The sequence below is a fragment of the Peribacillus sp. S4 genome (assembly GCF_046715815.1).
Lineage (GTDB): Bacteria > Bacillota > Bacilli > Bacillales > DSM-1321 > Peribacillus > Peribacillus frigoritolerans.
Window position 1 is genome coordinate 2,087,818 of record NZ_CP175708.1, and the last position, 57,671, is coordinate 2,145,488.

56 protein-coding genes and 1 pseudogene (2 of these 57 only partly in view) are annotated in these 57,671 nt (G+C 39.1%); 50 read left to right on the forward strand and 7 right to left on the reverse strand.

Annotation, left to right across the window (positions count from 1 at the left end; translation table 11 throughout):
* From ACJ9PY_RS10010 to ACJ9PY_RS10165, 32 genes are all read left to right on the forward strand, one after another.
* Positions 1–319: the 3' end of an amidohydrolase gene (locus ACJ9PY_RS10010; protein ID WP_411739919.1), read on the forward strand. The gene continues 812 nt to the left of window position 1, outside the view; only the last 319 of its 1,131 coding nucleotides appear in the window; the start codon falls outside the window, past its left edge; the stop codon is at positions 317–319.
* A gap of 36 nt (positions 320–355) precedes the next feature.
* Positions 356–1,840, forward strand: coding sequence for an amino acid permease (locus ACJ9PY_RS10015; RefSeq protein WP_328135612.1), 1,485 nt, complete (start codon positions 356–358; stop codon positions 1,838–1,840).
* Between the two features lie 143 nt (positions 1,841–1,983).
* Positions 1,984–2,814, forward strand: a complete 831-nt coding sequence (locus tag ACJ9PY_RS10020; protein ID WP_411739920.1) for a GNAT family N-acetyltransferase — start codon at positions 1,984–1,986, stop codon at positions 2,812–2,814.
* 111 nt (positions 2,815–2,925) lie between these two features.
* The gene (menC, locus tag ACJ9PY_RS10025; protein ID WP_283930503.1) at positions 2,926–4,062 is read left to right on the forward strand and encodes an o-succinylbenzoate synthase; all 1,137 of its coding nucleotides are present in this window, start codon (positions 2,926–2,928) and stop codon (positions 4,060–4,062) included.
* Positions 4,063–4,301: 239 nt separating this feature from the next.
* On the forward strand, positions 4,302–6,275 hold the full coding sequence (locus tag ACJ9PY_RS10030; protein WP_411739921.1) for a transporter substrate-binding domain-containing protein: 1,974 nt from the start codon (positions 4,302–4,304) through the stop codon (positions 6,273–6,275).
* A gap of 19 nt (positions 6,276–6,294) precedes the next feature.
* Complete coding sequence (locus ACJ9PY_RS10035) at positions 6,295–7,650, forward strand: sigma-54-dependent transcriptional regulator (RefSeq protein WP_411739922.1); 1,356 nt, start codon at positions 6,295–6,297, stop codon at positions 7,648–7,650.
* Positions 7,651–8,013: 363 nt separating this feature from the next.
* Entirely contained in the window at positions 8,014–8,958 is a 945-nt protein-coding gene (gene hutG, locus ACJ9PY_RS10040) for a formimidoylglutamase (RefSeq protein ID WP_411739923.1), read from the forward strand.
* A gap of 5 nt (positions 8,959–8,963) precedes the next feature.
* Positions 8,964–10,157: a sodium/glutamate symporter gene (gltS, locus tag ACJ9PY_RS10045; RefSeq protein ID WP_411739924.1), complete on the forward strand. Its 1,194-nt coding sequence runs from the start codon at positions 8,964–8,966 to the stop codon at positions 10,155–10,157.
* A gap of 336 nt (positions 10,158–10,493) precedes the next feature.
* The gene (locus ACJ9PY_RS10050) at positions 10,494–11,108 is read left to right on the forward strand and encodes a HutD family protein (protein WP_411739925.1); all 615 of its coding nucleotides are present in this window, start codon (positions 10,494–10,496) and stop codon (positions 11,106–11,108) included.
* A gap of 591 nt (positions 11,109–11,699) precedes the next feature.
* The gene (locus ACJ9PY_RS10055; RefSeq protein WP_063576622.1) at positions 11,700–12,887 is read left to right on the forward strand and encodes a hypothetical protein; all 1,188 of its coding nucleotides are present in this window, start codon (positions 11,700–11,702) and stop codon (positions 12,885–12,887) included.
* 17 nt (positions 12,888–12,904) lie between these two features.
* A complete protein-coding gene (locus tag ACJ9PY_RS10060) occupies positions 12,905–14,131 on the forward strand; it encodes a Zn-dependent hydrolase (protein ID WP_411739926.1) in 1,227 nt (408 codons plus the stop codon).
* 2 nt (positions 14,132–14,133) lie between these two features.
* Positions 14,134–15,309: a M20 family metallopeptidase gene (locus ACJ9PY_RS10065; protein ID WP_063576620.1), complete on the forward strand. Its 1,176-nt coding sequence runs from the start codon at positions 14,134–14,136 to the stop codon at positions 15,307–15,309.
* A 291-nt stretch (positions 15,310–15,600) separates the two neighbouring features.
* Positions 15,601–16,086, forward strand: a complete 486-nt coding sequence (locus tag ACJ9PY_RS10070) for a peptidoglycan-binding domain-containing protein (RefSeq protein ID WP_057277169.1) — start codon at positions 15,601–15,603, stop codon at positions 16,084–16,086.
* A gap of 483 nt (positions 16,087–16,569) precedes the next feature.
* Entirely contained in the window at positions 16,570–17,397 is an 828-nt protein-coding gene (locus ACJ9PY_RS10075) for a MerR family transcriptional regulator (RefSeq protein WP_411739927.1), read from the forward strand.
* A gap of 131 nt (positions 17,398–17,528) precedes the next feature.
* Positions 17,529–19,016, forward strand: coding sequence for a UbiD family decarboxylase domain-containing protein (locus ACJ9PY_RS10080; protein ID WP_411739928.1), 1,488 nt, complete (start codon positions 17,529–17,531; stop codon positions 19,014–19,016).
* A 36-nt stretch (positions 19,017–19,052) separates the two neighbouring features.
* Entirely contained in the window at positions 19,053–19,628 is a 576-nt protein-coding gene (locus tag ACJ9PY_RS10085) for a non-oxidative hydroxyarylic acid decarboxylases subunit B (protein ID WP_411739929.1), read from the forward strand.
* 34 nt (positions 19,629–19,662) lie between these two features.
* Positions 19,663–20,124, forward strand: a complete 462-nt coding sequence (locus tag ACJ9PY_RS10090; protein WP_268565609.1) for a pyridoxamine 5'-phosphate oxidase family protein — start codon at positions 19,663–19,665, stop codon at positions 20,122–20,124.
* 276 nt (positions 20,125–20,400) lie between these two features.
* Complete coding sequence (locus tag ACJ9PY_RS10095; protein ID WP_411739930.1) at positions 20,401–21,234, forward strand: alpha/beta fold hydrolase; 834 nt, start codon at positions 20,401–20,403, stop codon at positions 21,232–21,234.
* Positions 21,235–21,475: 241 nt separating this feature from the next.
* A complete protein-coding gene (locus ACJ9PY_RS10100) occupies positions 21,476–22,162 on the forward strand; it encodes a cyclase family protein (protein WP_411739931.1) in 687 nt (228 codons plus the stop codon).
* 14 nt (positions 22,163–22,176) lie between these two features.
* Positions 22,177–22,896, forward strand: coding sequence for a carboxymuconolactone decarboxylase family protein (locus ACJ9PY_RS10105; protein ID WP_057277162.1), 720 nt, complete (start codon positions 22,177–22,179; stop codon positions 22,894–22,896).
* 21 nt (positions 22,897–22,917) lie between these two features.
* Positions 22,918–23,607, forward strand: a complete 690-nt coding sequence (locus ACJ9PY_RS10110; RefSeq protein WP_057277161.1) for a CoA transferase subunit A — start codon at positions 22,918–22,920, stop codon at positions 23,605–23,607.
* Positions 23,600–24,232: a 3-oxoacid CoA-transferase subunit B gene (locus tag ACJ9PY_RS10115; protein ID WP_057277160.1), complete on the forward strand. Its 633-nt coding sequence runs from the start codon at positions 23,600–23,602 to the stop codon at positions 24,230–24,232. The genes ACJ9PY_RS10110 and ACJ9PY_RS10115 overlap by 8 nt, the downstream gene beginning before the upstream one ends.
* 20 nt (positions 24,233–24,252) lie before the next feature.
* Positions 24,253–25,368 carry a muconate cycloisomerase family protein gene (locus tag ACJ9PY_RS10120; protein WP_411739933.1) on the forward strand — a complete coding sequence of 372 codons (1,116 nt, stop codon included), beginning with the start codon at positions 24,253–24,255 and terminating at the stop codon, positions 25,366–25,368.
* A gap of 75 nt (positions 25,369–25,443) precedes the next feature.
* Positions 25,444–25,782 carry a DUF3870 domain-containing protein gene (locus tag ACJ9PY_RS10125; protein ID WP_048687694.1) on the forward strand — a complete coding sequence of 113 codons (339 nt, stop codon included), beginning with the start codon at positions 25,444–25,446 and terminating at the stop codon, positions 25,780–25,782.
* Positions 25,783–25,786: 4 nt separating this feature from the next.
* On the forward strand, positions 25,787–26,980 hold the full coding sequence (locus tag ACJ9PY_RS10130) for a thiolase family protein (protein WP_411739934.1): 1,194 nt from the start codon (positions 25,787–25,789) through the stop codon (positions 26,978–26,980).
* 28 nt (positions 26,981–27,008) lie between these two features.
* On the forward strand, positions 27,009–27,821 hold the full coding sequence (locus ACJ9PY_RS10135) for a dioxygenase (RefSeq protein WP_048687696.1): 813 nt from the start codon (positions 27,009–27,011) through the stop codon (positions 27,819–27,821).
* Positions 27,822–28,051: 230 nt separating this feature from the next.
* On the forward strand, positions 28,052–29,419 hold the full coding sequence (locus tag ACJ9PY_RS10140; protein WP_369316603.1) for an MFS transporter: 1,368 nt from the start codon (positions 28,052–28,054) through the stop codon (positions 29,417–29,419).
* A gap of 192 nt (positions 29,420–29,611) precedes the next feature.
* Positions 29,612–30,958 carry an MFS transporter gene (locus tag ACJ9PY_RS10145; RefSeq protein WP_197483691.1) on the forward strand — a complete coding sequence of 449 codons (1,347 nt, stop codon included), beginning with the start codon at positions 29,612–29,614 and terminating at the stop codon, positions 30,956–30,958.
* A 21-nt stretch (positions 30,959–30,979) separates the two neighbouring features.
* Positions 30,980–31,786: a sugar phosphate isomerase/epimerase family protein gene (locus tag ACJ9PY_RS10150; RefSeq protein ID WP_063577777.1), complete on the forward strand. Its 807-nt coding sequence runs from the start codon at positions 30,980–30,982 to the stop codon at positions 31,784–31,786.
* A gap of 866 nt (positions 31,787–32,652) precedes the next feature.
* Positions 32,653–33,972, forward strand: a complete 1,320-nt coding sequence (locus ACJ9PY_RS10155) for an MFS transporter (RefSeq protein WP_411740259.1) — start codon at positions 32,653–32,655, stop codon at positions 33,970–33,972.
* 759 nt (positions 33,973–34,731) lie between these two features.
* Positions 34,732–34,890, forward strand: coding sequence for a hypothetical protein (locus ACJ9PY_RS10160; RefSeq protein ID WP_156319545.1), 159 nt, complete (start codon positions 34,732–34,734; stop codon positions 34,888–34,890).
* Between the two features lie 515 nt (positions 34,891–35,405).
* Entirely contained in the window at positions 35,406–36,266 is an 861-nt protein-coding gene (locus ACJ9PY_RS10165; protein ID WP_411739935.1) for an amidohydrolase family protein, read from the forward strand.
* Between the two features lie 115 nt (positions 36,267–36,381).
* On the opposite strand, the gene ACJ9PY_RS10170 is transcribed toward ACJ9PY_RS10165, so the two are convergent.
* Together ACJ9PY_RS10170 and ACJ9PY_RS10175 are read right to left on the reverse strand one after the other, a co-directional pair.
* Positions 36,382–37,371 carry a CobW family GTP-binding protein gene (locus ACJ9PY_RS10170; protein ID WP_264896999.1) on the reverse strand — a complete coding sequence of 330 codons (990 nt, stop codon included), beginning with the start codon at positions 37,369–37,371 and terminating at the stop codon, positions 36,382–36,384.
* A 15-nt stretch (positions 37,372–37,386) separates the two neighbouring features.
* Positions 37,387–37,779 carry a (2Fe-2S) ferredoxin domain-containing protein gene (locus ACJ9PY_RS10175; RefSeq protein WP_411739936.1) on the reverse strand — a complete coding sequence of 131 codons (393 nt, stop codon included), beginning with the start codon at positions 37,777–37,779 and terminating at the stop codon, positions 37,387–37,389.
* A gap of 870 nt (positions 37,780–38,649) precedes the next feature.
* Between ACJ9PY_RS10175 and ACJ9PY_RS10180 the strand changes: the two genes are divergently transcribed.
* Positions 38,650–39,045, forward strand: a complete 396-nt coding sequence (locus tag ACJ9PY_RS10180) for a YybH family protein (protein WP_411739937.1) — start codon at positions 38,650–38,652, stop codon at positions 39,043–39,045.
* A 220-nt stretch (positions 39,046–39,265) separates the two neighbouring features.
* Here ACJ9PY_RS10180 and ACJ9PY_RS10185 read toward each other — a convergent pair whose 3' ends face one another.
* Entirely contained in the window at positions 39,266–40,699 is a 1,434-nt protein-coding gene (locus ACJ9PY_RS10185; protein WP_411739938.1) for an aldehyde dehydrogenase family protein, read from the reverse strand.
* A 27-nt stretch (positions 40,700–40,726) separates the two neighbouring features.
* A complete protein-coding gene (locus ACJ9PY_RS10190; protein WP_328119429.1) occupies positions 40,727–42,361 on the reverse strand; it encodes an acetolactate synthase large subunit in 1,635 nt (544 codons plus the stop codon).
* A 286-nt stretch (positions 42,362–42,647) separates the two neighbouring features.
* On the opposite strand from ACJ9PY_RS10190, the gene ACJ9PY_RS10195 reads away from it, so the two are divergent.
* A complete protein-coding gene (locus ACJ9PY_RS10195) occupies positions 42,648–43,631 on the forward strand; it encodes a tRNA dihydrouridine synthase (protein ID WP_063576605.1) in 984 nt (327 codons plus the stop codon).
* Between the two features lie 12 nt (positions 43,632–43,643).
* Here the strand turns inward: ACJ9PY_RS10195 and ACJ9PY_RS10200 are convergent, their stop codons facing one another.
* On the reverse strand, positions 43,644–43,769 hold the full coding sequence (locus ACJ9PY_RS10200) for a hypothetical protein (protein ID WP_411740260.1): 126 nt from the start codon (positions 43,767–43,769) through the stop codon (positions 43,644–43,646).
* Between the two features lie 557 nt (positions 43,770–44,326).
* On the opposite strand from ACJ9PY_RS10200, the gene ACJ9PY_RS10205 reads away from it, so the two are divergent.
* From ACJ9PY_RS10205 to ACJ9PY_RS10265, 13 genes are all read left to right on the forward strand, one after another.
* Entirely contained in the window at positions 44,327–45,031 is a 705-nt protein-coding gene (locus ACJ9PY_RS10205; RefSeq protein WP_411739939.1) for a FadR/GntR family transcriptional regulator, read from the forward strand.
* Between the two features lie 23 nt (positions 45,032–45,054).
* Entirely contained in the window at positions 45,055–46,449 is a 1,395-nt protein-coding gene (locus tag ACJ9PY_RS10210; protein ID WP_411739940.1) for an APC family permease, read from the forward strand.
* A gap of 7 nt (positions 46,450–46,456) precedes the next feature.
* A complete protein-coding gene (locus ACJ9PY_RS10215) occupies positions 46,457–47,698 on the forward strand; it encodes an amidohydrolase (RefSeq protein ID WP_411739941.1) in 1,242 nt (413 codons plus the stop codon).
* Between the two features lie 647 nt (positions 47,699–48,345).
* Positions 48,346–48,606 carry a metal-sensitive transcriptional regulator gene (locus ACJ9PY_RS10220; protein WP_034312817.1) on the forward strand — a complete coding sequence of 87 codons (261 nt, stop codon included), beginning with the start codon at positions 48,346–48,348 and terminating at the stop codon, positions 48,604–48,606.
* 38 nt (positions 48,607–48,644) lie between these two features.
* Positions 48,645–48,950 (forward strand): monooxygenase, encoded by a 306-nt coding sequence (locus tag ACJ9PY_RS10225; protein WP_098865438.1) that lies wholly within the window; start codon positions 48,645–48,647, stop codon positions 48,948–48,950.
* A gap of 111 nt (positions 48,951–49,061) precedes the next feature.
* Entirely contained in the window at positions 49,062–49,541 is a 480-nt protein-coding gene (locus ACJ9PY_RS10230; RefSeq protein ID WP_048687705.1) for a DsrE/DsrF/DrsH-like family protein, read from the forward strand.
* 26 nt (positions 49,542–49,567) lie between these two features.
* Entirely contained in the window at positions 49,568–49,936 is a 369-nt protein-coding gene (locus tag ACJ9PY_RS10235) for a rhodanese-like domain-containing protein (RefSeq protein ID WP_255294663.1), read from the forward strand.
* Positions 49,937–49,954: 18 nt separating this feature from the next.
* Positions 49,955–50,257, forward strand: coding sequence for a rhodanese-like domain-containing protein (locus ACJ9PY_RS10240; protein ID WP_063576599.1), 303 nt, complete (start codon positions 49,955–49,957; stop codon positions 50,255–50,257).
* A gap of 43 nt (positions 50,258–50,300) precedes the next feature.
* Positions 50,301–50,873: a sulfurtransferase TusA family protein gene (locus tag ACJ9PY_RS10245; protein WP_098865436.1), complete on the forward strand. Its 573-nt coding sequence runs from the start codon at positions 50,301–50,303 to the stop codon at positions 50,871–50,873.
* Between the two features lie 24 nt (positions 50,874–50,897).
* Complete coding sequence (locus tag ACJ9PY_RS10250; RefSeq protein ID WP_098186535.1) at positions 50,898–51,293, forward strand: DsrE/DsrF/DrsH-like family protein; 396 nt, start codon at positions 50,898–50,900, stop codon at positions 51,291–51,293.
* A 48-nt stretch (positions 51,294–51,341) separates the two neighbouring features.
* The gene (locus ACJ9PY_RS10255) at positions 51,342–52,469 is read left to right on the forward strand and encodes an MBL fold metallo-hydrolase (RefSeq protein WP_411739942.1); all 1,128 of its coding nucleotides are present in this window, start codon (positions 51,342–51,344) and stop codon (positions 52,467–52,469) included.
* A 42-nt stretch (positions 52,470–52,511) separates the two neighbouring features.
* Positions 52,512–52,739: a sulfurtransferase TusA family protein gene (locus ACJ9PY_RS10260; RefSeq protein WP_034312794.1), complete on the forward strand. Its 228-nt coding sequence runs from the start codon at positions 52,512–52,514 to the stop codon at positions 52,737–52,739.
* Positions 52,740–52,790: 51 nt separating this feature from the next.
* A complete protein-coding gene (locus ACJ9PY_RS10265) occupies positions 52,791–53,570 on the forward strand; it encodes a sulfite exporter TauE/SafE family protein (protein WP_106028665.1) in 780 nt (259 codons plus the stop codon).
* Positions 53,571–53,740: 170 nt separating this feature from the next.
* Here ACJ9PY_RS10265 and ACJ9PY_RS10270 read toward each other — a convergent pair whose 3' ends face one another.
* Positions 53,741–54,223: a DUF456 domain-containing protein gene (locus tag ACJ9PY_RS10270; protein ID WP_145506061.1), complete on the reverse strand. Its 483-nt coding sequence runs from the start codon at positions 54,221–54,223 to the stop codon at positions 53,741–53,743.
* Positions 54,224–54,827: 604 nt separating this feature from the next.
* Between ACJ9PY_RS10270 and ACJ9PY_RS10275 the strand changes: the two are divergent.
* A pseudogene (locus ACJ9PY_RS10275) lies at positions 54,828–56,031 on the forward strand (IS110 family transposase).
* Positions 56,032–56,285: 254 nt separating this feature from the next.
* Here the strand turns inward: ACJ9PY_RS10275 and ACJ9PY_RS10280 are convergent.
* Complete coding sequence (locus tag ACJ9PY_RS10280) at positions 56,286–56,636, reverse strand: winged helix-turn-helix transcriptional regulator (protein WP_411739943.1); 351 nt, start codon at positions 56,634–56,636, stop codon at positions 56,286–56,288.
* A gap of 147 nt (positions 56,637–56,783) precedes the next feature.
* On the opposite strand from ACJ9PY_RS10280, the gene ACJ9PY_RS10285 reads away from it, so the two are divergent.
* Positions 56,784–57,368 (forward strand): NAD(P)H-dependent oxidoreductase, encoded by a 585-nt coding sequence (locus tag ACJ9PY_RS10285; protein WP_411739944.1) that lies wholly within the window; start codon positions 56,784–56,786, stop codon positions 57,366–57,368.
* A gap of 240 nt (positions 57,369–57,608) precedes the next feature.
* On the forward strand, positions 57,609–57,671 hold the beginning of the coding sequence (locus tag ACJ9PY_RS10290) for a GNAT family N-acetyltransferase (RefSeq protein ID WP_057276046.1). It continues 399 nt past the right edge of the window; 63 of the gene's 462 nt are visible here — the first part of the coding sequence; the start codon lies at positions 57,609–57,611; its stop codon lies beyond the right edge, outside the window.

Consider the following 57,671-nt stretch of genomic DNA (forward strand, 5'->3'; position numbering starts at 1 on the left):
AACTGAAACATCGATCTCCTGGTCTGCGGAAGAATTTGTCCCAGCTGCGACCTTGAATGAAAAGGCGATAAAGATGGCTGACGCCGCAATTGCAGATATCCTTGGGATGGAAAATGTCGTTCCGGTCTGTGTTTCTCAAGGAGGAGAGGATTTTCATTTTTATACAGCCGAAAATCCTGATATAACTGCAACCATGATAGGGTTAGGCTGCGATCTAACGCCTGGTCTGCACCATCCGGATATGAAGTTTAATTTACAAGCACTTATTTATGGAACGAAAATACTAATTAACACAGTCATGATGGCGGCAGAAGAGTAAAATTTTTCACTTAAAAAATTAATGAAGGGGTGTTTTATGGAAAATACCGCACAAACATCACAAACCGGGGACCAAACAGCTGCTGATGAAAAACAACTGGAGCGAAAACTCAAACCAAGGCATCTTTCGATGATTGCAATCGGCGGCACCATTGGAACGGGGCTATTTTTAGCGAGCGGTTCCATTATTCATACTGCGGGTCCTGGAGGAGCTGTGTCTGCCTATATTATTGCCGGGATCATGGTTTACTTTCTGATGACAAGCTTAGCCGAAATGGCTGCCCTTATTCCTATTACAGGCTCTTTTAGTACCTATACATCAAGGTTTGTTGATCCTGCATTGGGATTTGCGATTGGGTGGAACTATTGGTATAACAATGCAATCGTAGTCGCACTGGAATTAGCAGCTTCCTCCCTGATAATGAAATATTGGCTTCCTTCTGTTCCGGGCATCATTTGGAGCGCATTATTTCTTGCAGTCATATTTGGCCTTAATATTTTATCGGTAAAAGGATATGGAGAATCAGAATTCTGGTTTGCCATTATCAAGGTTTTGACGATTATCATTTTTATAGCAGTAGGTTTATTAATGATTGTAGGAATCATGGGAGGGGATGCCGTAGGTTTTGAAAATATCACCAAAGGAGAGGCACCGTTTAAAGGAGGCTTTTTCTCTATTATAAGTGTCTTTATGGTGGTAGGATTTGCCTTTCAAGGTACCGAGTTAGTAGGAATTGCGGCCGGCGAGAGTGAAAACCCAAGAAAAAATATACCAAAGGCCATTAAGCAAATCTTCTGGAGACTCCTCTTGTTTTATGTATTGGCGATAATTGTGATTGGATTTTTAATAAGCTATAATGATCCGCGTTTGCTAAGCTCGGATATTGAAGATATTGCGGTAAGTCCCTTCACTCTAGTTTTTCAAAACGCTGGGCTTGCCATCGCTGCCTCCGTTATGAATGTGGTCATTCTTACTTCCGTTCTTTCTGCAGGCAATTCGGCCATGTACGGAGCTTCTCGCGTGCTTTGGGTGCTGGCGAAAGAAGGCAAAGCCCCTTCGTTTCTAAAAAAAGTGAATTCAGGCGGCATTCCAGTGAACGCTGTGTACTTTTCTACCATCGTTGGGATGGCAGCTTTCCTGACCTCTCTTTTCGGTGAAGGCACGATTTATACTTGGTTATTGAATGCTGCAGGATTATCCGGTTTTTTATCCTGGTTAGGAATCTCGATTACACATTATCGTTTCCGGAAGGCATATATTGCACAAGGTAGAGATTTGAAAGATTTGCCTTATGTATCAAAATGGTATCCATTCGGTCCGATATTAGCCACACTTTTATGTGTTACGGCAATCCTGGGACAAAATTACTCTGCATTTTTCGGCCCTGAGATTGATTGGTATGGAATTTTAATTTCCTATATCGGACTTCCTTTATTTTTCCTGGCTTTTCTAGGTTATAAAATCGTAAAGAGAACAAAAATGACTCCATTGCAAGAGGCCGATTTCAGTAAAGCGGAATAACAAATAAAAGAGTATTTCGTAAACATAAAGTATTTAAAAGATAGCTCCAGCGCCTTGCAAGATAAGCCGTCAGCTGTGGAACTTACTTGTTCATCTTATGTTGGGCCGATCAAGGTGCTTGTGCTTTTCATAGGAGGTTGACCATGACGAAATCACAGGAAATTGTAATTCGTTCTCTTCATCGAATTGAAGAGCTAGAGGAAGTAAGAAAGCTAGAGTCCAGCATTTGGGGAGAAACCGACTCAATCCCTGCACACCAAACCTTAACAGCCGTGAAAAATGGCGGTTTGGTTATAGGAGCTTATTGGGAAGGAAAGCTGATTGGATTTCAATACAGTTTTCCGGGATTCAATGGGCAATCAGCCTATCTTTGTTCACATATACTAGGAATTGATGAGCAATTTCGCAACAAAGGTATAGGCGAGAAGTTAAAGTTAGCACAACGTGAGGAAGCGCTAAAGCTCGGCTATTCCCTTATTACCTGGACATACGATCCTTTGGAAAGTGTTAATGGGTATTTAAATATAGCCAAGCTCGGCGGGGTATGCTCCACATATATCGCAAACTGCTATGGTGAAATGGAAGATCTTTTAAACAGCGGAATTCCTTCTGACCGCTTTCTTGTCGAATGGCATATTGATAAAAAAGAGACAACGGATTCTAGCGGACAGGGAATGCCGCTGGACTTTGTGATGGAAAACTCGCTTATTCAATGGGATACCATTGAAAAGGGATTGCCAGTTCCATCTTTCACTCGCCCGCTGCCTGAACAAGAATGTGAAACAGCTTTTGTTGCCCTTCCAAAGGACTTCCGAACAATAAGAGTCACAAATATTCAAGCGGCCAATGACTGGCGGATGAAAACCAGGGACATTTTTACCGGATTATTTCAGCAAGGATGGCAGGTAACAGGCTTTATGAAGAATTCCATGACGGAAATTCCCGTTCAGTTTTATGTGCTATCAAGGAAATGAACTAGAAGAATATATATAATGTTTAGTAAACTCTGGCTGTGTAAGCCTATTAATAAAAAATTTGTAAGACTGTGTTCTTTAACAGTTTTATCACAAAAGGAGAATTTCTAAGTGAAAATTAAACAAGTTATTCTAAGGCATCTTAAGCTAGACTTGCTTGAACCTTTTACAACTAGCTTTGGGACGGAATACGATAGGGATTTTATCCTTGTCGAAGCCATAAGCGATGATGGCATTTCCGGTTGGGCTGAATCGGTTGCCATGCTCGACCCCCTGTATAATGAAGAGACCTTAAAAACAAACTGGCATATTCTAGAAGACTATCTAATTCCAATAATCCTAAAAAATGAAATCAAGCATCCTGATGAAATTTCCGAAAAATATTTCACCCATATTCGCGGAAATTATATGGCAAAAGCAGCTTTAGAGGGTGCCGTTTGGGATTTGTATGCTAAAAAGCAAGGTGCTTCTCTTTCAAATGTGTTAGGTGGAACAAAAAAGAAAATTGAAGTGGGGGTAAGCATTGGAATAAAGGATTCGATCGATTCGACCCTGGATATAATTGAAGCTCGTCTCGGTGAAGGCTATAAACGTTTTAAACTAAAAATCAAACCGGGCTGGGATGTTGAATTAATAGACAAGGTACGAAAAGTATATCCTGAAATCCCGCTCATGGCCGATGCAAATTCAGCTTATACCTTAAAAGATATAGACCGGTTATCCGCCTTGGATGATTTTAATTTAATGATGATTGAGCAGCCGCTTGCCTATAATGATATCATTGACCATGCAGATTTACAGTCAAGGTTAAAAACACCTATTTGCCTGGATGAAAGCATACACTCATTAGAGGATGCCAGGAAAGCTATTAAATTGGGCAGCTGTAAAATTATTAATATTAAGATTGGCCGTGTCGGAGGTTTGACTGAATCCAGGAAAATCCATGATTTATGTCTTGAACATGGCATTCCGCTATGGTGTGGAGGTATGCTGGAATCAGGCATTGGCAGAGCTCATAATATTGCAATCACTTCACTGCCGAACTTCACTCTTCCCGGTGATACCGCAGCTTCCTCCCTCTATTGGGCAGAAGATATCACTGACCCCGAAGTTACAGTGGAAAACGGAATGATCAGTGTTCCAGAATTGCCTGGAATCGGCTATGAACCAAGCATGGAAAAAATCAATAAGTATACTATACACAGTCAAACCTATCATTTAAGTGAGAATGTTGTTAGAAAAGCCTAGGCTACTACAACATTGCATAAAGGCATGATTCCCGAAAAAGGGAGCATGCCTTTTTTATATATAATCCATTTTCCATTCAAAATATATTGTAATTCGACTATCTGCCATGTATGGTGTTATGAAATGCAGATTAGCTTTTCTTATATCCTTTAAAAAGTTATCATAATAGAGTCTTTGTACATTGTATATATACACATTTATGATACAAAACTGCATGTATAGAAAAAAGGGGTGAGGCGATGCGAAATTTACATACTATCTGTGCCGTATTAACCGTCTACCTTTTCTTTTTTTGCTGTTTCTTTCCTTCAGCAGCCCATTCGGAAGCCCAAAAAGTGATACGGGTTGCAGGGGATAATAACTTTCCACCTTTTGAATACTTGAGCGATTCGGGTGTTTATACCGGTTTTAATGTGGATATAATGAACGCCATTTCTATCGAGACTGGCATTAGGTTCGAATACTATCCCATGCCATGGAACGAGGCAGTACAAGCTATGCGCTCTGGAAAAGTGGATGCGATTCAAGGCATGAAGTACAATCAAGAACGTGAAGAGTTTTATGATTTTTCAGCTCCGTATTTCACAAGTTCACAAGGAATTTTTGTGTTGAAAGATAATATGTATATCCGAAAAATCGAAGATCTTAAAGGCCGGAAAGTAGCTGTACAAAAAGGAGATGTTGCAAGCGGTCTACTAAGTAAAGTCGATCGTTTGCAATTGGTGGAAACTAATAATCAACAAGAAGCCGTTCAGTCGCTTATCGACGGTAAAGTGGATGCTTTCATTGGAAATCGGATTACGGGTCAATATTTTTTACAGAAAAATGAGCAGCAATCACTCATTAAGATTGTCGGTGAGCCACTTGACACCACAAATTATGCTGTAGCCGTTATGCCGAAAAATAAAGAGTTGCTGACACTATTCAATCAGGCCATTTCTCAAATCAAGAAAGATGGAACGTATGAAAAGATAGAGAAAAAGTGGTTCGGCGAATATATCCTGCCAAATACTCAACGGCTCCGTAAAACGATGTTGTATTTGGAAATTGGTCTTATTCTTACCTTCATTGTGATTTCTCTCATCTTATGGTGGAATCTCAGCCTTAAACGAGAAGTGGCTAAGCGAACCGAGCAAATTGAGCACGTGAATAAAGACTTGGAAGAGAAGATGCTCCTTCTTGAGGAAAACATCAACTTTCAGCAGCAAGTATTAAACAGTGCCTACAGTTCGCTTATTACACTGAATCAGCAAGGTCTTGTATCGATGATTAATGTTAGGGCCATGGAATATTTGGGGGTGGACGGTAATGTTGTTGGAAAACGTTTTCAGGATCTGCCAACTGCCCGTTTCATCCCGGAAAAGGAGATTAAGGCTGCATTAGAGAAAAAGAGAGTTTTCTTGCAAAAGGAAACGGTATGGTCTCATTATGCGGGCAAAAAAAGGCATATAACTTACAGCATGTATCCAATTCAGACTATTGGGGGAGAAAGTGTAGGTGCGGTGTTGAATTTTTTCGATAGTACGGAACAAAAACAACTGGAGAGAAAAGTGGCTCAGGATGACCGATTGCGTTCATTGGGTCAACTCGTGGCGGGTATCGCTCATGAAATAAGAAATCCGTTAACATCCATCCTTACCTATACCCAATTGCTGCCGAAAAAATTTGCAAGCGCAGATTTCCGAACGTTCTTTTCCGAACAGGTCACTAGTGAAATTACCCGACTTAATACATTGATTAACGATTTGCTCGATTATGCCCGCCCTAAAAAATCAGAGCCTGTCACATTTTCGCTGAATGAGGCCATGGCAGGGATTGAGCTATTGCTAAAGCCGAAAATCAAAGAAAAAAACCTGAGCATTGTTCGAGAGTTCGCTGGAGACATTCAGGCAACTGCAGATACACAGCAGATCAAACAAGTACTGGTGAACGTCATTCTCAATGCCATACAGGCGTCCAATACAGGGGGAACACTTATTTTTCGGGCATACTATCGGGATGTGTTCACTGTCGTTGAAATCGAGGATGAAGGAATTGGGATTTCGGAAGAAGACATTGATAAGATCTTTGAACCGTTTTACACCAGGAAACCCAATGGGGTCGGGCTAGGGCTTTCTATTACGTATCAGCTTGTCAAAGAAAACGATGGCATTATCGAGACAAGGAGTGAAGTAGGAAAGGGAACAGTAGTGACCATTTGTTTACAGCGTTAATACAGAAAGGGTGAAAACGATGCACGATATCATGATTATTGATGATGAGCCAACCATATGTCAGTCACTTACGTTTGCATTGGAAGACCAGTATCACGTTTATTCGTTTACAGACCCACGTGAAGCGCTTCCGCTTTTCGAAAGGGCAGAAATCGCCATCGTTTTGCTGGATTTAAAAATCGGGGGATATAATGGGATGGAAGTGTTAGAAGAAATCAAACGCCTCTCCCCCTCGACTGTTGTCATTATGATGACGGCCTACGGAACCATTCCTTCTTCCGTGGAAGCAATGCGTAAGGGGGCGTTTTCATATGCGACAAAGCCGCTTCATATTGATGAATTGGAAGTGCTGATGCAAAAAGCAGAAGAAGTGTACACCCTTCAGTCCAAAGTGAAATGGCTGAGTGAAGAATTGGATAAGGTGGCAGGTGTGAACGGCCTCATCGGTGAAAGCTTGGCCATGCGCAAAATATTCTCCCTCATCGAAAAAGTGAAGGATATCGATTCCAACATTCTCATAGAAGGGGAAAGTGGAACCGGTAAAGAAGTCGTCGCCAGAACCATCCATAATCAAAGCAAGCGCAAAAACAAAAAGTTTCAGGCTATTAATTGTGCCGCCATTCCGACTCACCTGTTGGAATCAGAATTATTTGGATACGAAAAGGGCGCATTTACAGGGGCGACACAGCGAAAATATGGACTTTTTGTTTTGGCGGAAGGAGGTACAATCTTTCTTGACGAAATCGGTGAGATGGATTTGGCACTGCAGGGGAAAATATTGCGCGTTCTACAAGAGAGAAGGGTAATGCCCGTTGGCGGGATAGAAGAAGTCAGCATCGATGTCCGGATCATTGCAGCGACAAACAGAGACTTGGTTAAAGAAGTAAAAGAGAATCGATTTCGTGAAGATTTATATTACAGATTAAATGTGATTCCGATTCACCTTCCGGCTTTACGTGAACGAAAAGAGGATATTCCTTTGCTGTTGGAATTTTTCATTGCAAAAATCGGTGATCGAATGGGGAAACCTGTAGAAGGAATTTCCCATGAAGCGCTGCAGCTTTTACAGCAATATGACTTTCCAGGAAATATTCGTGAACTGCAGAACGTGATTGAAAGAGCAATAGCGCTTACGAATGATTCTTACATACAGAAAGCCGATTTACCTTCCGACATCCAAAAAAGCTCGCGCCCATTTTTCGGCAATACCCTAATCCCCGTATATGTCGGCGAACCGCTTGAAGAAATCGAAAAAAGAGTGATTCTTCATAACCTTGCCGCATTTAACGGTCATCAAAGGAAGACAGCGCAAACAATTGGCATCGGGGAGAGGACATTGCGGGACAAGTTGAAGAAATATCGGGAAGAAAAGTAGGCGGAAATTGCCGAGCGGCAATTTTCGCCTACTTTTTATTTTGAATATATCTGAATTTTCCACTGTTTTTATGGAAATGGACCTGGCATGAAACTTGCTTAATAAAATTGTAGTAAAACCATTAAGCAGAATGGAGGGAACATAGATATACAACATAATGGTCTACAGAGCTGGACTGGAAGTTAGAGTGCGGCGAAAGCGGGGATGTGCAAAATGCATCAGGCAGGATAAGTCAATGGCCTATCCAAATTTAACGAAAACAAAAGGACAAGCCATTGAACCAGAGCTTTTATAACAGTACATCCCGAAATTTATTGGCGATTGCAAATATGAAGTATTTTTATTTATGGGGAGGAAAAGTAAATGTATGCGTTACCAAATATGGATTTATGGAAAGGCAGAACAGATAGTCTAATAGATAAAGATGAATTTAGAATTCATCAAATAGTTAAAGATAATCAAACAACATCAGCAAATAATACATGTGGAATAATAGGGTTCTCTTGTGAAGAAGGCGTACGCAGGAATAAAGGAAGACTTGGAAGCAAAGAAGCTCCCAATGAAATACGTAAATCCTTATCATCTCTATCTTGGCACGGCCAATCAGCAGATAGCCTAGTTGATTTCGGAAATATAATTTGTGAAAATCAACAGTTAGAAGCAGCTCAAGCTGAATTGGGAAGCCACGTAGAGAAAATATTATCTAAAAATATGTTTCCTGTTATTTTGGGGGGCGGACATGAAACCTTTTATGGTCATTATCTAGGAATTAGGTCGAGCGTTGGACCCAATGCCAAAATAGGCATTCTTAACATTGATGCTCATTTTGACTTACGCTCTTATGAAGATATAACTTCTTCTGGAACGATGTTTAAACTAATATTAGATAATGATCATCAAGCTAGTTATTTGCCAATTGGCATTCAACGTTATGGAAATACTAAAAAATTATTTGACACTGCAACTACACTTGGTTGCTCTTGGATATTGGAAGAAGAATTAGTAGATGAAAATTCTGAAGAAAACGAAAATAAAATTCTGAATTTTATAAATCAACATGATTATATTATATTGACACTTTGTATGGATGTTATAAACGCTTCTGAAGCACCGGGTGTTAGTGCCCCTTCCTCATTTGGTCTTTCTGGAAAAATGGTTAGACAATTAATTCGTAAGATTACTTCACATACGAAAACTATTTCATTTGATATCTGTGAAGTGAATCCATCATTAGATTGTGATAAACGGACTGTAAAACTAGCTGCAAACCTAATAAATGAAGTATTCATGTGTGTGGAGAGGAGATAAGCAATATGAACATCGAGATTAATCAAACGATCACTATTTTTTTAGCGATACTGCTTTTAGCACTAGGCGGGATTATCGTTAAGAATGTCAAATTATTTAGACACTTTTGTATCCCTGCACCCGTTGTTGGGGGATTACTTTTTGCAATCGTCGCTACAAGTCTTAAAACCTTTTTAAACATAACCATTTCATTGGATACGACACTCCAGGGATTATTCATGTTAACATTTTTTACGTCCGTTGGATTGGGTGCCAGTTTCCAATTAGTGAAAGTCGGCGGTAAATTAATATTAATATATTGGTTGTTATGCGGGTTTCTGGCATTTGCTCAAAATTTAATCGGAATTTCTTTAGCACCCGTTTTTGGGATTGATCCATTGATTGGCATGATGGCAGGAGCAATTTCCATGGAAGGCGGCATAGGTGCAGCTACAGCATTTGGCGGTACGATTGAATCGCTGGGCATTCAATCTGCCCAAGCAATTGGAATAGCAGCAGCTACATTAGGATTAGTGTTTGGTGGATTAGTTGGAGGTCCCACTGTAAAGTATTTAATTAATAAACACAAATTAACACCAAGTAAAGAGGATATTGAAATTCAAGAAAAGAGAGAAATGGAAGACAAAATAGAATTAAATGTAGCTTCATTTATGAAACAAGTGTTAATACTGACATTTTGTATGGCTTTAGGTTCATATCTAGGAGAGTTATTTTCGGCAAAGACAGGTTATGTTTTACCGAACTATGTTGGAGCAATGATAGTGGCTGTAATAGTTCGGAATATTTTAGATAAAATAAACGGGAAAATTATCGAAATGCCTAGTATTAATTTTATTGGAGATATCACTTTAGGTATTTTCTTATCTATGGCATTAATGAGTATAAAATTATGGGAAGTTGCTGACCTTGCTTTACCAATTATTTTAATTGTGGTGATACAAGTAATTTTCATTATCCTTTTAAGTATATTCATCATGTTTCGTTTTCTTGGCAAAAACTACGATGCGGCAGTTATGGTTGGAGGTTTCATCGGACATGGTATAGGGGCTACACCGAATGCTATGGCAAATATGTCAACAATCACTGCGAAATATGGACCTTCAAGTAAAGCATATTTAATCGTTCCGATAGTCGGTGCATTTCTTATTGATGTATTTGCCATGCCAATCATCATTATAAGTATTAATCTATTTAAATGATCATTGTTATTAAATAAGGAATCAAAAAATATAGTGTTACCGAATGTTTTTGGGAATGCCAAAACATTCGGTATTGATTTTTTTATTCTGAAATTGCCCATATAGTAGGTAATTCACGATGGTTTTTCTGTATGCATTATTAATGCACCGGAACCCTATCAATTTCGCATCATCTACATGTATGTATCGTAGCGTTTCACAGCCTGATTTAGTAAGAATGCTGCTGCGATGATCAGAGGTCAGTAGAATTAAGCTCTCTTATGCATCTCTGTTAATGATATCCATCCTAGCCTAGATTGTACTGAAAAAATGTAATAATTAAAGGGGAGAAATTCGTTGTCATTTTCACTAAAAATAATAAAGAAAAGTGAACAAATAACAAGTCTTTGGTCAGGTGGTAAAACAACTCAACTAGCCATTTATCCTGAAGAAGCTGATTACTCGAAGCGTGATTTCAAATGGCGGATAAGCACAGCAGAAGTCGAGGTGGACGAATCCTTATTTACTCACCTTCCAGGCATTCAGAGAATCATCATGATCCTTGATGGTGAAATGTCGCTGCAACATCAGGGAAAGCCCAGTGTGCATTTAAGCCCATTTGAACAGGATCGGTTTGATGGAGGCTGGACAACCCGCAGTATTGGAAAGGTCACTGACTTTAATTTGATGTTAGCGGAAGGCTGTGAAGGTGACATCAGCACGATTCATATGAATGATGGAACCCATGCGGAAGTGCTGGATAATCGGGACTCTTCGAAAAGAACCGACGTCTTCTATTGTTTTAAAGGAAGGAGTAGAATGAATATTGATGAAAAAGAGACAATTGTTTTAGAGCAAGGTGACTTAATAACCTTAAACAGAGATCATACCTCCAACAATTTAAATATAAAGTTATCAAATCAAGATGACGACTCTACTGCAACAATTATTAAGGTAAGTATTTTTTATTGATAGAGAACTTCTGGGTTGCAAAGGCATCCTTCTCCTATATAAATCCGAGTTGGCTGCGCCGCAATTTACTTAATGATATTTTTTATTAATTAACAGAAATGTCCTTTGTCGGCTAAGTTTGTATCAAAAAGGGTTCCGTCTGAAGCTTTAAAAATAGTTGATTGGAGCGGGTGTGCGAGACTCCTGCGGGAATAGCGGGTCCAAGGGAGACCCCACAGGCGCAAGTGCGCCGAGGGCGGACTGCCCTACGTTCCAATCAACGTCCAAATTTGTACAAGCCAAAAAAAACTGCAGACAAACTCGATTTTCATCGAGTTTGTCTACAGTCTGAGCCGTCAATAGACGGCTTTTTCTTTTTGATATTTAAAGGAGATAAAGTGTCTATTTTAAGATTAAAATTATTTTGATATATCCAATCCCTTAATTATTTGAGAATATTTGGTGTGTGAAATTGAAATTAAAACACTTACATTTCCTATTATCTGTGTATAATTACCTGAAAATATGAAATTATCTTTTAATTCAAATGATTCAGTGTTATTATTTTATAAGAATATTCAAACTATTAAATGAGAAGGTGAGGGAACTCATATGTCACAGATGTTGGCTTTGGTTATCGTAATTCTGATTTTATTTGTAGGAGACATAGTGGCGGTTCGAACAAAAGCCTGGGTACCTTCCGTTTTCATTTCGGCGATCCTATTTCTATGTGGTTATTGGACATTCTTCCCGCAAGACATCGTTTCAATAGCAGGTGTTCCACCGGTAGTGGCAACCATGATGATGTACTTATTGATCACGAATATGGGAACATTGCTTTCAATAAGGGAATTGGTGAATCAATGGAAGACGATTGTCATCTCCTTATCAGGTATTCTTGGCATTGTTGCCCTATTATTCGGAATTGGCATCTTTATTTTTGATCTGCAAACTGTCCTTGTAGCGGTTCCGCCATTAGTGGGAGGTATGGTTTCTTCAATAATCATGTCAGAAGGAGCGGCAGATGCAGGACTTACGAGCTTGTCCGTTTTTGCCATTGTTATTTATGTCATGCAAGGCTTCGCTGGATATCCTTTAACTTCAATTGTCTTGAAGAAAGAAGGGAAGAAGCTTTTGGGGCAATATCGCAATGGAAAGTTAACGGTAAAAAAGGATGAAACTGCAGCCGCTGCAGAAGGCATGACTGAACTTAGGCTGTTTAAGAAACTTCCTGAAAAATATAATACGGAGTATTTCAAATTTTTAAGACTTGCAGTTGTTGCTTTACTTGCTTACCTTGTTTCGAGTGGATTAGAGCCGATTATATCTATAAATGCATTTGTTCTTTGCTTACTATTCGGGGTTATCGGAAAAAGTATCGGTTTCTTGGAAAGACAGACACTGCAAAAAGCAAATGGATTTGGATTTGCCATCATGGCCCTTATGCTTTTCGTCTTTGATGGATTGAAAAATGCAACACCAAGTATGATGATGGAGATTCTTTACCCACTTGTTGTTTGCATTATCTTAGCTGTGATAGGTATGTATATATTCTCATTCATAGCAGGGAAATTATTAAAAGTCAGCAAAGAAATGGCCTTTGCTGTATCTTTAACAGCATTATACGGATTTCCAGCTGATTACATTATCACCAATGAAGTCGTCAATTCATTAACAAAAGATGAAAATGAAAAAGAAGCATTGCTAAGCCATATGCTACCGCCGATGCTTGTTGGCGGATTTATATCGGTAACAATCGTGTCGGTTATTTTGGCAGGAATATTCGTACAATTCTTGTAAAATAGGAGGGATTCTAAGTGAGTCTTAGCGAACGTATAGAAAAGCAAATAAATGATTTGAGCGAATTTACATCAACACCCGGAGAAGGGACTACCCGGCTTACGTATAGCAAGGAAGACTTGCTTACACGTAATTATATAAAAAATAAAATGATGGAATACGGCCTGACAGTACAGGAAGATGGATTTGGAAATATTTTTGGAAAGCTTGATGGTACTTTAAAAGATGCACCAAGCGTTCTGTTAGGTTCACATTTTGATTCCGTACCAAATGGCGGTGCGTATGACGGACCAGCCGGTGTAATTGTCGCTCTTGAAGTGGCTGGCCTATTTGCAGAAAATCAATTAACACCTAAATACCCATTGGAAATCGTTGCCCTGATTGAAGAAGAAGGAGCTCGTTTTGGCGGAGGACTAATGGGGTCGAGAGGAATAGTGGGAACGCTAAGTGAGGAAAGTTTTAAAAATTTAAAGGATAAAGATGGTATCACCACAATTGAAGCGATGTCAAAAGTTGGACTGGATTTCTCTCTTCCGAAAAGAAGAAATCCCAATAGCATTAAAGCATTTCTCGAATTGCATATAGAACAAGGTCCAATCCTTGAAGAGAAGAATATCCCCATTGGTGTTGTAGAAGCTATTGTTGGTTTAACTCAATTTGAAGTAACCATTGAAGGAAAGGCAGGACATGCAGGCACAACCCCAATGGATCGCCGTACGGACGCATTGGTTGCTGCCGCTCAAATTATTTCTCAATTACCGAGCTTTGCAATTGAGGAAGGAGAAGGAACGGTTATAACGACAGGGCGACTAGATGTTTTACCAAATGGAGCGAATGTAATCCCAAATAAGGTGGTATTCTCGGTAGATATTCGATCAAGCAAGGAAGAACATATTAACAATGTCATCAGGCGGATGAAAGAATTAATTGAATCCTATCAGGTACAGGGGATCCATACAACGGCGGAACAGCTGTTGTATATGCCGCCAAAGATATTGAGTAATGAGATTAAGGATTTATTAAAAGATAAAAGTTCAGATTTGGAAATTCCATACTGTTCCATTGATAGTGGTGCAGGTCATGATGCGATGGTTTTTTCCGATGTGACTGATGTTGGCATGCTTTTTGTTCCAAGTAAAGCAGGACTAAGTCATTGTCCAGAGGAATGGTCTGATGCACATCATTTGGCAAATGGAGTGGAAATCTTTTACGAAGTGGCTAAATGTTTAACGGGGGTGGAATAAGAATGATTAATCAAACGATAAAAGAAGCGATTCAAAATTATAGTGATGAATTAACAGAAATACGTAGAAAACTTCATAGCGAACCTGAGTTATCATGGGAAGAAGAAAATACAACTGCCTTTGTTTGTGACTACCTTGAAAAATTAGGAATTACTTATCGAAAAGCAGAACCAACAGGTGTCATTGGAGAAATTAAAGGCGGTAAGGCTGGAAAGACCGTCGCATTAAGAGCAGATATGGACGCCCTTTCTGTAGAAGAACTAAATAAAGACTTGCCGTATGCTTCAAAGGAAGAAGGGAAAATGCATGCATGTGGTCATGATGCACACACATCCATGCTATTAATTGCAGCGAAGGCACTAAATGAAATAAAAGAAGAATTACCTGGGAATGTGCGCTTAATATTTCAACCAGCCGAAGAAGTGGCAACAGGTGCAAGGGAAATGGTTAAACAGGGGGCCGTTGAAGGTGTTGATAATGTTTTTGGCATACATATTTGGTCGCAAATGCCAACAAACAAAGTCGCTTGCACTCAAGGACCTTCATTCGCTTCAGCAGATATCTTTACCGTAACCTTTAAAGGAAGAGGGGGACATGGTGCAATGCCGCAGGACTGTATCGATGCAACCATTGTCGCGTCTTCATTCGTCATGAATGTACAGTCCGTCGTATCAAGAACGGTCGACCCCCAAAATCCCGCTGTTTTGACAGTTGGAAAAATGGTCGTTGGCACACGTTTTAATGTCATTGCAGAAAATGCCGTCATTGAAGGGACTGTCCGTTGTTTTGATTCTAAAACACGTGACCATATTGAAAAGCAGCTCCAGATTTATGCTGAAAATGTTGCGAACATTTACGGTGCGACCGCAAAGGTTGATTACTACCGTGGCACGCAAGCTGTCATTAATGATGAATATAGTGCCAAATTAGTGCAAAAGGTGGCCTCGCAAGCGTTTGGCGAAGACGCAATATATAATGAAAAGCCAACAATGGGGGGCGAAGACTTTAGCTTCTATTTAGATGAAGTACCCGGAAGCTTCGCTTTAGTGGGATCAGGAAACCCTGAAAAGGATACGGAATGGGCGCATCATCACGGGAAATTCAACATCGACGAGGATGCGCTTGCTACCGGTGCAGAACTTTATGCCCAATATGCTTGGGCATATTTGAACGAATAACAGACTGAAAAGAAGAAGGAATTTGGGCAATTACAAAAAGTCTTTCAATGTCAGAAGGCCGCCAATTGGCGGCCTTCTGGCGTAAATGGTTAAACTTCCTCTTATGGATATCAAGGGATATTAGAGGAAAAGATTTAGTCCCAGTTACGAATTTATCCTACTTATTCGATTTTTCTGGGACACTGTTTGTTTAGCAAGGACAAAACAGGACATCGGTCGGAAGGGAAAAATAAAATCTGAAGGGAAATTGTAAGGTAGTTCGGATGTACAAAAAAAGAGGGAGATGGAGCTATGAAGAAATTATTTACTAGTTTGGTAGTATTGGCAATGGCCCTTGGGGTATCTTTTTCCACCGCTTCAGCATCTGCTGGAGGTTTTCACCACCCCGAAAGCTGGGATAAGAATTCCATTTTGCGGAAGGACACTCATGGTGTGGAGGTCAGAAATATGCAGTATATCCTGAATGTCATGGGTTTTTATACAGATTCTGCAGTGGTTGACGTTGATGGTATCTTTGGACCAAAAACCGAAGCGGGAGTAAAGAAATATCAAAAAGAAAACAACTTGAAAGTGGATGGTGTGGTTGGCCCCCGGACGTGGGATAGCTTCTCGCAATATATTAAGAAGAATGGCAATGAAACATATGGAGCAGGCGGATACATGGGACTCAGAATTAAATGGAAGTACGACAATCCTTCCTATACATCGGGCTCTAAAGCCTATATTTATGGTAATGGAGATACATTAAGCGACCAATACCGATTGTATGCAAATTAAGATATAGGAAATTCCTTTCATATGAAAAACGTGTCCACAAATAGGCACGTTTTTTATTTTTTGCTTTCCCAAGTTGAATGTATTTGTAAACTCCTGTTCCTTCTAAATAAATGCTATTCCTACCAAGAATAAGTTTAAGTCCAAAAACATAAAAGCTTGTAAAGAAGTTACTGCTGACCCGATAGTGAAAAAGTCCATAATCATTTTGATTCATAAAATATTAATATTATTGAATTTCACTATCTCTCTTAATGCCTATTTATGAAGATGTTGATATGCTCCATTTCGATAGAAAGGGCCGTTGAAATTCCATTCATTTTAAATGGAAAAATGGTAAAGTTAGTGGAGGATCCTCTCCAATCGGCTGTAGCTGCCGTATGGAAGGAGGGAAATCAAAAGATTAATAAATTGAATAATGGCTGTAGAAGTAAAGGTAAGAATTAGAGGAACTTTATAAAAAGGCTTTGCGGAGGGGGAACTCATATGGACAATTACTTATCAATCAGTGAAATGGCTACCATTCACAGTATCTCAAGGCAAACACTCATTTATTACGATAAGATCGGTTTATTTAAACCCGTACATATAGATGAACATGGTTATCGATATTATAGTGCCGTTCAGATTCCGTTTCTAAGGGAAATTTGCTTTTTGAAGTCGATTGGCATCAAACTGAATGATATTAAGGACCATATAGGAAATCGGAATTTAACGACTGCCATGTCACTTTTGGAATTTCATCAAGAATTCATTGATAAAGAAATAAAGGCCTTGATGAATACACGTACATTCATTCAACAAAGATTAATGAAATATTCAGAAGCCAAAAATATTAAAAGTGAATTGGATACACCCATTATAGAAGAATTTCCTGAAAGGCATGTCTTATTTATACCATTTGAAAATGAATTGTGCCGAGAAGAATTACATTTAACGCTGATGAAAGCTTGGAATGTATTAAGTAAACATGAGATGCTTCCGTCAGAGGGATTTGGCACGATTATTTTAAAGGATAACCTTGGAACGGATGATGTTTTCGAGGGTGCTGGCATATATACTTCATTACCTTTTCTCGATCCTGATATGGATAATATGATGACGTTGCTTGCTGGGCAATATGCATGTGTGTATAAATATGGAATGCCATATAACATTGAGTTTTTAAATGAATTGGTTCAATGGATCCGTGAGAATCAGTATAGAATTGTAGGGGACGTCGTGGACGCTTGCTTATTGGATACGACCTTTTACGAGAATGATAATAGTGTTGATTTTTGTCAGCTGCAAATCCCTGTGGAGAAAATTACTTGAATTTTCAAATATCCATTGACTGTATAGTAGAAATACACTTTAGAATATCATTTATAACCGATACCATATTAGGTTATTTGAATTTAAATGATACATAAGATACAGATCATGAAGTGATAGGGGGATTTTTTATGTCTGAAAAAATGAACAAAGTGACAGATTTACGTTCTGCATTGGAACTCCTGAAATCCATTCCAGGACAATTGATTGAAACGGATGAACCAGTCAATCCTCATGCTGAATTATCTGGGGTTTATCGTCATATCGGTGCTGGCGGAACAGTAATGCGTCCAACAAAAATCGGACCTGCAATGGTTTTCAATCATGTATTGGGACATGAAGATTCAAGCGTGGTGATCGGACTTTTAGCCAGCAGGGAAAGAGTCGGCCTCATGCTGGATACAAAACCGGAGCGACTGGGATTCCTTTTAAATGAAGCTGTAAAAAATCCAATTGTTCCAATCACCATTTCAAATGATAAAGCGAAAGCTCAAGAAGTGGTTCACTATGCAGAAGATCCGGATTTCGATATCAGAAAATTAATACCTGCGCCTACGAATACAGAGGAAGATGCAGGCCCGTATATCACGATAGGCATGTGCTATGCCTCCGATTCAGAAACGGGTGAATCTGATATTACGATACATCGTTTATGTTTACAAAGTAAAGATGAGATGACCATGTATTTTGTTCCTGGACGTCATTTGGAAGTTTTTCGTGAAAAGGCTGAAAAAGCAGGAAAACCGTTACCCATTTCCATTAGTATCGGTGTTGACCCTGCTATTGAAGTTGCTGCTTGTTTTGAAGCGCCAACGACTCCCCTTGGCTTTAATGAGTTGAGTGTTGCAGGGGCGATCAGGAAAGAAGCGGTAGAATTGGTCCAATGCTTGACGATAGATGAAAAGGCTATCGCGAATGCTGAATATGTAATAGAAGGGGAATTGGTTCCCGGAGTGCGTGTTCGGGAAGATCAAAACACCAATACGGGAAAAGCAATGCCAGAATTCCCTGGTTATACAGGTTCCGCTGTTGCGGAACTGCCTCTAATCAAGGTGAAAGCTGTTACGCATCGTGTCAATCCAATCATGCAAACAGTTATTGGACCAAGTGAAGAACATGTGAATATGGCTGGCATTCCAACTGAAGCAAGCATTCTGCAAATGGTGGAAAAGGCCATGCCAGGAAAATTATTGAACGTTTATGCCCATACTTCAGGGGGAGGTAAATACATGGTTGTTCTTCAATTCAAGAAAAGTCAGCCAAGTGATGAAGGGCGCCAAAGACAAGCTGCACTATTGGCGTTCTCTGCCTTTTCTGAACTGAAGCATGTATTCATAGTGGATGAAGATGTGGATCCCTTCGATAGCAATGATGTTTTATGGGCGTTAAATACTCGTTACCAAGGTGATGTTGATACGGTTTTCATTCCTGGAGTGCGCTGTCACCCGTTAGATCCTTCACAAGATCCCGCATACAGCCCTACCATTCAAGAAAAGGGGATTTCCTGTAAAACCATATTTGACTGCACAGTACCATTTCATTTAAAAGATGAATTCAAAAGGTCTGAATTTAAAGAGGTGGATCCAAGTCGATTTGTTCCTGGATTTTCCAATTCATAAGTTTCGATTCAATGACTAATGTAAGGAGGGGAATTAATGAAAATCATTGTTGGGATAACAGGAGCGACTGGAGCCATTTTTGGAATTAGGATTCTTCAGATGCTTAAAAGCAGTGAAGTGGAGACCCATTTAATCATGTCCCCGTGGGCGCATGCGACCATTCAACATGAAACATCTTATTCTGTTAGAGACGTGGAGGGATTAGCTGATCATACCTATTCCTACAAAGATCAAGCAGCAAGAATATCAAGTGGATCTTACCGGGTTGATGGCATGATCGTGGCACCTTGCAGTATGAAAACTCTTTCTTCCATCCGGATGGGACTAGCGGATAATTTATTAACGCGATCTGCTGACGTCATGTTGAAGGAAAGAAAAAAATTATTACTAATGACTAGAGAAACCCCTCTGAATACGATTCATTTAGAGAATATGACGGCGCTTTCCAAAATGGGGACTATTATATTCCCTCCGATGCCAGCGTTCTATAATCATCCTGAGAATGTTAACGATATCATTGACCACCTTGCTTATAGGGCGTTAGATCAATTTGAAATCCATACTCACGGTGCGAAACGGTGGGACGGAATGAAATATCGCACCAAAATATAACGGATTGCTAGTGAAGTAGGGAAAAAGGTGGGAAATGAATGGTATGGAAATGTCAGTAGAAGTTTTCGACTTGTTAAATGGTAAAGAGCTTGTCGACAAGCAGCATGAAGCCATGATGCTGTTGACGGTAAGTGAAGAAGGATGGCCGCATACTGCAATGATAAGCGTAGGTGAGATCGTAGCGATTAGCAGGAAGGAATTAAGGATTGGCCTATGGCCGGATACTTCGACTACTGCCAATGTCATTCGTACTCATAAAGCTACACTGGTTTTGTTTTGGAAAGGTAAAGCACAATATATCAGACTCTCATTAGAGAGATTAAAAGAGCTGCCAAATGCCCAATACAAAAGAGAAAGATTCCACGCCAAAATAATAGAGGCACGGGAGGATATGGCTAAGTATGCTGAAATAACCTCTGGAATTAAAATCGACTTGAAAAACCCTAAAGAAGTTGTTGAACGTTGGAATGAGACCGTAGAGGACCTCCTTCAATAAAAACCCCAGGCATCGACTTTAAGTTACTGGGAAATCGAAATTATCAAATAATAATTGTAAAAATCCGAACTTCATGTAAAATGGAATCATTACATGTATTTATAACTTGCCTATTCATTAACCATTAAAAAAAGCCCTTTTTTAATGAAAATTAATGAACTGACTGGCTATCTTAATTTCTCGATCAAGTTACCTTGATGGTGAAGTTAAGATAGCTTTTTTTATTAAATATGCTGGCTGGTTTATGTTAATAATCATGAAATGGGGAATGTCACTATGGAAATGTATGTAAAGGAATTGGGGAACAAAAGAATTCAAATTGCAGATTATCCTGGAGAGAAAGGGCCAATCATCGCCATACATGGTTTAACGGGTAATCATAAGCAAATGCATTATTATGCAGAAATGTTAAAGGACGAGTACAGAGTCATCTCGATTGACTTGAGAGGGAGGGGAAATAGTTCGGGGGCAGATGTACAGTCTTCTCTTTTTAAACATGCAGAAGATGTAATTGAGTTAATTCAAGAATTAAAGATTAATAACCCGATCTTGATCGGGTATTCAATGGGAGCCTTCATCTCAAGCGTTGTAGCCAGCAAATTAACCTCGGTAAAGGCCCTGATATTATTGGATGGTGCGGCCAATTGCTCTCAACAACAAAGGGACATCGTACAACCTTCTTTAGGCCGATTAAATAAAGAATATGACTATCAAGAAAGCTATATTGCAGAAATTAAGGAAATCTATAGCCGTTTGGGTATCAAATGGACGGATCATCTGCAAAGTGTAGCGGAGTATGAGGTACATGAAGTGGATGGTCATTGGGAGAATAAATCAACAGAAGACAGCGTTCTTAGAGATTTCGATAGTTTTTATTCTTTTGTCCCTAAAGAGGTTTGTCGACTAATTTCCTGTAAAACGTTATTGGTGTATGCCAGTGGGAAAATAGGGGATTTTCCCCCTTTATTTTATGAAGAAGCCTATGTTGATACGAAGAAATATACACCTGATATTGAAACGAGCGTTTCAACTTGTAACCACTATACAATGGTGTTTGAAAATAGGGCGGAGATCAACAAAGAGATAAAGTCTTTTTTAAAAAGAATTTGATTTTTTTGAAGATATTTTTTAAAAAAATATTGAAATTAACAGAAAATAGTGTAATATTATGAATATATAATAAACTTAATTATTGCCTATTCATTAGCTATTAAAAAATAACCTTTTTTAATAACAACTAGTGAACAACTGGCTACCTTAAACACCTGCTGTCAATTATTGATAGTAATGTTTAGGGTAGCCATTTTTGTCGTGATAATGTAAACGCTTAATGAATTTGGGGGTTTTACCGTTGAAAATCATTGATTTAACATTGGAACTTTATGATGGTCTAGTTACGGATAAAGATTTACCTGCAATAGGCATTAAAGATGAACCTTTTGAACATGAGGGGAAATCTGATTCACATCCTAAAGGCTGCCGTTCCAAGTTGATTTCTTTTTCTGACCATAGTGGGACACATGTCGATGTGGCTCCACGTTACTCAGAAAACGGGGAGTCGGTTGAAAACATCAATCTGAAGAATATGTTTGGGGATGCCCTCATACTGGATGTAAGCTTGTTAAAAGCGGCACATGAACCTGTTACGAAAGATTTACTTGAAGAAGCGGAACGCCGGCAGGGAGTATATGTTGAAAAAGACGATATCGTCCTCATCAGGACATGGGGGAAGTCCTGGGGGGAAGAAGACTTTTTTGAAGCACAGGCATTAGATGATAGTGTGGCCCAATGGTTAATTGAGAAGCAAATACATATTGTCGGGTTGGATTTGCCCAATGCCGATTTGAAACAGGATTCAGAAAGCGGAATTCATCAAAAATTACTGAAGAATGATATATATATCGTTGAAAATCTAGTGAATCTCGAAAAATTACCCAAGCATTCCCGTTTTCTTTTCTTCGGGATTCCTTTAAAACTAAAAAATTCAACCGCTTCACCTATTAGAGCACTATCGATACTTGACTCTCAATTAATTTAAAGAGGTGCAGACGAATGAGCGAAGGATTATTGTATTTCAAGGAAGTATATGATGTTGTACCAGGCTGGGTACAAAAAATGCACGATTATAGCCCTAATGCACTTGATCACTATACCAACTTGCGCAGTAACATCATGCAAGAGGGAGCCTTGACGAAGAAGGAGAAAGATATATTACTGGTCGGCATGAATGCTGCAAGGTTGTATGAACGGAGTATGGTTTACCATACAAAAGGGGCAATGGATGGTGGAGCAACATTACCGGAACTGGTGGAATACCTAATAGTTTCATACTTATATAACGGAACTAAGGCATTAAAAACTGGGATAAAGTCATTGGAATATGCCCTTGAACTTAAAGGGATTCGATATCCTGAAGGAAGTGGCCATAAAGAAACAACAGAAGAAATCCTGTTGTATATGATTGAGTTATTAGGTGATGAGGAAACGGGATTCGTCTCGAATGTTTTGAAACTGGTTAAATCGGAAGGCCAAAACTCCCTTAAAGATTATATATTAAGTGACTCAGCTGTATCAAAAAGGCTAAAACATATCCTTATGACAGGAATATTCATTACAGAATTAAAAGGGAAACAGGTTGGGGAATGGATGGAGGCGGCAAGGGTAAATGGAGCTTCGGAAGAACAATTAGCGGAAGTGGGCCTCATTTGCTTATTGACTGCTGGAATACCTGCTTGGTTTGAGGCAAGCGATTCATTGATTGAAAATAAGTAACGTGAGATTGGTGGGGAAAACATGACGAAAGTACATCAAGATATAGAAGCAGCTTTATCTTGTGTGAAGAATGGTCATACATTAATGGTAGGTGGATTTGGCTTGATCGGGGCCCCTCTTACGTTAATAGATGGATTGGCCAAAAAGGATGTAGCAGGCTTGACCGTAATCAGCAACAATTTAGGCGAGAAAGGGAAAGGTCTGGGAGCTCTCCTAAGCCAGAAGAAAATAAAAAAAGCGATCGGTTCTTATTTTACAAGCAATCGTGAAATTGGGGAGTTTTACCAACGTGGCGAAATAGAGTTAGAACTATTACCACAGGGAACATTAGCTGAATCCATTCGTGCTGGCGGTGCAGGCATAGGCGGTTACTATACGAAAACGGGTGTAGGGACGGATTTAGCAAAAGGAAAAGAAGAAAGGGAAATAAATGGGGCTACATATATTTTTGAACCTGCCATAAGAGCAAATGTAGCTTTAATCAGGGCATGGAAGGCAGATACACTTGGTAATCTTGTTTATTATAAAACGGCTCGAAACTTTAATCCGGGAATGGCAACGGCCGCAGATGTCGTAATTGCAGAAGTGGATGAGATAGTTGAACCTGGAGAACTTTCGCCAGAGGAGATTGTAACACCGCATCTATTCGTCGATGGAATCATTAAGGCAAAGAAAATCCTGACGAAGGAAGGTGTGAAAGATTATGGGTGACAAAGAATTCATGCAAAATATGATAGCAAGACGCGCGGCAAAAGAATTGACGGGTCCATGTATAGTGAACCTTGGAATCGGGATTCCGACCTTGGTTGCAAAGTACATTGATGATGAAAATGTTTTTTTCCATACGGAAAATGGATTGTTGGGAGTTGCTGATGTAGAGGAAGATGAAATCGATCCCAATTTAGTCAATGCAGGCAAGTTACCAGTAGGGCAATCGATTGGGGCATCATTCTTTAATAGTGCAGAATCGTTTGCAATGATCCGTGGAGGTCACATTGATGTTGCCATCTTAGGTGTTTTGCAGGTAGGTCAAACCGGTGAAATTGCAAATTGGGCGGTACCAGGCAAGAATATCATGGGTGTTGGAGGAGCGATGGACCTGTTGGTTGGCGCCAAAAAAGTGATCGTGACCATGACACATACAAGTAAGGAGGGTAAAAGTAAAGTTTTAAAGAAATGCACCTACCCGATTACTTCCACTAGAAGCGTTGACATGATCATCACCGAGTTGGCTGTCTTTGAAGTTATTGACAAACAGTTGAAATTGATTGAATTGATGCCCGGTGTAACGATCGAAGAAGTAAGAGCAAAAACAGAAGCGGATTTTATCTATTAAATGTTAAAAAGGTGGATTAAATGAAAATACGTTCAGTAGAAGTATACATTATTGATTTACCCACAATTCGTCCTCATCAGCTTGCCATGCATACGATCGTGGAACAAACGATCATTCTTGCCCGTGTCATGGATGAAGAAGGCGCGGAAGGTTGGGCAGAGGTGGCGACAATAGGTGGGGCTTCATATGGTGAGGGGACGCCAGAGGCGATAAAAGTGAATATTGATACATATATCGCCCCGCTTATCATTGGTAAAGACCCCGTCCATTATGACAAAATCATGCATGAAGTTTCACTCAATGTTAGAGGAAATAATTTTGCGAAGGCTGTCGTTGAATCAGCCATGGTGGATTTGGTAGCCAGAAGAAGAAACATCCCTGCTTATGAATTATTCGGTGGACAAATTCATAAATCATTGCCGGTGGCATGGACTTTGGCAAGTGGGGATACGAATAAAGATATCGAAGAAGCGAAAGAATCCTTACATCAAAAACGTCATAATATCTTTAAATTGAAAATTGGCAAAGGGAATCCATATAAGAATGTGGAGCATGTATTGAAAATTATTGAAGCAGTGGGAGATCAAGCACGCATTACGGTTGATGTTAATCAGGCATGGGATGAAACAACGGCTACGTATTGCATTGAAGCTTTACAGGAAGGCGGGGTTTCCATGGTCGAACAGCCGCTGCCAGCTTGGGATAATGAAGGGATGGCAAGATTGACCGATCGTTTTAAGGTCCCGATCATGGCCGATGAGTCATTGAATTCTTTACAAGATTCATTCCAAATAGCTAAACATAGAGCAGGTAATTCGTTCGCCTTGAAAATATGTAAACATGGCGGGATGACCCAAACGAAAAAAGTGGCTGCAATTGCTGAAGGTGTAGGTTTTGGTTTGTATGGGGGAACGATGATTGAATCATCATTAGGCACGGCCATTTGTGCCCAACTTTATTCAACCATTCCCAAATTTGAATTCGGTACTGAATTATTTGGTCCGTTACTTTTTAAAGAAAATATTACGCTAAACGAAATAAAATATGAGAATTATGAAATAATCATCCCGGATGGTCCAGGATTTGGCATGGAGATAGATATGGAAAAAGTAAAACATTTTTCAAGAGGTCTTTAATTAATATAAACTGGAAAGGGGATTATGGAAAACCCACTAGTTTATGCAAGTAATCTTGAGAGGATGTAGTTTTATATGGGACAGCCAACATTATTAATCACCGCCTATGCGAAGGCGCCGCAAAATACGAGCATGTATGAAAATTATAAATACGCTGGGATGGTATTGGAAATTCACAAGGAAAGTCACATCATCATTAATGCAGAATTTACGTTTTTAACAACATTGGCCCAGGATTTTTTTAAGCGAATGATAGTTGGTTTTGATTTTAGTAAAGATATTGATTCTTTAATAGAGAATATTAAAACGGACTTTTTAGCTCCATCGCAGCAGTCGGTGATTGTTGCCCTGAAAATAGCTCACCAGAGATATAAGGATAGTTTAGAAGAAAGAAATAAAAATAGCAGGAGGTAGAAAATTGAGCAATGTAGTTATTATAGACTCGGTTCGCACCGCTATAGGGAAATTAGGGGGAGCATTGGAAAATGTTCCTGCCGATTTCCTGGCAGCTGCTGTCCTTGATGAAGTGATCAAGAGAGCGGATATTCCTAAAGAGAGTATTGATGAAGTGATCATGGGACAAGCCAAACAAAGTTCAGACGCGTCGAATATGGCAAGAGTTGCATCACTCCGGGCAGGATTTCCTGTGGAAGTACCAGGTTATACCGTACACAGACAATGCGGATCCGGCATCCAGGCAATCAATTCTGCCAGTCAACAAATACAAAGCGGATTAGGAGATGTAATCATTGCAGGCGGAGCGGAATCAATGAGCACGGCCCCATACTATATGAGAAATATCCGTTTTGGATTGAAATCAGGGAATGGACAGTTATTGGATCCGAATACGGAAAGCCAGCCAGGATCACAGCCCATTGAAGATTACGGAATGTTAACGATGGGAATGACAGCAGAAAATCTCGCTGAAAAATATTCCATTTCAAGGACTGAACAAGATGAATTTGCTTTAAGGAGCCAAGAAAATGCAAGACGGGCAATTTCCACTGAAATATTCACGAAAGAGATCGTTCCCTATCAAATCAAAACGAAAAAAGGGGTAATGGAATTTAATGCGGATGAGCACCCAAGAGAAACCAGTCTGGAAAAGTTGGCTGATTTAAAACCGGTTTTCAAGAAAAATGGAACGGTGACCGCTGGAAATAGCAGTGGAAGAAATGATGGTGCATCCGCTCTGATACTAATGTCGGAAGAAGCAGCAAAAAGGCATGGTAAAAAGCCGAAAGCAAGAGTGATCGCTCAAGCGGCAGCAGGCGTATCTCCGAACCTCATGGGGCTGGGGCCTGTCAACTCTACCTTGAAAGCGCTTCAAATGTCGGGGCTGAAACTGGATGATATTGATTTAATAGAACTGAACGAGGCCTTTTCTGCACAAGCTTTGGCAGTTATCAAAGAATTGAAGCTTGATATGAATAAGGTGAATCCTAACGGCGGTGCCATTGCCATGGGACATCCAATTGGTGCCACTGGTGCAATTTTAGCAACCAAATTGATACATGAGTTAGAAAGAACCGGAAAAAGATATGGGCTAGTCACACTATGTATAGCAGGTGGATTAGGAATCAGTACCATCATTGAAAATCAACAAATATAAAAACTTTTAAAAAATTGGAGGAAGTATTATGAAGAATCAAAAAGTAATCGACGTTTATAATGGATTGGTAGTTAAATTCAAGGAATTAGTTAGTGAATATGAAATAGATCATAATGACTATCAAGCTCTTGTTGATTGGATGGATCAATTAGGCAGGGCAGGGGAAATTCCGTTATTTATGGATGTTTTCTTTGAAACGCATGCACTTCAGGAAATGTATAAAAGCGTAAAAGGAACGGAACCTACTATTCTAGGACCATATTACATTGAAAATACGCCAGTCGTTCAAAATCCCGGAATGCTGCCACAACGAGAAAATGAACCAGGTGACGCCCTTTACTTTTCAGGATCTGTTAAAGATGTTAATGGAAATCCGTTGGCAAATACCAAAATCGATATGTGGCAGGCTGATGCAAATGGTGAATACTCCTATTTCGCTGAAGGTATTCCAAATGATAATTTACGTGGTGTTTTTTATACGGATGCGAATGGTAATTTTGAAATAAAAACAGTTGTACCGGGTAATTATTCAATTCCAACAGATGGACCTTCCGGACAATTCTTAAAGTGGATCGATCATCATGCATTTCGTCCAGCACATTTACACCTCCTGTTCCAACCGGAAAATGGCGATAGATTAGTAACGCAAATATATTTCGAGGGCGATGAATATTTAGAAAATGATGTTGCACAAGGTGTTCGCGGAAGCTTAATTACGAAGTTAGAAAAACATTCAGGTGCAGAAAAAGGATTGAAAAATGATTATTATACGGCTCATTTAGATTTTGAACTAAGATTGCAAGATAAACCTGTTTTCAATAAAGCTGTCGTAAAAAACTAATCTTAGCTAAGAATATGAAGGCAAAGAATCTAGAAAAAAAGGGTAGTTTCCTTAGTAAATATATCTTTTAAACGAAAGTGTCTAAGCGGGTAATAAAAATAAAAAAGATGGTTTGTTGAACATTTCCAATCTTCATTATCTGATTTTTTGAAAACTTTCCGAGTTCCTATTTTGGAACTCGGAAAAATAAATTCGTAACGGATATTATTTTAAATGATGGGAGGCGGAAAATGCGTAGTGTAATTGCTTCGGATATCATTGCTGTCAGTAAATTTAACCGCTTTCATTTACTTGTTTTTCTTTGGTGTTTTTATGCCATCGCTTTTGATGGGTATGAAATAGCGATGTATGGTGTGGGTTTGCCTTGGATGATGGAAGAGTGGGATCTAACTTCCATTCAGGCTGGGGCAGTCGGCAGTTATTCCTTATTCGGCATGATGATGGGCGCCTTGATTTTAGCACCGATTGCAGATAAACATGGCCGGAAGAATGTTCTCGTCATTTGCATGATTTTGTTCAGCGTATTTACCTTGGGGGCAGGGATTGCACCCAACCTTACATGGTTTACCGTCATGCGTTTCATAGCGGCAATAGGCATGGGAGCTTTGATGCCGAATGTTATATCGCTAATGACTGAATATTCCCCAAAACAAAATCGGGCCATCATTGTAGCTGCGATGTATTGTGGCTATTCAATCGGCGGAATCCTGGCATCGTTAGTGGGAATGTATATCATTCCTTATACGGATTGGCGTGTATTATACTTTATTGGGATCTTGCCATTACTTACACTTCCAATATTCATGAAGCAGTTTCCTGAATCCCTTTCCTACTATCTAGCAAAAAAGGAATTTGGTAAGGTTGTTGAAATCCTTAATAAGGTCAAACCAGAAGGGGATTTTAAAGAAACTGACGATTTCAGGCTTAGTGAAGCTGAACAGAGGGGGAAAGGATCTCCAGTAAAAAAACTATTCACGAATAAACGGGCATTCAGCACGATTTCCATATGGATGGCTGTGTTCTGTACATTGATGATGGCTTACGGATTAAATACATGGCTTCCAAAAATGATGCAGGATTCCGGATTCAGTATCACCTCAAGCCTATCATTTAACCTGGTTTTATGCCTTGGTCAAATAGGAGGCTCATTAATCGGCGGTTATTATGCGGGGAAAATTGGGCATCGTAAAATTCTTGTTACACTATTCTTTTTAGGGGCCGTTACCTTTGTCGCATTGAGTGCTACGACTAATACCATCGGAGTATATTTACTTATTTTTATGGGGGGTGCATGTACTGTTGGTGCCATGAACTTAGCCAATCCGTATATCACAGAATATTACCCCCGTGAAATCCGTACGACGGGAATGGGCTATTCGCAAGCTATAGGCAGGATTGGCTCCATTCTCGCTCCTACTTTAATTGCCTTTCTTCTATCAACAGGCATGGATTCGAAGGTGGCTTTTGCTACATTTGCCCTGCCAAGTATCATCGCAGCGGTCGGTTATATTCTGGTCCAAGAAAAACATGGATCTTTTGACAGGGTAGTCAAGGAGGACACTGAAGAGGTAGAATCAGAGAAGACTGTAACTATATAAAGAAATGATTCACAATTCGGAATACAATCCCCTTGTTTGTTTAACTTTGCAACAAGGGGATCTGCAATTCAATGTTTCTAGGGAAACTCAGATTGATAAGTGATAGCAGGAAACATATAAGCATTTATGAAATTTCAATAGAATTAGTAGAACGATGTACTAATATTGGGCATTAGGTTAGGGGGAAAAATATTGAGCTCAGAATTAAAGGCAATAATAGACGATCGCACATCGGAACTGGTAACGGATAGATCAAAAAAAGGAAAACCGAGAACTGTTCGATGGTTCATCTTATCTCTCATTGCTTTAGTCACTTGTATTAATTACATTGACCGTGCCATCATTTCGCTTGCAGCTCCGAATATTCAATCCGATTTACATATTGATCCGGCTATGATGGGAATCATATTTTCCGTATTTGGCTGGAGCTATACCTTTTCGATGCTATTCAGCGGCTATTTTCTTGATAGATTCGGTCCTAGGAAGGTATACACGGTTTCCCTCGTTTTATGGTCTGTATTTACATTCATGGTAGGAACCGCGAAAAATATATCGTCACTTATTACATATCGCATAGGGCTTGGTGCCTTTGAATCTCCCTCCATACCTACTAATGCCTGGTGTGTATCCGAGTGGTTTCCTAAAAAAGAACGTGCCACTGCTGTAGGGATTTATACGGGTACCCAATATATTGGGCTAGCCTTCCTGACTCCAGTTTTTACTTGGATCATCATAACCTTTGGCTGGAATTACCTGTTTTATATCGCCGGAATTATTGGGATTCTTATTGGATTTGTTTGGTATGGATTCTATCGGAACCCTAGGGAACATAAGCGGATTTCTCAGGAAGAGCTAAATTATATCAAAGAAGGCGGAGGAATGATCGGAACTGAAGAGAAGCATCCTTTCTCCTGGAAACGAATAGGCCAACTGCTTAAACACCGTCAAATTTGGGGAATGTTCATCGGGCAATTTTCCATTCAAACCACTTTGTTTTTCTTTATGACTTGGTTTCCATCCTATTTGATTGATGAAAAGGGAATGACGATGTTAAAAACGGGAATTTATGCGAGTATCCCATACATTGTTGCCATATTAGGAACTCTCATTGGCGGCCGATGTTCCGATTGGATGCTGACTCGCGGTATATCAACAGGATTGGCACGTAAACTTCCCATTATAGTCGGATTGTTATTGTCTTGTTTGATTCTTGGGGGAAATTATACGGATTCACCAAACATAGTCATCACCTTTATGGCGATAGCATTCTTTGGACAGGGGATGGCATCAACAGTTACCGGTGCCCTTTTAGCTGATATTGCGCCGAAAGGAATGGTGGGCCTAACGGGCTCCTCACTATATTTCGTAGCTAACATTGGCGGGGCTTTATCGCCGTTAATCGTCGGTTTAATCATTAGTGCGACACATTCTTATGCAGCAGCGCTAACTTTCATATCCGTAGTGGCCCTAATTGGCGCTTTTGCTTATATCTTTCTTATTGGAAAAGTCCAGCGTATAGAAATCACAATGAAAAACTAAATGGAGAAAGGCGGAATTACATTGAAACTGAGTTTATGCACGACAGGATTTAAAGAATGGGACATAGAGGAAATAATAAATTGGCTGCTTCCTTTGCAAGCGGATGTTAAAGGACTGGAATTATGGAATAAGCATATAGAGCGATTTCAGGAGAAGCACGGACCACTGGACAAATTAGCCAAATTACTTGAAACCAATGATCTACAAATACCTTCCATAAGTGGATATACGACTTTTTCGAAACTATGGAACCAAAAAGAACATCAAAACGAAATCAATCAAGCAAGAAAATTGTTAGATATGGCTCATCAATTAAACTGCCCATTAATACGGACATTCGCAGGCCATATTGCATCAAGGAATGCCTCACCAGAGCAATGGTCGGAAACGGCTACCGAATTAAATAAATTAGGGCAAATGGCTGATCTATATGGAGTGGATGTAGCAATAGAAATTCACTATGACTCTTTTGCCGATAACCTCGAAGCCATTCATAAGCTTTTAGAAGATATCAACCATCCACGGATAAAACTGATTTTCGATGGTGCTAACTTATACGTTGATCAATTGAATCCGAAGGAGGTATTGGAATCCATCTTCCCCCATGTCAGCCATGTACATTTAAAAAATTATCACTACAATCATAAAGAGCGTTATAAAAACAAACCAGCACCCATTTTTAGTGGGGACGTTGACAATCTTCGTTTACTTGAAGAATTGAGAAAGCGAAATTATACTGGCTTTGTTTCTCTCGAGTACTTCGGCCAGGAAGGAATGCCCAACTTGCTTGCCTCAATAGAACAATGGAAACAACAACTGACATATTGATTCTTTTGGGTATTTTAGATGAAGATCAATGGTGGGAATTCAACTTTTATTTAAATGATTTTGGACGATTCCGAATTCTCTATGGAAAGAACCGCGACAAATGGATTTAAAAAGGATTCCACCGGTACATGGGAGCTGCATAATTGACAGCTCTTATGATGCTAAAATAATTGAACAATTGAAGTATTTAGTGAAAGCTGCCGTATTTGGTGGCTTTTCATTATAATTGTGTTTTAATCAAATCTCTGGGGAATTGTAAAATGGTTGTGTGCGACGCTATCAACTATATGGACCGAGAGAACCTGGTGTGGCAGGTTCCACTCTTCAGCAAGAATTAGGGCTAACTGCAACACAGTTGGGTTGTTATTCTCAGCTTTCGATTTTATTTTTAACAAAATTGTGGTGAAAAGGGATTGAGTTAAATTATCATGCATTATCGGCCAATGAGAAATAAGATAAATGTGTAAAGTTATAGTGAATTTGGTTAAATATTAAAACAATAAATAGCTTTCTTATTGGCAATAACTTCAACATGGCAGTAGCCTCTTCTGTAATCCAAGATGAATATATTAAATTTAAAATTTATGTTTGGTGCCCTTATTAGTAAGGCTCAAGGTTGTAAAAAAAATAATAATAAACTGTTTCCTATCTAGGGATGTAAGCGTTTTATTTGAGCGCCATAAATTAATTATAAAATCACCGGTAAATTTGATCCATTATAATAAGATCCTTACTCAATTAATTGATTAGGTTTAGTTCAAGAGCGTTATGACCCAAAAATGAGTATATAGGATCATCCAGCAGAAGGGAAGACTTCAGGTTTTTAAAAAGGAAAATCTTAAGGAGGATTAACTATGAGCAATCCATTGAAGGTAGAAAATGAAAATGTTTCTATGTCCATTAAACATAGAAAACCATCTCGTGCTAGATTTATGATTCTTTCACTTTTGTTTTTTGGAACTGCAATAAACTATCTTGATCGTACAAACATGGCAGTAGCCGCTTCTGCTATTCAAGATGATCTGGGGTTAGATCCAGCTATGTTAGGGCTAATTCTTTCTGCCTTTGGTTGGACATACGCGTTCATGCAAGTTCCCGGTGGATGGCTAACCGATCGTTTTGGCCCTCGGGTGGTATATGGCATATCTCTTTTATTGTTTTCACTTTTTACTCTTCTACAAGGGTTTGCCAAAAACTTCGGGACCTTATTCGGACTGCGCCTTGGCCTTGGATTTGCAGAATCACCTGCCTTTCCTGCAAACAGCCGTGTTGTCGCCTCTTGGTTTCCACAACGTGAACGCGCACTAGCTACTGGTGTTTACACAGCAGGTGAATATGTAGGGTTAGCAATCGCAACTCCTTTTCTATTTTGGCTATTGTCCTCTTTCGGCTGGCATTCAATCTTTATCGTGACAGGTATAATTGGATTGATTTTTGCTTTAGTTTGGTACAAGTTTTACAAGGATCCGAAGGACAGTAAGTATATTAACAAGGAAGAAATGGATTATATACGTGAAGGAGGTGGACTAGCCGATAGCGCTGGTCAAGGTCAAAAAATTAATTGGTCAAAGGCACGGCATCTTTTTAAGCATCGTCAATTCTGGGGAATCTATATTGGACAGTTTGCCGTTGCATCAACTCTTTACTTCTTTCTCACGTGGTTTCCAAGCTATCTTGTTCAAGAAAAAGGGATTACTTTGCTAAAAGCTGGCTTTATTGGTTCTATTCCATACATTGCTGCAGGGATTGGTGTGCTTGTAGGTGGTTTTTGGTCAGATAAAATGGTAAAACGTGGAGTGTCCGTTGGTGTTGCACGTAAAACCCCCATTATCCTTGGATTGTTGGGTGCTTGTACAATTATACTGGCCAACTATACAACGTCTATTGCTTTTGTTATCGCGGTTATGTCGTTCGCATTCTTTTCCCAAGGAATGTCAGCCATAACATGGACTCTAGTTTCAGATATGGCTCCAAAAGAGCTAGTCGGCTTAGCGGGCGGGATATTTAATTTTGCAGGAAACTTATCAGCAATTGTTACGCCTATCGTCATTGGAATAATTTTGAGCGCAACTAATTCATTCAATGGGGCCATTGTTTTCGTAGGTGTAGTTGCCTTAATTGGAGCTTTATCATACATCTTCATTGTAGGCGATGTTAAAAGGATTGAAATATCGGATAATGAATAAATGCCATTTTTACAGTGAAAAAGAGATGTTAAAAGCTCATGACAGATCTCCATGGGTGGTAAATTATACTTCATAGGAAATTGTTATGAGTCTTTTTAATATTCAATATTTACATAGGAAGAAAGATAATTATTTTGGAGGTTGTTCTACAATTCCTTATATCTTGCCTTATTATGCGGAAAAGGAATTTCCGAGATGGGCGGGATAGCATTGTTGCTATTGTCCGTAAAAGTCACGAACGGCTCATTTTTTTATAAGCGTTATGCAGGAATTAAAATTCATTTTTTAAATTCTGGGGTATCATCTTGTTCTTTCCAAGATGGTATATAATTTCTATTTTTGGTGTTAAAAGTAATGATCAATTCTATCGATTATTTGTAATTAATCGTCTTTTTCCATTTTCAGATAGAGATAAAGTGCATTTGAAAAATAAATTATCCCTCGGTCGATATAATTTGATGGTTACTAAAAAGGCCTTCATTGTACTAATTAAACCAGAAAATATATTATTTGATTAATATGGTCAATGAAATATGTTATTTAACCTGACATGCTAATTGCTTTTTTTTCCATTACCAATTATATTTAAAAATACCTTCTATTAAGTCTGTCTAAATTTCAGGAAAGAGTTTTTGATAGAAGTGATTAGTTATAAAGGAAAAATGATTGGGGAAATATGTGAGGCAATGGTCCAGAAAGGTAAAAAATTATACTAGTCCTCTTTGGTTAAAGAAATTTATAAACAAAGGTGGGTATGAGATGGGCTTGTTAGGTAGAGTGGTTTTTTTAAAAAGATTAAGAGATGAACTGTTTGAAAAAAGAAAACAAGGAGTCACTGACCTTCAAATTGATGAAATTGACAAGCAAATACGGAAGATTAATATAGAGATACAGAATATGAGGAAGATGATGGAATAATTATTTTCTTATTTTTAATTTACCCGACTTGAAGGATTTTTACCATCCGAATTTTTTAAATGGGGCGGCTCTACAGAAAGTATGGACGCTTTTTCTTATTGATCATAGTTCGTGTGGTAGCACTACAGACTGTACAGTAAGGAGTTTTAACCGCCTCCTTACATGTATGTATCGCTGCGGGGCATTAAATGATGTGCTAACGACTACCTGTATGACTCATGCTTCGCTTGAATTCGGTAGGTTCCTCTACCATTTATAGCTACTGCCGCTATATCGAACGAGCCGAAAGCCGTGAGATTAAGGCATTAGTAGAATATTTTTATACAAAACCATTTAAGATAAAAACCAACTTCATGACTTAATCTAAGGGTTTTTTCTTAAATTAGTAGGGAGTTGCATGGGCAGCTCTTTTTCTTTAGGTACTAAAGAGGCAGGTTAGTTCGGGACATGGATGGTGATACTGTTAAGTGGTTTGATCATACAATTAAGATAGTAATTCGAAGGGGAGGATTAAAATGATTATTGATTGCCATTTTCATGTGGATGAAACAATGTTGACTCTAGAAAAAATGATAGAGGGTATGGATAAAAATGATGTAACCAAAACAGCGCTAATTGCCCCCATGAACGGAACAATGTTTGAATTGGATAGCATTTTTCAACAAGGTTTACAACATTTATTCCGTTTTCTAATTCTAAATGTACCTCAAATTGGGCTCGGAATTTATGATGGTCTAGTAAAGGATGGGTATTTGAAACTTTATGGAAATTCATACAAGATTTTCACCAAGCCGGACAATGATATTGTTGCTACTGCAATTGATCGATTTCCAGACCGGTTTCTAGGCTGGGTAGCAGTTAACCCTTTGATTCATGTATCAGTGGAAGAAGTAGAATTATATCTTAATAAACCTGGTTTTATTGGGGTGAAAGCCCACCCATTCATGCATGAATATAGTATTAAGGCACTTGATCCAGTTGCAGCTATGTGTGAAACAAAAGGCATTCCCATGATTATTCATCTATCTTCCGAACCAGACTCCTATAAATACTTACCTGAAAATTACCCTAAACTTAAATTAATTTATGCTCACGCAGGCCTTCCTTTTTGGAAAAAACTATGGAACTACGTCAAGAATCAACCTAATGTATTTGTTGATACCTCAAGTGATTACATTAATCCATTTATTGTAAAGAAGGCAGTGGAATCTTTAGGGTATCGTAAAGTTCTTTATGGCTGCGACGGACCATATGGAATGAAAAAATTTAATGAATATGACTATTTGACAAAGAAAAGTTGGGTTGATTCACTTCAAGTTCCTGATAACCAAAAGGAATATATACTTGGAAAAAACTTTTTAGCATTGATTGATTAATTCAAAACTCTATCAATAGATCAGTTAGCAAGTGGGGTAAGGAAGTTCCCTTTTCATTGTGAATGTAGAGATTAACTGAAAATTATCAGTTAATCTCTACATCGGGTTCTTTCCGTTAGTTTGCTATGCAATTTTTAAATTGCTGTTCTAACTCATCTTTATTTAGGTCCTTTCCAATAAAAACAAGTTCACTTAGTCTTGTTTCACTGTCTTTCCATTTCCGATCTGGTCTTCCTGAAAATAACATATGAAGTCCCTGGAATACTATTCGTTGTTGGATTCCTTGTATATGAAGAATTCCCTTATACCGTAATAAATCTTCCCCTTTTTCTTGAACGAGGTAACTCATCCATTCATTTATCTTATCGAAATCGAGTGGCTTTTCTTCACGAAAGGCAATCGATGATACCTTATCATCATGATGGTGATGGTGATGATCTTCTAAGAAATGAGGGTCAATTTCTAGCTTGCGATTCACATCGAACGTATTAATTCCTAAAATATCTCTTAAATTAATATTGCAATTTTGAGCATGCATTCTCTTAGCTGCAGGATTCATGTTGGTAAGTCTTCGCTCCAACGTATTCAGGTCGTCACCAGATACTAAATCCGTTTTATTTAGAATAATCACATCAGCGAAAGCAATTTGCTCTTGTGCCTCATCATGACTATCCAAATGCTTTGTAACATGCTTGCTATCCACGACAGTGACAATACTGTCCACTTCGAATTTTTCGGATAGTAATTCATCCATAAAAAAGGTCTGGGCAACAGGTGCCGGATCAGCTAAACCCGTTGTCTCAATCAAAACACGATTGAATTTTGTCTGCCCCTGTTCACTTGAAAAAACCAGAGTTCGTAGGATGCGAATTAAATCCCCACGAACCGTACAACAGATGCAACCATTGTTCATTTCCAAGATTTCCTCATCAGCATCAACTACTAACTGGTTGTCTATTCCAACTTCTCCATACTCATTAACGATAACCGCGATCTTTTGATTGTGCTTTTCTGTTAGGATCCGATTTAAAAGCGTTGTTTTACCTGCACCTAAATAGCCAGTCAGAATGGTGACCGGGATTTTGTTTGTTTCTATCAAAGTCATATTTTTTCTCTCCATTTATTTTATTTTTGATACTCTAATTACTTTTTCCTTGTCTTTTGTTACCCCTGCAACGACTCCTTCTGCGCGTACAAAACCATCCCCAAGGAATGAGTGGCTTACTTTTTCTGTATAATCCTCATTAGCAAGGAGTGAATCGACGAAAGGGGAGGCATCCTCAGGTTTTAAATTTTTATACCAAGTTCCTTTCGGATAGGCGATGACAACGCACTTATCATGGCATCTTCCATTACAACGTGTGCGAGTTGTATGAATGGTGTCGTCTACCTGTCGGTCTGAGATTTCTTTACGAATTGCTTGAGTCAGTTCCTCTGATCCGACCTCAGTACAGCTGCTACCATTACAAATGAGTACATGATGCTTCGTATTACTTAAATTCCATGTGGCCATATTTAATTTTCCCTCCAATTAAATCGTAATAATTACGATTTAAAATCAATTATTGTCTCATTTTTCACTTTCTAAACGACTAAATTCACTAAATTACCGAGTAAGCAGCATTTTCAGTAGAGCTATATCCTGAAAGGATGTTTTTACCAACTGGAGTTTTGATGCCTAGAAGTAAACCTTCTTGTATTAACTCCCGAAAGGCGATTCTAAACATCTTAATCTTTCTTATATCCTTAAGGTCTTCCTGTAAACTAGAAACGATTATGCAATCGAGTAGGGGATGAGTCTACCTTTCGCTTTTAATTCCTTTTTCAGGTCAAGCGTAATTTTCAACTAATATCAGGGGTTGCTTCACTTTTTCCACCTTCTATTTATTTGCCAATTGGATTTCTCCTTTCTCATATAAATATTGTATGATTGAACAAAACGTAATCATTACGATTTGAATGATGTTATTTTACCCCTTTTTTAAGCCATGTGCAAATACTAAAACGTTCAGCAAAAGTTAATGTTCCAAGGACATGCTATTTTTCTCTGAATTTTTGAGTGTTTTCTATAGGTAGCAGTGATCTAATCCATCCCCAATAAACACTAGAATATTGTTACCTTTAAATCTTTTGTATGGAAGGGATGCCATAAGAATTGATATACCCTTTATTCGATAAATGGAGCCAGGCGTTGTTCTTAAGAAGTCTTCTTGTTAATAGGGTGAAGGTAGGGAGCAGGGATGGCACCATTGTATATCATTCTTACTTTGTTCTTTACTTTATTTACTATATGAGCAGGATCCCCCATCATCACAGTCGAACACCATAGAGTATGAAGTAGTATGATGAGAAGTATGAAGTGAAGCTGAATAGGAGGGTGAATATGCAGAATCATGAGCTGGAACAAGTCATAAAAAATGCGGACAGGGCAATAAATAAGGAGGATTTCGATCATTTAATGGAGTTCTATTCAGAGGATGCGACTTTAGTTGTCAAACCTGGAACAGTCGCAAGAGGAAAAGAGGAAATCCGCCGGGCATTCATTGCTATCGCTGAATACTTTAACCATAGTTTAATCGTCAATCAAGAAAAGATGGCAATAATCGATACAGGTGATACGGCATTGGATGTGGCACAAGCCAAGCTAAGTGCCAATCAAAAGGACGATTCCGAATTCTCGATGGAAAGAACAGCGACATATGTTTTTAAAAAGGACTCCACGGGTACATGGCGCTGTATAATCGACAACTCTTATGGTGCTGAAATAATTAAGAATTGAAGTAATTAGCTGCCGTAAATGGTGGCTTTTTATTTTTTACAGCTAGATTAGATCTGTATGTAAAAAATTGCCTATGTATAGAAGTGATGATGAAATGAAGAAATGATTGTACCCAATAATAATAACAAAAACTACATTAAAAACATTAATGTACGACAAAATAAGAAGACGATATCCTTAAGATATCGCCCTCTCATCATTTACCACGGGTTAATATTCCTCAATGGTCGCTTATTTTAAAGCTGATAAACTTCTGCTCCATCATTTCCTGCATCGCATATTTGACGCCTTCCCGGCCAACACCGCTGTCCTTCCAGCCTCCATAAGGCATATTATCAATTCGGTAAGTTGGGATATCATTGATTACGACTCCACCTGTTTCCAAGCGTTCCGCCGCATAAAAAGCTCGTTCTATACTCGGAGTCATCACTCCTGAGTTCAAGCCGTAGCGCGAATCATTTGCATCATTGATGGCATCATCCAATGTATCGAAAGGGAAAATGCAGACAATCGGACCAAATACTTCGAAACGAAATACCTTTGAGTCACGATTTACATTGGTTAAAACGGTAGGCAATAGTACATTGCCTTCCACTGTACCGCCGCACTCAACTTTTGCTCCTTCCTGTACTGCCTCATCAATCCAACTTTGTAACCGCTCCAATGATTTTTTTGAAATCACCGCTGTAATATTTGTATTTTCCTCGAGAGGTGAACCGATGACAAGCTGTTTTGTGGCACTGACGAAACGTTCTAAAAATTGTTGGTATAGTGATTTGTGGACATATATCCGTTGAATCGAGATGCACACCTGCCCATTATTCGTAAATGACCCCATTACACTTCTTTGAATAATTTGATCGATGTCGACTCCTTCATCAATGATGAAAGGGGAATTGGACCCGAGTTCAAGTGTAAGCTTACGGAAGCCTGCCTGCTGCTGTATAAGGTGTCCGACCTCAACACTGCCTGTGAACGTCACTTTTTTTACATGTGGATGGGTCGTCAAGGCTTCACTTAAAACATCGCCTTTGCCAGGTATGATGTTCAATACTCCATCTGGCAACCCGGCTTCTTTAAAAATATCGGCAAGAACCAGTGCACTCAATGGGGTTTGTTCGGCAGGTTTTAACACAATCGAATTTCCAGCGGCAATAGCTGGACCCACTTTATGGGCAACCAGATTAAAGGGAAAATTAAATGGGGTAATCGCGGTGACGACGCCAATCGGGGTGCGAACCGTGAAGCCAAAACGGTTTACCCCACCAACTGCCGCATCCATCGGGATTTGTTCTCCATAATTGTTCTTGGACGCTTCTGCAGCGAAACGATAGGTCTGAACCGTACGATTCATTTCTTCACGAGCATTTCGAATCGTTTTCGCCGCCTCCAGAGAAATGATTCTTGCAAGTTCTTCACTGCGTTCTTCCATGATTGCTGCAGCTTTAAATAAAATTTCTGCTCGTGCATGAGCCGGGTAAGATCGGTATTTCTGAAAAGCAGCATTTGCCTCAACAATCGCTTCAATGGCATCCGCTGGTTCAGCCTGTCCGATTTGTGCAATTTCTTCGTTTGAATGGGGATTATATAATGGCTCATATGATTTAGCCTCCCGCCATTTACCCCCGATCCACAATTGCCACTTTTTCTTCATCTGAAATCCCTCCAATAATATCTGCTTTTATAATTTACAAATATAATCACCTAGTGTTTTCGAGAGCTTTACATTTTCCGAATAATCGACATCCACATCAATCAAGACAATTTCCTGACTCGAAAGCGCTTCTTCTAATGCAGGTAGCAATTCATCGGAGTGGGTTACTTTCACACCTTTAACCCCAAAACTTTTTGCGAATCCTAAAAAGTCTGGATCTGTAAATTCAATGGCATTCGTACGATCAAATTTATTCAATTGTTTCCACTCAATTAGGCCGTATTTAGAATCATGAAAAATGACTATCACGAAGGCAAGACCTAGACGTTTTGCCGTTGCCAATTCAACTCCATTCATCAGGAAGCCACCATCCCCTGTAACAGCAATGACAGGTTTATCAGGCTTTGCCAATTTGGCTGCAATCGCACCGGGAATGGCAATTCCCATCGATGCAAAGCCATTAGAAATGATCGTGTGGTTTGGGATTTCCGGCTGATACATCCGGGCAATCCATAATTTATGGGCACCCACATCCGAAATGACAATGGCATTACCCTTTTCCGCCCTTTTCAAATCGGCAATGATTCGTTGAGGGATGATAGGGCTTCCTGATACATCATCCGATGAATGAAATTTTTCAATGATTTGGGACCTCAACCTTTTCACCTCTGGCCAAAGTTCTTTTTTTGCTACACCAGTCGTCAAGGCTTCAAGTGCCTCCGTAACGTTCCCGACCAATTCTGCTTGAACGGGGTAATAAGCATCAATCTCGGCAGGTCGAGCATCAATATGAACAATCGGATTCATTGCCTCATCGTTCCAATACTTTGGCAAATACTCGACGAAATCATACCCGACGGTGATAATAAGATCGGCCAAATCAAATCCGCATAGAACATAATCCCTTGCTTGCATCCCTACTGTAAAAAGGGACAATGGATGGTCGGAAGGTAAAACTCCTTTAGCCATGAATGAATTCACAACGGGAATTTGCTTCTCTTCTGCAAATTTCCGCAAAACCTCAGAAGCTCTATCGCGGATCACGCCATTACCAGCTAGAATGATAGGCTTTTTAGCGCGATTTATTAATTCGAAGGCTTTTTTGATTTCTTCCTCGGCTGGGCGGGATCTAGGCATTGGTGTAACCGGAAGAGGTTCCCCTTCTGTATCCATCATCGCCACATCTTCCGGAAGTTCTATATGAACAGCTCCCGGCTTTTCAATGACAGCCGTTTTAAATGCTTTACGGATAATTTCCGGAATCGTATGCGGCACCTTAATTTGTTGATTCCATTTCGTTACTTCCTCGAAAACGCCAATAATGTCCACATACTGATGCGACTCTTTATGAATGCGATCAAGGCCCGCCTGACCTGTAATCGCGACAACAGGGGAATAATCCAGATAAGCACTTCCTATCCCTGTCAATAAATTGGTTGCACCCGGTCCCAATGTGCCCAAGCAGACGCCTGGCTTCCCAGTTAGCCGGCCATAGATGTCTGCCATAAAAGCTGCAGCTTGTTCATGATGAACCAAGATAAATTCAATATCAGAGCTTATTAGAGAATCAATAAGATCCGTATTTTCCTCACCAGGTATCCCAAAAATATATTGTACCCCTTCATTCTCTAAACATCTTACAAACAAATCAGATGCCTTCAAATTATTCCCTCCTCGACCATTTCAATTTCTTTCCTTATATGTTGGCTTTGCCCCCAAGAAATTATGTACTTGCGTGTATTAAAAACCATTTCGAGCATTTGCGTCTCTAAACTAGGAGGGAGAATATGGAAGTAGGAATGGTTTCGTGAAAAAAAAACATTTCTGCAGTTTGATAAAAAGTGCTTAAGCATGGTATAAGTGTAAAGGAAGCAGGGACATTCTGCTTTTTAATTTTGGGATAAGGGGTTAGCCTGGTAACCCATAATGAAAGGATTGGAATTTTAATATGATAGATAATTTTTGGCGTGATCTACCACGACCTTTTTTTATACTGGCACCAATGGAAGATGTGACGGATGTAGTTTTTCGCCATGTAGTGAGTGAAGCAGCCAGACCTGATGTGTTTTTTACAGAGTTTACAAACACGGAGAGTTATTGTCACCCAGAGGGCATCCGCAGTGTGCGTGGGCGTTTGACTTTTACTGAGGACGAACAACCGATTGTAGCCCATATATGGGGGGATAAGCCTGAATACTTTCGGCAAATGAGCATAGGTATGGCGGAACTGGGCTTTCGGGGTGTGGATATCAATATGGGCTGTCCTGTACCTAATGTGACACAGAATGGGAAGGGAAGTGGCCTTATCCGTCGTCCAGAAGTTGCAGCAGAATTAATACAAGCAGCGAAAGCTGGAGGATTGCCTGTAAGTGTAAAGACAAGGCTTGGTTACACGGATATAGACGAATGGCACGACTGGCTAACACACATACTGAAACAGGACATTGTTAATCTTTCCATTCATTTGCGTACAAGAAATGAAATGAGTAAAGTAGATGCTCATTGGGAACTAATCCCGGAGATTAAGAAACTTCGTGACCAAGTGGCACCAGATACGCTCTTGACGATCAATGGGGATATCCCTGACCGTCAAACTGGCTTAAAGCTCGCTCATCAATACGGTATTGATGGGGTTATGATTGGGCGTGGTATTTTCAATAATCCATTTGCCTTTGAAAAGGAGACGAAAGATCATAGCAGTAAGGAATTGCTTGATCTCTTAAGGTTGCATCTGGATCTCCATGATAAATATTCAAAATTGGAGCTACGTTCGTTCAAGGCTCTTCATCGCTTTTTTAAGATATATGTCCGTGGGTTTCGAGGGGCAAGTGAATTAAGAAATCAATTAATGAACACTAGGTCAACAGATGAAGCGCGTACTTTGCTCGAAAACTTTGGGTCAAATAATCTAGATGGAGTGGGGGAACTGTAGAAATGTCCCCATTCATGGTAAAAGTGAAGTAGGACGTTTAACTGTTTTGCCCCAAAAGCTTTTTATGTGAAGGCGGTATTGAACCGCACTCAATCCCGCCAATTCTTGCTTTCTATGTTTGTTATTATAGTAATCTATATTGGGTTATGACAAATAAAAGCAAGTTACCGGGGAAAATCATTATTTCTTCAATATTTTTAGACATACAAGCAAAAAACAAAGATGAACCTAAGGCTCAAATCCTTGTAATAACAGGGGTTTGGGCTTTTTTATTTTGTCCAACTAGATGCGTTTTGTTCAATATTAGTGATTTGCTCACATCTTTGCGGGGACTTCTTAGGGCCGTTGTAGAAAAAATCAGCCACTTCATCATCATATGGGCTAATGCTCTTAAGAGATGCTAGGTTTCGAATGTCCTATATATTTCGTTTTTTTGCATCTCGAAATATTAAAAATTAACAATGAATTATGCAATACTGAATTTTTTATTCTAATACGCATGATGTTATTGGTGATTTTAATAATAGTTAGCCGGTATAACAGTATTATTAAATTTGGAATAGGACTTGCATAGTGAATATAGAAAATTCAAAAAAGAAAGGGGGCGAGAGAAATATTTTTCAAATAACGAAGGTATTTTTGTTTAAACTGGTCTGACCGGTCGGATATCTAAAGCTATGGAGTTGAAATTAAAGATGGCAATTGTAAGTGAAACAGTTCAAAAATTTTTATGTGATTTTATTCTCAAGAATAATCTTACAAGTGGTGACCTGCTTCCGTCTGAAAGAGAACTGGCTAAACTATTAGAAGTAAGCAGATCTTCTGTAAGAGAGGCATTGCAATCACTTTCTGAAAAAGAAATTATTGAAAAAAAAATAGGAAAGGGGGTGTATGTTAAGAAAAGTTTACATCTCAATGACAAGGCATTTTCTAGCACGTTCGAAGTATCTGTCAATATCGATAATTCTCTAGACTTATTAGAACTTCGCAAAGTGATTGAAGCTGAAATCGCATATTTGGCTGCAAAAAGGATAAATCCGAATGAAATCAATATCCTTGAACAATCGCTTGTCGATTTAGAAGTTTGTATTAAAATGGGATCTTCCATTATCGTTCCCGATCTTGTATTTCATAGAACGCTTGCAAGATCTACAAACAACCAAGTGATTATTGATATGTACAATAATATTTCTGAATTCTTCAAAAAAGTAAGGATTGAAATGGCAACTTATGATGATCCAAAAACAGCACTTTACTACCATCAACAGATCTTGAAGGAGGTAAAAAAAGGAGATTCAGATAGAAGTTCTAAATTAATGAAAGAACATATTGAAGATGTGAAAAGCCATTATATCAAAATGGTAGAGGAGTATAAGAGCGTCCAAAACCCATACACCTGATACCAATAATAGGGGGAATTATATTGAGAGCTAAAGCCACCGTTACTTCTGGTTTAATTCAAGAAGAGCCGAATTTTAAGAGAGTTCTAACCCTTCCTTCCCTTGTATTTTACGGTCTTGCATATTTAATTCCTACAACAATTTTTGATATGTATGGAATTGTATCGAATATAACTCACGGAATGTTTTCTTTAACTCACGCGTTAACCGCAATTGCTATACTGTTTACAGCATTTAGTTATGGCAGCATGGTTGCCGCTTTCCCAGTCTCAGGTTCTGCATACACTTATGCCCAACAGGCGATAAATCCATATATTGGTTTTTTAACAGGTTGGACTGTTATGATGGATTATCTTCTTGTACCTATGCTGTCTTACGTTATTGCTGCTAACTATATGAATGCGATTTTCCCTGAAATACCTAATTGGATATGGATCCTCGGATTAACTCTCCTTGTGACAACGATTAGTTATGTTGGCATTAATGTTACTGCCAAAGTAAACAATATAATTGTTTTGGTTCAGCTCTCCATTATAGCTATTGTAACGATTTTCTTAATTAAATTTATTTCCCAAGGTGGAGGAATGGGATCCTTTTTCTCCTGGGATGTATTTGTAAACTCTAGTGAGTTTGCTAAACCCGAAGTAGGATGGGGAGTCATTTTTACTGGTGCATCCATACTTGTACTATCATATTTTGGATTTGATGCTGTAACGATGGTAGCGGAAGAAGCTATAAATCCGAGAGTTAATGTTCCAAGAGCGGTATTAATCATTTGTGCGGGTGCGGGGCTTTTATTTACAACTGTATCTTACTTAATGCTATTAGCCTGGCCTGCAGGCTGGAGTGAATTCACAGATGTAAATACGGGGGCACTTGAATTATTTAAAAAGATTGGATTAGGTATACTTGCAGTTATCTATCCTTTTTTCACCTTGATTGGAGCCATAGCGGGTCCTTTAGCTGCACAAACCTCTTGTTCCCGTATGCTGTGTAAAATGGGTGGCGACAGAATTATACCGAAGTTTTTTGGCTACATTCACCCTAAAAAAGCTACTCCAACAAATAGTATTTTATTTATTGGGTCTCTTAGCTTAACTGCTTTATTTCTTGACGTAAAAACAGTCATTTCTTTAGTAAACTTTGGCGCACTGTTTGGCTGTACCTTCGTAAATATATCTGTAATATTCTATTATTTTATTAAGCAGAAAAAACGTAAAGGGATAAACATTGTACGATATTTGTTATTCCCTTCTATCGGAGCATTAATCACGCTCTTCTTTTTATACAAATTGGATATGTATGCAAAGACTGCAGGTTTGATTTGGTTGACAGTTGGAGTTATTTACTTAGGACTCAATACAAATTTCTTCAAAAAACTTCCACCGGAATTAAATATGAATGAAATGAAAGGATGATGCTTTAATGACACAATCTTATTGGTTAGCAAATGTATTACTTGAAAGCGGTTTCATTCGTAAGGATGGCATGGTTACAAAAACAATTACGGAAAACTGTCATATCCTTGTTGAAGAAGGAAAATTCACGAGAATAATCCCAGCTCATGAGAATTTACCTGATGGGTTGCCAGTTCAGGATACGGGTGGACTGCTTATACTGCCTGGTTTTCAGGATATGCATATTCATCTGGATAAAACATACTATGGAGGTAAATGGAAAGCATGTACCCCATTTGTGGATGTATTTGGCCGAATGAAAGAAGAAGAAGACATGCTTCCGTCACTTCTTCCTGTCACGGAAGAAAGGGCGAAGAAGATTTTGGAGCTGCTTTTACAGAATGGAGTAACCCACATACGGGCTCAGTGTAATGTTGACCCTATAATTGGGTTGAAAAACATGGAAGCAGTTTTACGTGCCTTAAAATCATACGATGGACAGCTTTCTTACGAGTTAGTTGCTTTTCCTCAGCACGGACTCTTGCGAAGTAATTCCGTTCCACTTGTAAGGGAAGCATTGCAAATGGGGGCCACTGCTGCCGGTGGATTGGATCCGGCCATAGTAGATGAAAATATTGAGGCTTCATTACATGCACTCATAGAGCTTGCAGTTGAAGCGGATGCAGATATAGATTTGCATTTACATGAACCTGGTCACCTGGGAATTTATACGATGAAACGATTGGCTAAATTTACAGAAGAAGCAGGCTGGCAGGGAAGAGTTACAATTGGACATGCGTTTGGACTCGGGGATGTTCCAGTTGAAGTGGCAGCAGATGCAGCGGAAACTTTAGCTCAAGCGGGTATTTCAATCGCTTCTACTGTACCTATCGATATTCCCACAATTCCAATCCCGCTGCTTCATGAAAAGGGTATAAATGTCTCGCTTGTAAATGACAGTATAACGGATCATTGGGACCCATTCGGCACAGGGGACGTGCTTTACAAAGCTAGTCTGATGGCTGAACGTTTCGCTTGGATTGATGAGTGGTCATTAGGACGGGCACTTGGTTTTATTACTGGCGGGAAAACACCTCTTAATTCAGAGGGGGAGCGAGTTTGGCCGACTATTGGTGATAATGCGGATGCTGTTTTTGTGGAAGCTAGTTGTTCAGCAGAAGCAGTTGCAAGACGTGCAAGGCGCCTTGGGGTTATGCACAAAGGGAAAATTGTTTCAGGTTCATTCAATCAAATCTTAGAAAAAAATTAGTAGTAAAACGAAAGAACGCCATTCTTTGTAGAAATATACAGAAAGGATGGCGTTTTTTATGAGTTTTTTCTGTTTTAGGCGAACTAATGCTGATTACTTTCATCATTGTTTATCGTCAATCAAGAAAAGGTGGCAATAATCGATACGGGTTTCTATTGCGAATCAAAGGGAGTGCTATTCCGGATTCTCCATGAAAAAACCGAGACCTATGAATTTAAAAAGGATCTCATTAGTACCAGGCGCTGCATAATCGACAACTCTTTTGATGCTGAAGAATTAAAGAATTGAAGAATTAGTGAAAGCTGCCCGTATTACGGGGCTTTTATCTTTTCATAAACGTGTGAATAAAACGGCTTGACAGAATACCCCTATAGGTATATTATGAACTCACGAGTTATCAATGAATAAACTCAGGAGTAAAGCGCGCAAACTCACGAGTAAAGCGCGCAAACTCACGAGTAAAGCGCGCAAACTCACGAGTAAAATGCGAAAACTCACGAGTAAAACGTGCAAACTCACGAGTAAAGCGCGCAAACTCACGAGAAAATGAATAAATTCACAATTGCTTCGGAAGAAGTGATCTTGGGACTGAGCTCCTTAATCGGAATTGGAATTATTGTAATCAGTTATGATATGGGGGGCGGAGTATGGAGTATGATAAAAGTGTCATTAATCGGTTGAAGCGGATTGAAGGACAAATCAAGGGTGTTCTTGGAATGATGGAGCAGGGAAAAGATTGCAGGGAAATCGTCACTCAGTTGTCGGCTGCGCGAAGTGCCATCGATAGGACCATGGGTGTTATCGTAAGTGCCAATCTTGAGCAATGCGTTCGGGAAAACGTCGAGAATGGAGAGGGCACTGATCATCTAGTCAAGGAAGCGGTTAATTTACTGATAAAAAGCAGGTAAAAGAATTGACCTGAACTGTTGAAAAAGGAGTGTTATTCATGTCTTATATTTTACAAGTGGATTTTAAAATGGAGGGACCTTTCGGCAACGAAATGGTAAAAGAATTTACAGATTTAGCAAAAAGCATTAATAGTGAAGAAGGCTTGATCTGGAAGATTTGGACCGAAGACAGTGAGGCAAAGGAAGCAGGCGGCATTTATCTGTTTGAAACGAAGGAATCTGCATGTAAGTACTTGACGATGCATACAGCTCGGTTATATGGGTTTGGTATAGAGAAGGTTAATGGAAAAATTTTTGAAGTAAATGAAGGGCTAACTTCAATCAATCATGGACCAAGCAAATAAAGATAACCATTTATTTTAGTGAAGTGGGTTGACGCACTATATTTTTTAGCATAATATATACCCCGCAGGGTATAGAGGTGTAAAAATGAAATTTCATCAGGGGGAAGCATAATGACTGAAAAGAAAAAAACGACGATCATTTTATTTAGTGGTGATTATGATAAGGCAATGGCTGCTTATATCATTGCAAATGGGGCGGCGGCTTACGATCATGAAGTGACCATCTTCCATACGTTCTGGGGATTGAATGCTTTAAGGAAGGATGAGCCGATTTCATTAAAAAAAGGATTTCTTGAAAAAATGTTTGCGAAAATGATGCCGCGTGGTTCTGATAAAATGGGTCTATCAAACATGAACTTTGCTGGGATGGGTCCCAAAATGATCAAACACGTGATGAAAAAGCATAACGCCATGTCACTCCCAAATTTAATTGAGTTGGCCCAAGAACAGGAAATTAAACTGATAGCCTGTACGATGACAATGGATTTATTGGGTTTACAGCAAGAGGAGTTATTGGATGGAATTGAGTATGCAGGTGTTGCGGCATATTTAGCTGAAGCAGAGGATGGAAATGTAAACTTATTTATATAAATTTGGGTACCGGAGGGATGGGTCCATTGGGAACTATATTTAACCTCATCATATTAGGTTTCATCGTTTGGTTTTTATATCAGCGCTTTGTCCCTGTAAAGGGGATAAAAAATATAAATGCGGCTGAGCTAAAAGCTGTGTTGAAAAATAGAGGAAATAAGCAATTGATTGATGTCCGTACTCCTAATGAATATAGGGGCAATCACATAAAGGACTTTAAAAACATTCCTTTAAACGAACTTGGCAAAAGGGCACAGGAACTGTCAAAAGATAAAGAAGTGGTTGTAATCTGCCAAAGCGGGATGAGGAGCAGTAATGCGAGTAAAGCATTGAAAAAACTTGGATTTAAAGAAGTCACCAACGTAAAAGGCGGCATGAGTTCTTGGCGCGAATAAAAGGAGGTTCTTATAAAGGTGAAAAAAATTTTACCGAATGAAGTGAACGCATTATTGAAGGGGAACTCCCCAGTCCACATCATTGATGTACGGGAGGCGGATGAAGTAAAAGCAGGGAAAATACCAAATGCTGTGAACATCCCGTTGGGTCTGGTGGAATTTAGAATGCAGGATTTGGATAAATCAAAAGAGTATATCATGGTTTGCCGGTCAGGGGGCAGAAGTTCAAGGGCAGCACAATTACTTGAGGATCATGGATATAAAGTGTTGAACATGATGGGTGGTATGAATGAATGGGAAGGTCCCACAGAAAAATTTTAAATTCGAATATACCCCCATACCTATAATAGAAGGAGGAAATAAAATGATAAAAACAAATTCCGTTTTGGATGCAAAAGGTTTAGCCTGTCCAATGCCAATCGTAAAAACGAAAAAAGCCATGAATAACCTGGAAGCGGGGGAAGTACTGGAAGTTCAAGCAACTGATAAAGGGTCAACCGCCGATATGAAAGCCTGGGCGGAAAGTTCAGGTCACCAATATTTGGGTACGGTTGAAGAAGGAACGACACTAAAACATTATCTTCGGAAAGCAAGCGGAGAAGAAACAGAAGTGAAGAAGCATGGAAAAATCATTTCCAATGAAGAACTTCAACAAGTGATGGAAGAAAATAGAAATACGGTCATCCTGGATGTACGAGAATCCGCAGAATATGCTTTTAATCACATTCCAGGAGCAAAATCCCTTCCAATGGGTGAATTGGAACAACGTATGGGTGAACTGGATATAGAGTCAGAGATTTTCGTGATTTGCCGCACAGGCAGCCGGAGTGATCTTGCTGCACAAAAACTGACCGGTGCTGGATTTGAACAGGTATTCAATGTTGTACCCGGCATGAGCCAATGGAACGGTCCTTCCCAAAAATCCATGAATGAATAAAACTATAAAATGGAGGAATAGATCATGACTAACAAAGTAGCCATAATCGCAAGTAATGGTGGTTTATTTGATGCATATAAAGTGTTTAACATCGCAACTGCAGCGGCAGCAACAGATCAAGAAGTGGCCATTTTCTTTACTTTCGAAGGTTTGAACTTAATTCATAAAGACGCGAATGGAAAACTTCCTCTGCCTGAAGGTAAGGAGCATTTTGCCGAAGGGTTTAAAAAGGCCAATGTTCCTTCCATTCCTGAGTTAGTTACTATGGCACAGGAAATGGACGTCAAGTTTATTGGGTGTCAAATGACCATGGACGTATTGGGCATGGAAAAAGAAGCTTTCGTTGATGGTATCGAAGTAGGTGGAGCGGTCACATTTTTGGAGTTCGCGAAAGATGCTGATGTTACATTAACCTTTTAATGAAGGAAAAATTTTTTGAAAACATAAATACTGCAGGGGGTATATGGTATGGCTTTTAAGCAAATGACAGCTGCTGAAGTTTCAAAGAAAGTGATCAATAAAACCGACTTATTTATTTTGGATGTTCGAAATGAAAGTGACTTTAATGATTGGAAAATTGAAGGGCAGAATTTCGAATTCCTTAATATCCCTTACTTTGATCTACTGGATGGCGTGGAAGAAATTCTCGATCAAATCCCGGCCAATAAAGAAATCCTGGTAGTATGTGCAAAGGAAGGCTCATCCGTCATGGTAGCTGAAATGTTATCTGAAGCTGGATTGGATGTTTTTTATTTAAAGGGCGGCATGAAAGCATGGAGTGAACACTTGGAACCAGTGAGGATAGGCGAATTGACAAATGGCGCCGAAATTTATCAATTTGTTCGACTTGGTAAAGGCTGTTTATCTTACATGGTCGTTTCCAATGGGGAAGCAGCCGTTATTGATTCCACAAGAATGATAGATGCCTATCTTGATTTCGCAGATGATATCGGGGTTAAGATTACACATGTTCTGGATACTCACTTACATGCCGATCACATTTCAGGTGGAAGACGAATCGCGGAAGCAACAAATGCAGCTTACTGGCTGCCGCCAAAAGATGCGGCTGAAGTAACTTTTGAATATCAGCCATTAGAAAGCGGGAACGTGATAACGATCGGTCATACAGCGATTGATATCCAAGCATTATACTCCCCGGGACATACCATTGGATCAACTTCATTTGTGGTGGATCAAAAATACTTGCTAAGCGGGGATATACTATTCATCGATTCCATTGGCAGACCGGACTTAGCTGGTTTGGCTGAGGATTGGGTAGGGGACTTGAGAGAAACACTGTATACACGTTATAAAGAATTATCAGAAGAGTTAATTGTATTGCCATCACATTTCATGATCATTGATGAATTGAATGAAGATGGAAGCGTCGCTAAAAAGTTGGGTTCGCTATTTGCTGAAAATCACGGATTGAACATAGCGGATGAAACGGAATTCAGAGAGCTGGTAACAGGTAATTTACCGCCTCAGCCAAACGCCTATCAAGAAATTCGTGAAACCAATATGGGGAAAATCGAACCCGATAATGAAAAACAGCGCGAAATGGAAATTGGACCAAATCGCTGTGCGGTTCGCTAATACCGATAAAAATAGAAACCAAGAAAATAGGAGAGATGAAATATGAATGCAGATAAAGTGCTAGATGCTAAGGGACTGGCATGTCCAATGCCAATCGTCAAAACGAGAAAAGCGATGAATGATTTGCAAACCGGGCAAGTGCTGGAAATACATGTAACCGATAAAGGAGCTAAAGCAGACTTAGCCGCTTGGTCAAAATCCGGTGGCCATGAGCTGATGGAAACAGCAGAAGAAAATGATATACTGAAATTTTGGATCAGAAAAGGCTGATAAAGAGAGGGGAACCATTTGGTTTCCCTTCTTTTAAGGGAGGCACTTAAAATGGATATAACCTTTATCATTACCATCTTTTTGATTGGTTTTATAGGTTCATACGTTTCAGGGATGCTCGGCATCGGCGGTTCGATAATAAATTATCCAATGCTGCTGTTTATTCCCCCAATCTTTGGTTTAGCGGCATTTAGTGCCCATGATGTGACAGGCATAAGCGCTGTACAAGTCTTATTCGCCTCCATCGGAGGTATATGGAGCTATCGTAATAGCGGACATTTAAATAAAACGCTTATTCTCTATATGGGGATCAGTGTGTTGATCGGAAGCGTGGTTGGAAGTTTTGGATCACAAACGATGTCGGAAAACGGAGTGAATATCGTCTATGGCATTTTGGCGTTGATAGCGGCTGTCATGATGTTCATTCCGAAGAAAGGGATAGATGACATTCCTGTGGATCAAGTTACCTTTAATAAATGGCTTGCGGCCATCCTGGCATTAATCGTTGGTTTAGGCGCCGGGATAGTCGGTGCCGGAGGGGGCTTTCTATTAGTTCCCATCATGCTTATCGTTTTAAGAATTCCAACAAGGGTCACGATTGCGTCTTCATTAGCAATCACATTCATTTCATCCATTGGTGCAACAGCAGGGAAAATATCAACGGGTCAAGTTGACTTCTATCCGGCGTTGATAATGGTTGTAGCTAGCTTAATAGCCTCTCCGATTGGGGCAATGGCCGGTAAAAAAATGAATGTAAAAGTGCTGCAAGTCATACTGGCTCTATTGATTTTAGCGACGGCTGTAAAAACTTGGGCGGGGATCATGTCTTGAGTTTTGACACGGAAGGGAGCAGTTGTGAAAAGTTCTATCGTTAAAGAATTGTTCACAATAGGCCACACTAATGGTTCCTTTTCCTCCATCACTTTTTTTCTTGTACGGACTTAATAGAAAAAGCTGACTGTTGAAAGTCAGCTTTTCCTTATGCGGCCGTTTATAAATAATTAAAAGATTACCGCTAAAATAAACCAAACAATCATCAATAATTGTAGTAATACTTTGGCTAAGCTGCCGCCTAAAAAACCGATGATAGTTGCAAACCCAACTTTAGTTGCCTTCATTATATCTTTTTGAATGATTAATTCCGAAATGAGGACTGCTAAAAATGGTACAAGAATTATTCCAAAAGGAGGGAATACAAATGAACCAACAATCGTGGCAATAGCTGCTATTGTCTCGGATGTTTTTGACCCCCCATACTTTTTAACAAAATAACTGTTTGCGATAATGTCGGCCGCGATTAATACACCGCTCAACACAACCATACTGATCCAGAACCATAACGATAACTCATCGGGATTAATGAGGAATTGATAAACTGCAAATCCTCCCCAAATGGCAACTACCGAAGGAATAATAGGATAGATAATTCCTACAAAACTTAAAGCAAATAAGACGATCGTTAACCCCCACCATAAAATATCCAATGAAACTCCACCTTTTCATACTTACTTTTTCAAATATCTATTAAATTATATTTCTATTTAGGGACAAACACCATTTATTCTTTTTTTGTATATTCGAATCCCGCACAGGTCATCAACTACCAAAGGAACAAATCTTGATATCACAGGGGTTTGAGCCTTTTTTTGTTTATAAAATTTATAACCAGTTTTATTTTATTTACTCAATTGGTGGAGGATAGAGAAGGGTTAAAACGTATTACAGGACAACTATTTGTAATAATTAATATTTCAAGAAACTGTGGATAAAGCCTTTTGATTATTCAGCTAACGAAGAGGTTAAAAATAAGACCATCTTTTTGGCTTTTATCCGAACGGTATGTTCAATAAAATCAGGAAGCGTGGTTTTTCTATAGAAATAATGGTGTGCAGTTAAACAGCACTCACTAAGTAATTTTGTTCAACTAACGGGTGCGTGGGACTTGATCCCGTGAACTAAACTGTCCGGCCCCCTACTTGTAGAAACATGTTTGAGGCTGGTTGGGACGCAGATCTGAATAACAAGCGAAGCTATGTCACTACATGGAGGACTAGGGGTACTGGTTAGTAAGTAGAGGAGGAAAAAACAATGAATCCAGTTGTTGGTCTGGATGTGGCAAAAGGAGAGAGCCAAGTTCAGGCATTTTTAGATCAATCTAAACCGTATGGGAAGAGCTTTTCAATGAAGCATATCAAAGAGGAGTTAGATCATTTTTTAGAATTTCTAAAAGAAATTGAAGAGGTGACAGGGCAAATGCCTATGGTCATTTTAGAATCTACAGGGCATGACCATTCTCCTGTTATTCAATACCTGGAGGAACAAGGGATTCCATATATCTTACTAAATCCGATTATTTCTTATCAGGCAATGAAGTCCAGCTTACGGAAGGTGAAAACGGACGCTATCGATGCGTACCAGTTGTGTGTGCTGTATTACAAAGAGGATTTAGAACCTCATAAAATTAGAGGAATTCAGCTATTAGACCTTCGGAATTTGTCCAGATTAACAGGAAATCGTAACGAATATGTATGTGGAAGCTAAACTTCAGTTTCACACCATTTTAGATCAAGTGTTTCCTGAATACCGGAAGGTTTTTGGTGATCTATATTCAAGGGTTTCTTTATTGATATTAAAGGAATATCCCACTTCAGAGGCGGTATTAACAGCCGGGGAAAGTAAACTAGCAGAGAGTGTTATAGAGTTCTGTCCTAGCCGATCGGGTCAATGGGCATGGGAAAAAGCAAAAAAAATAATGGACTCCGCGTCTCGAAATCCATTTCAAATAAACGTGTATCAAAGTCACGTAATCAATCTTCGTATGTATATTGAGTTGCTTTTTCATTACCAGGGACACCTCTCTGAGTTGGAAGATCGTATAGTGGCCCTGGCAAATGAACTGGAAGAATATAAGATCATCCAATCGATTCCCGGTATCAGAGAAAAAATCGCAGCCACGATTATCTCTGAAATTGGTGAAATCGATCGGTTTAATCACCCGAAAAAACTAGTTGCCTTCGCTGGAGTAGATCCAAGTGTTCACTCATCAGGTAAGTTTACGGCAACCATTAATCGTATTACTAAAAGAGGTTCGAGCAGACTACGTCATTCTCTGTATCTTGCCGTACTATGTGGCATAAGAAGTTCAAGGAACAAAAAGCTCAAAGCCTACTATGATAAGAAAAAATCAGAAGGAAAACCGGCCAAAGTGTCAATCGTTGCCTGTATGAATAAGTTGCTTCATTGGATTTACGCTTTATTAAAGAGAAAAGAAGCATTCCTAGATTTAGCCTGATTAACGATTTTGTGAAACAGAGAAAAATCCTTCCAAAAGGGTTTTGGAGGGCTATTTGTCATGAACAAAAATAGTATATCATAAGGGAAATGAAAATTTTAGAGAAAGATATTGACATCCTATTAGCTGGTTTAGCTGAAGGTCGAAGCTGTCTTTAAGGAAGCTTTTTCCTTATGGAACTATCGGGGCAGGTTAGTTTAGGATAAACCAAGCAAACATAATTAAAAAGAAAAAGCTAAAGACCAGTATAGGCTTTAGCTTTTTCTTAATTCTTTATATTTTTTCCCCCACTCGCCCATACTATCTAGTATAGGAATAAAACTTTTCCCTAAAGATGTTAGCGAATATTCTACCTTTGGAGGAACTTCTTTATATACTTCTCGGTGAACCATTTGGTCTTCTTCTAATTCTCTCAACTGACGTGTTAGTATTCCTTTTGAAATGTCAGGTAATAACCTTTGAAGTTCATTAAATCTTCTTGTCTGTCTGCTTAAATGCCATAAGATGATGATTTTCCATTTTCCTGCAATTATGTCTTGAGTTTCTGTAACTGGACAGACCTCTATATGGTCCTCAGGAGGTTCACCGAACCTACTTCGTGCCATAATGAATACCTCTCTTTCTTATAGGTACTATTTTTGTGACTATGTTATAAAAAAGTGACTACTTTTAAAAAGACATCTAATACTATAATATTAGATTAAGCTTAGTAATCCAATAAAAAGATATTAAATAACTGGAGGTTATTTTAAATGAAACATCTTGTTGTTTATGCACATCCATACGCTGACAGCTTAAATCACTCTATTATGGAAACAACAGTCAATGCATTAAAGAAAAATGGTCACGAAGTTGTTGTCCGTGATTTATATGCACTTGATTTTCAACCTGTACTAAAACCAGAAGATACAGCAGCTATGAAAGTAGGAAAAACTCCTGATGATATTAAAACTGAACAAGAATTTATTGCTGAAGCAGACGTAATAACCTTTATTTACCCAATTTGGTGGACAGGTCTTCCAGCTATTCTTAAAGGATATGTAGACCGAGTATTTGCATTTGGGTTTGCTTATTCTGCTGGACCAGAAGGTGTAATCAAGTTATTAGAAGGTAAAAAAGGTTTTATCATCAATACACATGGTACTCCTAATGAGGTTTACGATGAAATCGGTATGACAGCAGGTTTGAAAGTCACTTCCGACATTGGGATATGGGATTTTACTGGAATTGAACCTATGAGCCATTTGCTATTCGGAAGTATTGGATACCTTGATGAAGAAGCATATAAAGGTATGTTAAAGAAAGTTGAAGATACAATTAATTCCGATTTCTCATAAACACATACAAAAATAATAAAAGACTACTCATAACTGGGTAGTCTTTTATTATTTTTGAAAGGTTATTATTCCACTAACGGGTGCGTTAGCTGAAGATCGGAGCTGTCTTTAAGGCAGCTCTTTTCTTATGGCACTAACGGGGCAGGATAGTTCATTAAGGGAAATGTTAAAAATTCCCCTAAAATAACATAAAAAAGGTACAATTACTTTAAATAGTGAAAGGTAGATGAGGGATTTGTTTTGAAAATTAGTCAAACTCGGAATTTCAACTTGGTTGCTAAATTAAATAAATATGTGCACGAT

Bases quoted from the DNA above. Each gene is read 5' to 3' on its own strand.
- hutG (WP_411739923.1), top strand. From the start codon at position 8,014: ATGTATGCGTTACCAAATATGGATTTATGGAAAGGCAGAACAGATAGT.
- ACJ9PY_RS10165 (WP_411739935.1), top strand. From the start codon at position 35,406: ATGATTATTGATTGCCATTTTCATGTGGATGAAACAATGTTGACTCTA.
- ACJ9PY_RS10120 (WP_411739933.1), top strand. From the start codon at position 24,253: ATGAAAATACGTTCAGTAGAAGTATACATTATTGATTTACCCACAATT.
- ACJ9PY_RS10160 (WP_156319545.1), top strand. From the start codon at position 34,732: ATGGGCTTGTTAGGTAGAGTGGTTTTTTTAAAAAGATTAAGAGATGAA.
- ACJ9PY_RS10285 (WP_411739944.1), top strand. From the start codon at position 56,784: ATGAAACATCTTGTTGTTTATGCACATCCATACGCTGACAGCTTAAAT.
- ACJ9PY_RS10070 (WP_057277169.1), top strand. From the start codon at position 15,601: ATGAAGAAATTATTTACTAGTTTGGTAGTATTGGCAATGGCCCTTGGG.
- gltS (WP_411739924.1), top strand. From the start codon at position 8,964: ATGAACATCGAGATTAATCAAACGATCACTATTTTTTTAGCGATACTG.
- ACJ9PY_RS10220 (WP_034312817.1), top strand. From the start codon at position 48,346: ATGGAGTATGATAAAAGTGTCATTAATCGGTTGAAGCGGATTGAAGGA.
- ACJ9PY_RS10115 (WP_057277160.1), top strand. From the start codon at position 23,600: ATGGGTGACAAAGAATTCATGCAAAATATGATAGCAAGACGCGCGGCA.
- ACJ9PY_RS10015 (WP_328135612.1), top strand. From the start codon at position 356: ATGGAAAATACCGCACAAACATCACAAACCGGGGACCAAACAGCTGCT.
- ACJ9PY_RS10230 (WP_048687705.1), top strand. From the start codon at position 49,062: ATGACTGAAAAGAAAAAAACGACGATCATTTTATTTAGTGGTGATTAT.
- ACJ9PY_RS10195 (WP_063576605.1), top strand. From the start codon at position 42,648: ATGATAGATAATTTTTGGCGTGATCTACCACGACCTTTTTTTATACTG.
- ACJ9PY_RS10245 (WP_098865436.1), top strand. From the start codon at position 50,301: ATGATAAAAACAAATTCCGTTTTGGATGCAAAAGGTTTAGCCTGTCCA.
- ACJ9PY_RS10175 (WP_411739936.1), bottom strand. From the start codon at position 37,779: ATGGCCACATGGAATTTAAGTAATACGAAGCATCATGTACTCATTTGT.
- ACJ9PY_RS10205 (WP_411739939.1), top strand. From the start codon at position 44,327: ATGGCAATTGTAAGTGAAACAGTTCAAAAATTTTTATGTGATTTTATT.
- ACJ9PY_RS10260 (WP_034312794.1), top strand. From the start codon at position 52,512: ATGAATGCAGATAAAGTGCTAGATGCTAAGGGACTGGCATGTCCAATG.
- ACJ9PY_RS10280 (WP_411739943.1), bottom strand. From the start codon at position 56,636: ATGGCACGAAGTAGGTTCGGTGAACCTCCTGAGGACCATATAGAGGTC.
- ACJ9PY_RS10055 (WP_063576622.1), top strand. From the start codon at position 11,700: ATGTCACAGATGTTGGCTTTGGTTATCGTAATTCTGATTTTATTTGTA.
- ACJ9PY_RS10255 (WP_411739942.1), top strand. From the start codon at position 51,342: ATGGCTTTTAAGCAAATGACAGCTGCTGAAGTTTCAAAGAAAGTGATC.
- ACJ9PY_RS10185 (WP_411739938.1), bottom strand. From the start codon at position 40,699: ATGAAGAAAAAGTGGCAATTGTGGATCGGGGGTAAATGGCGGGAGGCT.
- ACJ9PY_RS10225 (WP_098865438.1), top strand. From the start codon at position 48,645: ATGTCTTATATTTTACAAGTGGATTTTAAAATGGAGGGACCTTTCGGC.
- ACJ9PY_RS10095 (WP_411739930.1), top strand. From the start codon at position 20,401: ATGGAAATGTATGTAAAGGAATTGGGGAACAAAAGAATTCAAATTGCA.
- ACJ9PY_RS10035 (WP_411739922.1), top strand. From the start codon at position 6,295: ATGCACGATATCATGATTATTGATGATGAGCCAACCATATGTCAGTCA.
- ACJ9PY_RS10215 (WP_411739941.1), top strand. From the start codon at position 46,457: ATGACACAATCTTATTGGTTAGCAAATGTATTACTTGAAAGCGGTTTC.
- ACJ9PY_RS10110 (WP_057277161.1), top strand. From the start codon at position 22,918: ATGACGAAAGTACATCAAGATATAGAAGCAGCTTTATCTTGTGTGAAG.
- ACJ9PY_RS10170 (WP_264896999.1), bottom strand. From the start codon at position 37,371: ATGACTTTGATAGAAACAAACAAAATCCCGGTCACCATTCTGACTGGC.
- ACJ9PY_RS10030 (WP_411739921.1), top strand. From the start codon at position 4,302: ATGCGAAATTTACATACTATCTGTGCCGTATTAACCGTCTACCTTTTC.
- ACJ9PY_RS10250 (WP_098186535.1), top strand. From the start codon at position 50,898: ATGACTAACAAAGTAGCCATAATCGCAAGTAATGGTGGTTTATTTGAT.
- ACJ9PY_RS10135 (WP_048687696.1), top strand. From the start codon at position 27,009: ATGAAGAATCAAAAAGTAATCGACGTTTATAATGGATTGGTAGTTAAA.
- ACJ9PY_RS10105 (WP_057277162.1), top strand. From the start codon at position 22,177: ATGAGCGAAGGATTATTGTATTTCAAGGAAGTATATGATGTTGTACCA.
- ACJ9PY_RS10080 (WP_411739928.1), top strand. From the start codon at position 17,529: ATGTCTGAAAAAATGAACAAAGTGACAGATTTACGTTCTGCATTGGAA.
- ACJ9PY_RS10085 (WP_411739929.1), top strand. From the start codon at position 19,053: ATGAAAATCATTGTTGGGATAACAGGAGCGACTGGAGCCATTTTTGGA.
- ACJ9PY_RS10065 (WP_063576620.1), top strand. From the start codon at position 14,134: ATGATTAATCAAACGATAAAAGAAGCGATTCAAAATTATAGTGATGAA.
- ACJ9PY_RS10075 (WP_411739927.1), top strand. From the start codon at position 16,570: ATGGACAATTACTTATCAATCAGTGAAATGGCTACCATTCACAGTATC.
- ACJ9PY_RS10140 (WP_369316603.1), top strand. From the start codon at position 28,052: ATGCGTAGTGTAATTGCTTCGGATATCATTGCTGTCAGTAAATTTAAC.
- ACJ9PY_RS10125 (WP_048687694.1), top strand. From the start codon at position 25,444: ATGGGACAGCCAACATTATTAATCACCGCCTATGCGAAGGCGCCGCAA.
- ACJ9PY_RS10180 (WP_411739937.1), top strand. From the start codon at position 38,650: ATGCAGAATCATGAGCTGGAACAAGTCATAAAAAATGCGGACAGGGCA.
- ACJ9PY_RS10020 (WP_411739920.1), top strand. From the start codon at position 1,984: ATGACGAAATCACAGGAAATTGTAATTCGTTCTCTTCATCGAATTGAA.
- ACJ9PY_RS10265 (WP_106028665.1), top strand. From the start codon at position 52,791: ATGGATATAACCTTTATCATTACCATCTTTTTGATTGGTTTTATAGGT.
- ACJ9PY_RS10090 (WP_268565609.1), top strand. From the start codon at position 19,663: ATGAATGGTATGGAAATGTCAGTAGAAGTTTTCGACTTGTTAAATGGT.